The organism is Corynebacterium sp. TAE3-ERU16, from assembly GCF_019209935.1.
Classification (GTDB): domain Bacteria; phylum Actinomycetota; class Actinomycetes; order Mycobacteriales; family Mycobacteriaceae; genus Corynebacterium; species Corynebacterium antarcticum.
Genome location: NZ_JAHUTN010000001.1, coordinates 346030 through 399941, shown reverse-complemented (window position 1 = coordinate 399941; position 53912 = coordinate 346030). Strand labels below are relative to the sequence as shown.

Genomic DNA, 53912 nt, shown 5'->3' with positions numbered 1-53912 from the left:
TTCCTCGGCCTCGTCGCCTTCACCGGGCTCCTCCCCAGCCTCGGCCGCCACTGCAGCGGCCCCGCCCATGCCGTCCGAGTAGTCCGGGTCCGCGAACACCTGCCACGCGATGCCCTTACGCTCCTCCGGCAGTGAACGCCCAACGATGTCCATCGCGCCCATCCCGTAGTCGTACAGTGCCGGGTACAGCTGAGTCCGAGGATCCACAGACACCCGAGAATCCGATCCACCATCTCCACGCGACCACCAGCTATCGGTAAACGTGCGGTGCAGCTCAGACGTCTCACGCACACCACCCATAGCGAGCACCGGGCCCTCACCCGGCAACGGCTCACCCGGCAGCCGGACCCGAACCTCCGCCCACACATCGGACCGATCCACGTACTCCTGCAGCAGTGACGCGACCGTGTCCTCCGGGCGGGCCTCCACCTCAATGTCCGGGCCGTCCGTCTCAACGATCAGGTACACCGGCAGGCCAGTACGGGCCGCGCCAGACGTGACGAAGTCCGTGACCGCCGCACCCAGCGTGCCCTTGTACACCAGCCCCGGGCCCTGCTCATCCGCGGCGGTATCCGGGTCCTGGGCCAACATCCGGTGCAGATGCTTGTCGTCCGACGAGATGAACAACTGCCACTGGCCCGACGTCTGAGTCGCGTTCTTCTTCGCGTTCGTGACCTGCCCTGTCCACACCTCACCACGGAACGTCATCGTCACCGGGATCGGGCGGGTCGCCACGTTCTGCCACAGAATGTCCTGCTCACCTGTGCCGACCGTGACCTCGCCCTTGTCGATCTCCATGTCCCCGCGCCGCTGGAACCGAGCGTCGACGACGTTCTGGATGGGCGTCCACGACACGAGGTCAGGGGACCACACCCGCAGATCTACGGATTCATCTACCATGCGTGACTCAGCTCCGGGGAAAACTCGATGCTGTACGTGCCGCCAGCGCCAGATGCGTTACCCAGCACCGTCGCCTCGCCACGGCGTTTACCAGTCCGCGACGAGCCCTCCACCTGCAGCGGGTGAGGCCAGAACTCGACGCGCTGCAGCTTCGTCGCCACCAGCTCTCCATCACTACCGGTTTTCTCGTACAAGGCCCGCTTAGACGGATCAGAGTCCATCACCCACCCGTGCTCACTCGCCGGCAGCGGCTGCTTCTGGTTCTCCGGGTGGATACCCAGCGCCCCGGACGCGATGGGCCCGCTCATCGTGATCTGTGGCCACACATCCTGGTCGCCGTCCACCGGGAAATGCACGGTCTGTTCCTCCCCAGATTCCCACTCCCCGGCGATCACCTCACGGAACCGCGACCACAGTGGCCGACCCGCAGTCAGGATCACGTCGATACGGGTGAGGAGACTGTCCGACGGGATCTGCCCAGTGAAATCAACGTTCGACACACCAGTCGGGAGAACATCGATCCACCGCCACCCCCAGTACGTCGAGCACGCGATCAACTTCACAGGCCGGGACCCATCACCCAACGCGACCTGCAGGTTCCGGACGTGCTGCCGACAGTTCGGGCCCTTCGCCTGCAGCTTCAACACGATCTGCATGGGGTCACGCCCAATCCCGCGGTGACGCGACCCCACCGAACCGAACGCCTTATCCCACTGGTGGTTCACCGAACCCATCGTCAACGCTGACGGTATATCCAACAGTGTCAGCCCATCCCTGCAGTGCTCCCGACCCCGAAGAATCGGGATCTTCTGGCCCTCTAAACCCTCAATCGTGAGCCGGTTACCCGGCCCGTACTTTCTAGCCATGCGATCTACCTCTCTAGCTGCGGGCGAGGAGCGCCGAATCAAGATCCCGATTCAACGTCTCCGCCTCTCTACGGATGTACTCACTGTCACCGGCGAGCGTCACCGGCCCGTTGAACTGCGTCCCAACCGCAGTCGAAGGCTTGTTCGACTCCGATATGGCCCGCAACGTCGCCGCGATGTTGTCCACCTGGCGGCGGATCGCATCAGACGTCCTGGCAGACTCGATCTGCGCCCGTGCCCCAGCGACCTCCGGCGCCTCAGGCCCCCGCTTCAACACCGACGACAACCCCGGGGAACCCGCCCACGATGCGCCGAGCTCAGCGAACCGCGGATCCGCGCCACCGAACCCGTCCGCAGCGTTGAACAACTGGGGCCCCTCCCACCCCTGCCCGCCGAAGTGCATCACCACCGGCGTCTGCACCCCACCGACACCACCGACGAGCTGCTTCACCCGGTTCTCGCCCTGCTCCGCGGTCTTGAGCTGCTGCTCAGTCAGATCAACGAGCCGCTTCAACAGCTCCTCCCGCTCCCGAGTCGACGTCGATGTCGACAGCTGGAACTTGAGCATCTCGATCTCGGCCTTCTTCTGCCGCTCGTCCAGCTCAGCGAGACGCTTGCTCTTCTCCCGCTCCGCGGCCTCCGTGACCTGAGACATCATCGCCCCACGGATCTCCCACGGCGCCTTACCGGCGGCCTCGCCGGCCTTCACGAACTCCGCGACCTGCTGCGGCGTTGCACCGTTCTGTGCGGCCCACGCCGCTGCAAGACCACCAGCCGCCAAACCGAGCCCAGAAAGCACGACCGTCGCCTTTTCGTCAGGCGACGCATTGTCCCACTCCTCCTTCGCCTGATCCTTATTCGCGTGGATACGTGCCGCGCCAGTAGCCAACTGCGCGACACCCGACAGACCAGCGACGATAGCTTGTGCGATACCGATACCACCCGCGATAGCAGTCGCCGGGTTCGCCAACATCCCCGCGGCCGCCAATCCAGATCCCAGCGCCCCGAGAATTGTCGCGCCACCACCGATGACCTCACCGCCACCGGTCGTCACCTGCTGCAGGGCGCTCATCTGTGAGCCCGCAAGACCACCTTGAGCCGCGGCCACAGCTTGCGTCGAAACCGCCAACCGGTCCGCCTCGATCTGGGCGATCTCCTCCGCGAACGCGAGCTCCTTCGCGGCGCGCGCCACCTCCATCTCGTTCAAGAACTGGTTTTGCGCCCGCTGCGCACGAGCCAGCTCCACACGAGCCTCCAACGTCGCGAGCTCCCGCGTCGTCACCACCTGATCAGACTGCGCAGATCCCGCCCGCTGCGTCTGAGCCGCGGCCCTCTCCCGCGCCCGCGCGAGCTCCCACTCGGCGTCCGACACAGCCATGTCATCGTCGAACTTCGACCGCGCGGCCTGGCGCTGAGCGTCCAACGACTTCCGAATCGCAGACTCGATGTTCAACTGCGACTGGACCGCCGCGTGCTCCGCATCCAGACGGGCCCTCATCAACGCCTGCTGCCGCTCAGCGACAGCGTTCACGGCACCCATAGCGTCAGCGACACCGGACAGAGCCGACGCCACAGCCTTACCCACCGTCTCGATGGCCTTGAACGGAGCTACCTGCAGCGCCCGCACATACTCCTCGTGGGCGCGCTTCTGCTCCTCGATGGCCCGCACCTCACTCTGCCGCGCCTTGTCCAGATTCTCCTGCGCGTCGATCACACGCTCCGCGGCCTTCTTCGCCTTCTCCGGGGCCTGCTCCATCAGCTCGTCGAGCTTCTTCTTCGCCCGCTCGATCTGCTCCGGCGTCGCCCCCGGATCCTCCACTATCCGCGCAAGATCGGCGCGGGCCTCCTCGATCTTCCTGGCGTACTCGGCGTCAACCTCCGACGCGGCCTTCCGAGCCTCCATGAGGTTCTTCTCGGCCTCCGTGCGGGCCTCAGTCGCATCGGCCACCGACTCCTGGGCCTTACCCCACGCGTTGAAAGCGTTAACCGTCTCCTCCGAGACAGTGAAGAACACCTCTGCCCGGCCGAGGTTCAGGCCGCCGAGAGCACCACCGACACCACCAACAGAGCCACTCCCGGGCAGGACACTCGCCCGCGTAGACGGATTCGAGATCGCCGCGGCCATCCCCTCCACCGACAACGGCTCAAACGAGCGGCCACCGCCACGGGACCGGGATCCTCCACCGGACACACCCGGGGTCCCCTCAATCACCGAGCCACCGGAACCCGACACCATCACGCCCGAGTCATCCCCGCCCAGGGGCCGGTGCATGTGGTTCGTGAACTGCGGATCCTCAGCACCCGTCGCGGGCCCACCGATCGTCAGGCCACCACCGGTACCACCACCGGATTCGACGTTCACCCCGCCGATGGTCATCGCGGCGTGCCCGTTCACCCCGCCCTTGTGCCACCAGCCCACGTTCAGATCATCCGGGCCACCCAGCCCCTGCACGAACCCACGCTCGGACAAGAACGCCGCCATGTTCGCGGTCGCACCACGGCCATCCAACGGGTCCCGGCCGTCAGCGGCGTTCGCAGCCAGCGACACCGCACCGGTACAGTCCGTTCCAGCAGGGGACCAACCACCCAGAATGTACGGCGTACCATTCCACGGCCCGATGGCATCCAACACCCGATCACGACCGGCGACACCACCATCCGCCAACGCCGGCAACTCCCGGGACAGCGCACGCATGATCTCCGCCGGGCCCCCAGTGTTGATCGCACCCAGCGTCCGGTCATACTGCGCAGAACGGCGGTCATTGATCACCCACTCTCCACGGTTCACCCGCGCCGTCGGCATCCCGTACTGATCCACGCCGAGGATCCCATCAACCCTCTCAGTACCCGGCCCGGACACAGGCAGACGGCCACCCGATGCGTAGCCACCCACCCGGCCACCGGACTCGTGCGAGAACACCCGCTTAACCCGCTCCACGATGGACAGCGTGATCGTCCCCGTACGGTTCAGGAACCGCTGCGCCAGGTTCGTGTCAATCTTCGAGCGCACCTCGGCCGAGTTGTCCCGAATAACGATCTGCCCATCCGGCAGAGTCGTCGTGCGGATCCCCAGCTGGTCCAGAGCCGAGATCACGTCGCCCGTGTTGTCGGACACGACGATGTCGCCCTGCGGCAGACCAGCCGTCGTCGCCCCGAGGTCCTTGAGCTTCTGCATCACATCCGGCGCGTTATCCGAGATGTAGATAGTGCCGTCCGGCATCCGCTGGTACTCGACCTCGAGCTCCCGGATCGCCTTCCACGACTCCTCAGTGTCCGCGAGGAGCTTGATCGTCCCCGGCGGCATGTGCGTCGCCTGGATCTCCGCCTCGTTCAGCTTCGCGACCGCCTCAGCCGTATCAGCGTCGAGGTTCAGGATGTTCGGCGACCTCGTCAGGTCCCGGACCTCGTTGTCCAGCGCATCGATGACCAGCTCCGCGGCCTTCGAGTCCGCCTCGAAAATGATCCGGCCCTTGGAGTCCACCAGCTCTGTCTTCTTGAGCCCGAGTTCCTCCAACTTCGGCTTGAGGCTCTCGACGTCCGACGCGTCGATGTGCAGCTGGTGCTTCTCCGTGTCGATGTTCCCCAGCCCGAGGTGAACCTCGTCGAGAAGCCGCTTCGCCTCCTCGAGGCTCTGCGTCTCGAACTGCGTCAGGATCCGGTCAGGGATCAGCCCGTACATCGACGACAGCAGCTCGATCTGCTCCTGCGTCATACCAGCCGCCTCGGCCTGCTCACGGAACGCCTTGATCTGGCCCTCCGCCGCGTCCGACGCGATGTGCAGCGCCTCAAGCTGCGAATGCCCGGTCTTGATCGCCGTGTCGTACGCCGCCGCGGAAACCTCGTACAACGAATCACGGACTTCGAGCATCTGCGCGTGGAGTTTCCGGCCCCCCTCCGTCGTCTGGTCAAAGAACCCAGTCGTCATGTCGAGCGAGTTGATCCCGCCGGCGGCCTTCGCCAGGCCCTCAATCGCCTCGGCGGCCTCACCCAGATACGACTGCAGCTGCAGCTCCGGGTCCGCAGTGAGGGACAGCATCGTGTCCCGCATCTGCTTGATCGCCTTGTCGGCGCCCTTCGACTGGTCCTCCAGTGCGCCGAGGGCATCGTTCAGGACACCGTGCCCAGCGGCGGCCTTGTCCGCGGCATCACCAGCGTTCTCTTGCTCCCTAGCAAGCTGCTTGGCGGTATTTGCGGCCTCCTCCGCGGTTTGCATCCCCTCGGCCATAGACCCGTGCAACCGGTCAAGGGCATCGCGCTGCGCAACAGCCTTACGCGCCAGCTCCACGCGGGCATTCTGTTCCTTGTCCCACCCCTTACCGTGGAGGTCCTGGATCTCCATCAACGCTTGGTTCGGCTCGATCAGATCCGTCAACGCCTGCCGCAGCTGCTCATACGCGCCCGGGGCACCCATCACGGCCTCCGTCGCCTCCTTGAGGCTCACGGTGCCGTCCTCGACCACCTGATTCAGCTCCGACTGCTGGACCGCGGCGATGGCCTTCTCGCGGATAGCGGCGGTGATCTCCCCGTTCGACGACTTGAACGCCTCCGCCCAGTCGCGGGTAGCGGCGGCGGCCTCCTGCTCCCGCTGCTTCGCCTCCTGGACGTGGTTCATCCACGCCCCGAGTGCGAGGGTCGCTCCGGTGATCGCCAGGCCCCACGGGCCACCCAGCGCAGCCACGAGCCCACCGGCGGCGGACTTCAACCCGTTCGCACCGGCAGCGGCGACACCCGCGGCGGCACCCAAACCACGGGCGGTACCAGCGGCATGCCCGTTCGTCGTGGCCCACATCTCCACTCCGACAGACGCACGCCGGAACGCGTCATCCATCCGGGACAGGGCCGGCGACTGGGCGACCACACCACCCAGCAGGGCACCGTGAGCGGTGAGCGCAGCGTTCGACGCCTGCAGCTCAGCAGCCGACAGCTTTACCGACGCGCGGTAGGCGTCCACGGCGGCGGTTGCCTTCGTGACGTGCCCCTTCACCCCTCCAATGTCCGAGTTGAACGCGGACTGGGCGATCTTCGCGGCCACCAACGCGAGCGCTATGTTACGGATCGGTCCCGGCACCGACCCGAACACCGTCACCAGACCGCCGACGCTATCCGTGAGGACGTTGATCCCGTCAGTCATGTCCCCGAGGATCCCGGGAAGGACCTCGAACCCAGGCTGCAGGGTGGCCGCACCGAGACGCCCGAGAGCGGCGATGGTGTTCTCCACCGAGCCGCGGAACGTGTTACCCATCTCCAACGCGGCGCCGCCCATAGCGCCGGCCATCGCGTCCCGGAAGATCTCGAACGAGATCTGCCCGTCCTCCGACATCTTCCGCGCCTCAGCCGCGGTCACCCCGAGGTGATCGGCGACCATCTGCAGGACCGGCACACCACGCGAAAGCAGCTGCATCAGGTCGTCGCCCTGCAGCTTGCCGCGCGCGGCGACCGAGTTGAAGATCAGGCCCATGTCGCTCATCTGCGTCCCGGCGATAGCCGACGTGTCCGCGATGGTCTTGAGCGTCTTGGACAGGTCATCGCCGGGCTTGATACCGGACGCCACGGCAGACGCCGCGGTGGACACCGCGTCACCCAGCCCGTACGCGGTGCCCTTCACCGACGCGAGGGAATCGGCCATGATCGCCGAGATGGACTCCGCGTCATGCCCGAGGCCGCGGAGCTTCGCCTGAGACGTGTCGATGGACTCGAGCCGCCCCAGGCCCTTGAGGAACGTCGTCAACCCGAGGCCGCCGATACCCAGCGCCGGGCCGAGCTGCTTCATCGTGTTCGCCAGCCCACCCAGGCCGGAGGACCCCGCGGCCCGCGACGATGATTCCCGCAGCTTCTCGAGATTCGACGACGCCCGCTGAGCCTCCGCAGACAGTTCGCGCAGGTGAACGGCCTCACCGGCCGGGACCTTGATCCCACCGGCGGCAGCCCCAGCCCGGCCCATGTAGGTCACCAGCTCACGGGTGGCCTCCGTCGCGGCGACAGTGTCGCGAGTCAGCCCCGACGGGCCCTTGATCCCGCCAGCCGCGGCACCGGCACGCCCGAGTTCGGTGCCCAGCTTCGACGCGGAGCGGGCCGCATCATCCAGCTCACGGCGCCCCGCCGGTGTGACGTCGATCTTCGTGTTCTCGACCTTCGCGGCGGCCTTCTCCGCGGACTTGAGCGACGCCTCCACGCCCTTGATACCGGTGTCGAAACCGCTCGTGTCCGCGTCGATCTTGACGTTCAGTGTTCCGAGATCGAGTGCGGCCATGCGGGGCTCCTAGCTAGAGAGAGAGATCAGGTGTAGATGTGTCGCAGTATCCGAGGGAGCGGGAGAGATTCGACGGACGCCCGAGGAGATGCACGACGCGGGTTTCCAGCCATCGCCACGACCGCTCATCGAGGACCCCCGATTCGACGTCGACGCCGTACACCTCGTGAAGGTCACACTCGACGTCATTCCAGTGGGTGAGGATGTCCGCCCACGTAGGGACGTCCGGGCCCTGTTCCTCCGGTTCGTTCCACCAGTCGCGGATCCCGAGATCCGGGTGCCAGGGCCCACCACCGGGGTCCTCGGGGAAGTACGCCCCGGGGCGGGGGTCGTACCAGCCGGCGGCGGGGTCATAGATCAGTCCGTCTCGGCGTCGGGATCCGTCTCCTCCTTCGGCGTCTCCTCCGTCGGTGTCTGGGACTCCATCACTTTTCCCAGGTCGAGAACGCCGTCCTTGTAGTACTGCTCCGCCGGCTCCGGGCCGATCCACGCGTGGATGAACACCGTCATCACGACGCGGCGGAGTTCCGCGTAGGAGGCACCGGCCTTGATCAGATCACCCGCAACACCACCGGTGATCTCCCCGGTCTCCGTGTTGTAGCGGCCACCCATCAGATCGACAGCGATCTCCCACTGGCGGGACGCCGGCATGCCCGCCGCGAGTTCATTCTGGATGGCGGCCTGCGCGCGCAGACCAGCGGCGGCGGTGGGGCAGACGTCGTACTTCTTCCGTCCGACAGTGAACGACAGATCAGACTTGTCGACGAGTTTCGTGAGCTCGGGAAATGCGGTCACAGTGGGGTCCTCCGGTAAGGGGTTAGGGGGTATGGCACCCGGAGATTCCCACGAACCGCCCCGCGGTCAGTTTGAGCACGCGAAAGCCCCCACCCAGGGAGTCGGGTAGGGGCTAGTCGGAGGCGGATAGAGGATCTTTCGTCAACTAAGTGTGTTTTTTACTGACTGGATAAACCTCGTGATTTGGGTCGTACCAGAGCACGCGGAAAGTTTCCCCTGACCGAAATCCCCAGAGGCGGCGTTTCCCGCTCAACCTAAATCTGAAAAGTCGCTCTTCGTTTGCAGGTAGCTCACGTAGCCTGTCTTGAGCAGACGGACTCAAGTCTGTGATTGGATGGTCATGGTTGCGTCGGTGTCTGCCGGCTATTTCGGTCTCACACTGTCCCCATGTCTTTTTGCTTACTTCTTCCAAGAACTTGAGGAGTTCAACCGTTTCGGAGGCTTCTAGCTTCCACCTCCGCCCGTCTGAGGTGTTGCCTGAATCAATGTCGATTTCTCGTGCCGTCCATTGCACCTTCTTGTCACGGTAGGAACCGGAATTAGTGGCTTCCCTCGGAACCCCTTTTTTATCTGAAGGGGCATTTACTTTTGGAGGGTGTTTTCCGCCCGCGTTGTTTTTTTGCTTTGCGAGCTTCTTTTCAGCTCTACTTTTCCTCCCCATTACTACATGGGGGAAGCGGACTGCATCGCGCTGTAGAAGTCTTGCATGACTTCTTGGCTGACTTCGTTGGTTGATGGGTCCCCATTGGGAATGTCTCCGCGTGCATCCCGCCAAGGCCTCTCACTATGCGACAGGTCACTCAGCTGCTGGCCGCTGAGGTGCCCGTAAGCATCCAGTACCGCGTCGATGGTTTCTCTCTCATCACTAGTGAGGCGATTCGAGTCGCCGTCGAACATATCGACATCAGCTGTGAACTGCCTGCGGTGCTGACGGTAAAGTTCGCGTGTGACCGGCCCATTCGCCCATGCCTCAATACGCTCATGGAATAGGGGCCTTTCGTCCCATACCAAGCTCCATGCCTGGGAGTAGTACACGAGCTTCTGGAGCTTCATGGTGCTCACTGGGACATCTTGGCGTTCTAGTATGTACCTTGCTACATCATTGACTTGTGCCATGCCTGCTCCTTCCACTCATGTCGGCATGGACTCCTACAGTCCACTACGTATCTCTAATTATCCATGTCTTACGTGAGTATTGCTAGCTCGACACTCCGGTCACGCCCCGATGGCGGATTGGCTGCTTCACGACCTGCGATGACCGTACCCCTTGCTAGAAGGGGGTAGACGGCAGGGGCCACCCGCCAAGGTCCCCCGGGGCGGGGACAATGCCGGGATACGGGCATACTGGCCACATAGGATCAGCCAAAATGAAAGAGGTACAGGAAAATGAGCTCGAGGTTTGCTCGCGGAGCTCTGGCACTAGGTGCGGTGGCCCTGATAGCTGGCGGATGTTCGGCGGACGATAGCCAGAAAACGGAAGTACCAGCACCGGAACGGGATACCCGTCAGGATGCAGCGATAGCGAAGCTATCTGGCGAGGGAGTGACTATCGATGCCTCGAGTTTGGAGAAGGTCTCCGGGGTTCTTTGTGATTCCGCCCGTTCAGGAGCTAGCCGAAACCAGTTAGTTACGGCAGTTGTACACGGCATCGGAAACGGTGATCTTGCTTCTGATAAGGCTGGTGCTATTGCGGATGTGTCTATCGAATATAAGTGCCCAGAAGTTGTGGTGCCAGATACGGGTGCCGCGGAAGAAAGTGGCTCACCAGCAGTTACTTCACCGGAGGTAGCGGCTAGTTCTGATTCTTCTTTTACCGATGGAACTTACTTGGTTGGCACTGAGATAGAACCTGGTACGTACCGGGCAGTCGATGCTTCTGCTGCGTGTTACTGGAAGCGTCTGTCTGGTTTAGGTGGATCGATAGACGACATCATCGTCAACGGGGGGTTTGAGGATCAGCCGATTGTGGCTATTGACCCGTCTGATAAGGCGTTTTCATCTAAGCGGTGCGGTAGGTGGGTGCGTGTGGAGTAGTGCGGTGTGGACATCGGGGGGCCAATCGCTGTGAAAGTAGGATCGCCAGTATGGATGATGTAGAAAAGCAACGGTTGCTCGCTGAGGTGCGCCGAGCGAGTGAAGAATCCCGCAACGCTAAGAAGATTGTGCAGGAACGGGCTGCTGCCCGCGCGGCTGCAATCGAAGCGGCGATTGAGGCGGGGATCCGTCGTCAGGAGATCGCTGATGCTGCGGGAACGCATCGGAACTTGCTGTACAAAATCACGAAACGGAACAACACCCCCTAGTTGCAACCCTTGGGGGTTGCATAGTTTCCGGGGTGGCTGTACATTCAAACCAGTGGTGGTGGCCGCCACTACAACCAAACAAAAGAGCTCCGGCGATGCGGCAAACATCCCGGAGCGTGGACTCAACTTACGAGGAGTTGAATCATGCGTAATTCTGTCATGCCTCTAGATAGTGGGGCAACCAATCCAGCAACACCGTTCGATGGGGTCCGGCGGACCCGCGAGGACGCGACCGAGTACTGGTCCGCCCGTGAACTCATGCCCCTCATGGGCTACCCGCGCTGGAACGAGTTCAAGGTCCCGGTGACCCGGGCTATCAAGGCCGCCGAAAACCAAAGCCAGGACATCGCCAGTCTTTTCAGGGCATCGGCTGAAAAGACTGCTGGACGGCCCCGAGAGGACTTCCACCTCACCAGGTTCGCGGCCTACCTCGTGGCGATGAACGGCGACCCCAACAAGCCCGAGGTCGCGGCGGCTCAGGCGTACTTCGCAATCAAAACCCGCGAAGCCGAAACCACCATGACCCCCGAAACCATCGAGGCCACACTCTCCAACCCCGACTTCATCATCGAACTCGCCACCACCCTCAAGCACGCCCAACAACAAGCCGCGGAGAACGCCGCCCGCGCACGCAGGCTCGAACCAGCCGCCCACGCATGGACACACCTCGCCGCCGCCAACGGCGACATGTCCGTCGCAGAAACAGCCAAGATCCTATCCCGAGACCCCAACATCAACATCGGACGCGACCGACTGTTCCACCACATGCACACCCTCGGCTGGATCTTCCGCACCAAAGGCCGTCGCTCCCACTGGGAAGCACGACAAACCCAAATCGACACCGGACGCCTCGTCCACCGAGCCGGCACCACTTTCCAAAACCGCACCACCGGAGAAATGGAGCTCGGTGCCCCAACCATCCGTGTCACCGCCAAGGGCCTCGAAGCCCTACGCTGCAGCCTCACCACCAGCCCACAGCAGGAACTCGTAGCCGCAACAACCCCGGAGGTCGCACGATGAACTACCACTCAAGCATCATTCCGGTTGCACGTTTCAGGGACGAGGACCCCACCGACCCCTACGAGTGCATCACGATAGGGGAAGGGGCCACAATGGTCGATCTCACCCACGAACAGGCCATGCTCCTGGCGTTGGATCTGTTATCGGCGGTACTCACGGGAAGGAGATGTGACATGGTGGCCATCAACTAGAAGCTCACCAGAAAACCCCCTCTACCGGTGTTAAGCCGGAGGTGAGGGGGTATTTTCTAGCTGCTTGGCTAAGTGTTCGGCCCGGGGATGCTGTCCGCACTCTAGCTACACTCTCAGTATGAGAATCGTAAACCGCCGGAAGTTGAAACAGCAGAGGGACCAGTCGCGCAGGCAGCCCAGTCGGATCACCCCAGCGATGATCAAGAAAGCCGAGGCAGACAAGCAAAGAAATGCGGACATGATCAACAATCAGGAGGCTCACACTATGAGGTCTTACAAGAAGCCCCAGCGGGGGCCGCGCCGCGACCCGGGGCCAATTTCATAGGAGAATCGTTGGTGTCTAGCCCCCAGGTGACGATCAGCTCGGGGGTGCGATGCTCTTCCATCCCGCATTCTGCCCACAGGAGATCATCACGAGCGTGCACTACGCGCACCAGGTGACCCCACCTTGACCTGCGAAAAGCGGCGAACAACGCGGGTAAATATTACATGGGGGACCCCCTCGCGCTGCGGTAGACCGCAGGTGAGGGGGTATTTTAGTCGCCGGACGGGAAGGTGTCCGGCCCGGGGAACGACCCGGCGCCGGTAGAAACCGGCCCGGGGGCGGGTATCTAAGCAGCGTCAGCCGCGACCGACGCCTCCTTGTCCTTCCCCTCCTGAACCGGCTTGATCCGATTCGGGGCACACGAGGACTGCAGCGCCGCAGACCACGAACGCAGGCCGTTGACCTCACCCGAGTCATCGGTGAACACGTTGGTGCAGGTGGCCTCCCACCCTTCGTCGGTGCCGTCGGTACGCCACACACGGACGTCGACGTTTCCACCGGCTCCGAGCTCCATGCCGGTGTCCCGGATCAGCTTCTGAGACGGCTCAAGATCAGTCGCGTCACCGACGCGGGCGTACGCGCCACCAATGTTGATCGTCAGCTTGCGGGAGGTCTTGACCTGAGATTCCCAGCCGGCAGACTCCATGTCGGTGGAATCGACAGCGCTGGTTTCGACGTTCACGCTGATCTTGTTCAGACCACGAGCGAAGATCCATTCGCTGTCGTCGGCGCCGGGCTTCTTCACCTGCAGCGCCCAGTCGCGGGCGAGGGCCTTGTTCAGCTCGCAAGAGCCGGGGGGTACTGCAACTGCCATGATGTTCTCCTAGGATGGTTTCGGTGCCAGCAGGCGAAGCACGTAGGTGTCTGCGCGTTGCCAGCGGCGGTTCTGGTCCTGTACCGGGGGACCCTGCAGGGTACGGCGCGAGAGTAGAACACCCTGCCCTGCGGTCAGTTCGTAATGGGATCGGTCATGTAGAGCGGCGAAGATCGCGCCGGCGTCCCGGTCAAGCTGCGCGGCGTCCCACGGATCCGAGCGGCACACCACCAGCAGCGACACGCGCGGGTTAGCGTCGTCGTCGCGTTCATCAGCGGTCACCGTGATCCCCACCGCCCGGTCCGGCTTGTCCATCATCAGGCGGGTGTAGACGGCGGGAACACCCACAGCGGCGGCCTGATCCTCCGCCGGGTCCCACACCAGCCCGAGGGAGTGAAGATACTCGGCGAGCTGGTAGTCCGCGCCGCCGTGGTCAGCGAACGCACACGGTGCAGTCATAGTGTCCCCTTGATCTGGTTGGCGATGGTCTGCAGCATCTCCCGCTGCACCGTTGCGTCAGTGGCGGGCTCCTCGAGGTACTTCGCCTGCCCACCTCGCGGGTGCCGCCACGTTGTTTCCTCATGCTGCCTAGCGGCGTAGATCAGCGAGTAGTACACGACCGCCGTGGCGCCCGCGGCGCCCTGCATGAGGGTCACGTTCGACGACCCGCGGAGGGTCCCCTCATCGATGGGGGTCTTCATCACCGCATACGACTGTAGGAGGTGTGCGGCCTGGTTGACGCCGCGTTCAGTGGCCGCCGTGACCGCCGCGCGGGCCCTATCCATGTTCAGGCGTAATTCCGTCACTTGACGTTCACCTCCACATGATCGGGTGTCATCCCCGTGCCGGACACCGAACGCCTAGCACGGATCACCTCACGCCGCGGCTTCAACCCGAACGCCGACGGCAGGGTGACCAACGCGCCCGGATCGGGCAGCGGACCATCCACCGGCCAACACAGAGTGGCCGACGCGGTGACCTCCTCCCCGTACTGGTCGGTCACCACAGTGGCGGTCGCGTTCACCGACGCCATCACCGTCGTATCCTCCCCGGGGATGATTCCACGGGCGGTGTGCCGCGGGGCGCCGTGCACGGTCACCTCGTGTGTCCACCACACGGCGAGCGGGTCAGTAGTAGATCGCGGGGAGCCCACGCAGTAGTCCTTCCGCGTCGAGGAGTGTCGTCGCCTCCGGGCACAGCCCACCACCGAGCAGTAGAGCCCGGGCGTCGTCAGCGCTGCTGGTGTCGTAGGTGACCGAGCCTCCGTTGATCGACGACGAACGCACCACTGCTGGCTGTGTCACCCCGCCGGTGAACACCTCCGACTCGAGGCCGGCGGTGCAGATCGCGGCGACCTGCGCGCACGTTGCGTTCCTGAATGCCTCCTCCACGTCATTGTCCTTCGGCAGACCAGCCGGGGTGGTGTCGTAGATCGCGCGGCGCGTCGCGTTACGGATCGTCGCAGAGGCCATACGGATCAGCCGCACGAGGACCTGATCGTCCTCCGGGAGCTCAACCGCGTGCGCGTACTCGCGGACCTGTGTCGGGGTCGCGTAGACCAGCATCATCGTTCCTAACTCTTGATGATCCCGCGGTCCCTCAAGACGGCAAGGATCTGGTTTGTGGTGGGGTCGTCTCCGTCGGGGATGGCGGGTGCCGCGGCGGGTGGGAGCATCCGGCGGCACCACTGCGCCTGCAGTGTCTGCAGCCACGGCGAGGGCGGACCCGCGTACGGGTTCGTCTCGAGTGGGCGTTCAGGATCGAAATGCCCATCCGTGAGGTAGACGTGCGCGACGTGCGACGTTTCGGCTTTCGCCAGCACCGCCCGCGCCTGCTCCTCGGTCGTCACGTCGTGGATGACGTGCCAGTACTTCGTGGACGGGTACTTCCGGTAGTAGTCCGGTGTGACCCGGTAGGTGTCATCACCGGCGAGGTACCGTTCCGCGGCCTGCTCGTACACCATGAGCGTGTCCGCGGCATGCACCATCCCCTCGACCGTATTGGCCCCTGGGTTGGCGACCACGTAGAACTCGGGCCCGAACCGCTTTTTGATCTTCCCGTACAGCTCCACGTAGCCGGCGACCTTCGATTCCTGATCGCCCCACCCGTTCACTGCCTCGTCGAGGAACACCCCGGCCACGCCGTACCAGTCGATGTGGTGCTGGATCTCCGTCAGGATCTCACTGTGCTTTCGGGTCCCCCAGTGGGTGAGGACGTAGCCGATGACGAACGCACCAGACGCCCTGGCAATGGCGGCCTGCTTCGCAAAGTCCTCGTCCTTCTTCGCGCCCGCGCCGGAGGACACGTTGATGATCACCAGCCCCATCACGTCCGACTCCGTGAGGACCTTCTTCCACTTCGATTCATCGCCGTTGTAGAAGTCCGCCCACCAGTACGTGACCGGCGAGTAGTAGCGGCCAGCGGCGTCGAACCGGTCCCGCTTGTAGATGTGGGAGGAGAGTACGCCGTCCTCGATGTGAGTGAGGCGTTCCGCGGAGAGTGGCGTCCCCCCGTCGGGGCCGTTCACCCAGTTCTGCTTCGAGTACATCTGTGATCCTTCGTGTAGGTAGTGGAATGGCCCCGCCCCGGGAGTAGTCGGGGCGGGGCCATCAGGTCACCGGCTATCGGGGAACACCGCCGGTGAAGGGTAGAGCCCGGCGCCCGGAACCCCGGGCCCGGGGGAGGGCATCTAAGCCCCAGCGGCGGGATCCTCGACCTTGGCCTCGAGGGTGGCGAACGCCTCGGGGTAGAACACCTTGCCGCCGAAGATCATCAGGCCCTTCACGAGATCAGCGAACCGCTTCTCCTCGCGCATCGTCTCGACCTTGTTGATCTGCGCGGCGAACGAGAACCCACCGGCGACACCGGCACACAGGACCTCGTTCTGCCCGGTGCCCTTCGGGAGGTTGTTCGATAGCAGAACGTCGAACCCGGTGGCGCGGCCGACGATGCCGTTCCGCAGCCCCTCGGAGGTCCCGGAGCCATCGACGCGGGTGAACCGGGGATCCATGAGGAGCGCCGAGTAGGTCTGCGGCCCGACGACCACGAACCGTCCCTCTCGGGTCACAGATTCCGTGTTGAGTGCCAGGTCGAGCTGGTTCAGTGCCTTGTACGCGGTGATCTGCCCGGCACCAGCCGTCGCGGGATCGTCGTTGACGATCTTCGTGGCGCCGATCTTCTTCTTCGCGTTGTCCTTGATCAGCTTGCCGATGAACGAATCGACGCTCATGGACAGCGCCATTGCGGCCTTCTTCGTCGCCGGGTCCTTGAGCGGTCCGGCGGCCTGCAGCGCGGTCACATCCTCGACGCGGAACGCGAAGTACTCGCCCTGGTCGATCTTGTAGGCATTGTCGGTGACCGTGAGATCCTCGATCTCGATGTCCTGGTTAGCGTCGTAGGGCTTGATCGTCGGGGTGCCGATGCTGGACACATGGACGGTGTCGCCCTGGCGCTGGATCTCGCCGAGGTATTCGCGGTTCGCGGTGAGCTTGTCCGCGAACACCGATGCCTTCTCGAACGGATCCATGATGGCGGCGGCCCAAATCTCGGGGCGGAAACCGGTGACGGTGGAGGTGGTGATAGCCATGTGAAACTCCTAGATAGATGTGGCTAGGCGACGCGGCCCTCGGCCACGGCCTTGTTGATTCCTGCCCAGTCGCCGGCCTTCGCCATACGGTCGAGGTCCTCGGCGGTGAGCATCTTCGGGTCCTGCTCGGGGGCAGGGTTCTTGGCCTGGCCGGAACTGCGGGCTACCACCTGGGTGCGCAGATTCGGGTGGGCCTCCACCGTCGCCGAGACGAGCTCCTCCACCTGGGAGGAGAAGTCATCAGCGTCGGGGTCGAGATCCGAGAGTTTCCCGGACCCCTTGAGGTAGTCGGTGAGAATGTCCGTGTCGGCGCCGGCCTTCGCAGCGGCGGCGCTGACGAGGTTCGTGGTCTGAACCTCACGCAGTCGGGCGTTCAGCTGGTCGCGTTCGGCGGCGAGCGCCTTGAGACGGTCCTCCGGGGACTCGTCCTCTGCTGCTCCGCCTCCGGTGAGGGACGCCAGCCCCTTGAGGATCTTGTCCTGCTGGGCCTTCACCTGTGCCAGCTCACGTTCACGTTCCCGCGCACGGGTCCGGTACTTCGCCGCTTCTTGCCGCAGCTTGCTGATCTCGGGGCTGGCGTCCTGGTCCTCGGCACCCTCCCGGGCGTCGGGGCTGTCCACGGGTGCCGTGCTGGTTGAGTCGCCGCCTGCCTGTGGTGCGCCGGTGTCAGGCGTGGATGCTTCGGTGCCCGTCTCATCGGCGGTTTCAGTGGGGGCGGTCGTCTCGGACATCGGCTTCTCCTGTGCTGGTTCTCGGGTAGGCCCCGGGACCACCCCGGGACTCGCCCGCACTGTCACACACACCCCCCTGCGGTCAGTTTTCGGAAGTCCCACGCGCCCCTATCCACGGGCGTTTAGACCTGCCACGAACACCACGTCGTACCTGCTCACGGTCGTATCTACGAGTCAGTATCTTGTGGGAATCGAGATGTGCGCGCTGTTCCGCCTGCCAATACGCGATACGACTATCCGCACGGCCTTCTGTCTCTGGTGTGAGCGCCGCAGCCTTGCGGCGTTTCCACCGCCGGATGTGCCGCTCGATCTGCCGTTGCCGCTGCTGCGCGACATACACCTCGCCGTCACGCTCCGGGTGCACCGGCGGCTTCATCCCAGGAATGAACGCGGTGTCCACATGCCTGCAGTTCGGATGGTGGTAGCCAGCTTCGATGGCCTCCTGCATCGTCGCGTACACGTCGACAGTCACGTCCCGGCGTTCAATCGGCGAGTACACGGTGCGCGGGCCGGCAGGCCCAGACAGCGCCAACACGCGGCCCTGATACGGGGCGCACTGTGGCGACGACCCGGGGTGGGAAGAAGTCATTACGAGATCTATACCGGCGGCCTGCATCCCCGCGATTCTGCCGGCGTTCATCGCCCTGGAACGTGCTGTACGGAGCGCCATGTCCACATACGAGTCGAGTGACCAGCGGTTCCCGGCTGAATCTCGGAATGCGTCGATCCCACGATCAGCGAACATGTCCAACGCCTGCTGTGCCGCGCGTAGGTTCGTACTCCCGGACACGAGAGCACGGCTGGTGGCTGCCCGCATCACCCGACGGAACGTATCGTCGACGCTACGCAACACCGAGTACTTCGCAGCCGACAACGCCTCCACGGTTTCGAGCGCCAGTGACTCGGCCGCGCGAGTGGGCACCGCAGTCGGGGCCTCGCCGGCCCCGGCACGGTACGCCGTCGTGTACTCGTCGATGATCGACCCGTAGACGAGAGGAGTCGCGCCAGATTCGATCTCGCGGAGATACCGGCGAGCGGCGCGCATCACTCGCTGTAGGTCCTGCAGCTGCTCCCAGTGGAACGTGGCTGTCCCGTACGCCCTCTTGCGTGTGAGTTCTGCGACGAGTTCGATCAGGTACGTCTCGGCGTCACGGTAGGCGGCGAGGATCTGGCGTGTCTGCCAGGAGTCCACAGGTCACCTCCTAGCCGTCGATGGCACGGAACGGGTGCTGGTCGATTCCCGTCAGCAGAGGATCAACCTGGATACCCTGCTCGGCCTTGATGCGGGCGACTTCTTCGTCCTTCTGTTCCTGAGTCCACTCGGGATGCATCCGGTCGACGGCGTACTCGGTAGATGCGGCGCCGGCGTCCCGGTAGGCGGCCACGGTGCGGGCCTTGTCCAGCTCGGTGTCCTCCACCGGGTAGAACATGGCGACGTCGACGGGTTTCTCCGCTCCCTGGTAATCATTGAGGACGCCGTCGAGTGCGGACCATGCAGTGAGGAGGTCCGACAGGCCGGCGCGCCACATGCGGGCCTTCGCTTTCCACGTCTTGAGGGTCTTGGCGGAGCGGGCGGTGATCTCTGTCGCTGTCGTCGCGGTACCACCTGAGGTGTCGTGCCCGACGGTGAACTCGGACAGGCCGACGGCGTCGAACACCTCGCGCTGCGCGCGGTCCAGAGCGGCGGAGTACTCGGCGACCCGGAGCTGGAACTGCACCATCTCCACACGGCCCTCGGCATTCGGGGAGCCCGACTGCGCCAGGGTGAACACGTCGCGGTTCCAGTTGAACCCCAGGCCGTTACCGGCGCCGAGGTTGTCGAGGTATTCCTCCGATACGAGGAGCCGCCCTCGGGCGATGTCCACCTCGTGACTGAGCTCCGTCCAGAACTTGTCGATCGTGGCCCACAGGTCACCGCCACGGCTGACGTCCGACAGGCCGAGGTTCCTGAGCTGCGGGTGCTTTCTCCACGCGGGGTTGCCGTCGACGTTGGGGATCATCACCGCGGTCAGCCGGTCTATCCCGGTGGTGATGGATGCCTCCTCGTCGAGGATGTCTGCGAGGTAGGCGGTGTCCGGGTGGTCGGTGACCGGCACGAGCCGCCCGAGGTTACCCGAGTCGCCCTGGTACAGGCCGTAGGTGATGCGGCCCCGGGAGTGGCGCTGCAGCAGCCGCCATACTGCCTGGTGCTTGCCGTCGGGATCCGGGTATACGTCCCAGAACGTGATCGCGACCGGGCGACTGTTGGCCCACTCCACCCATCCCTGGTCAGCGTCGACCCATTCGATCCACGGTGAGGGCTGCACGTCGAGGTTCCACACGATGCGGCCGAAGGTCCACCCCAGCCCGGCGCAGTACGTTGCGGCTCGGTGGAGATCGGAGGCGAACCGGTCGGTGGACGTCAGCGCCGCGAGAGCATCCTCCGCGGGTGTGCGGTCCTCCCCGTCGGCGGACTTCTCCTCAGCATGCACGGTGATCGCCGGGGGAGTACCGACGAGGATGTTCGCTGATTCCACGGCGAGTTCGTGGGGGAGGGGGAGGTGCTTGGGGATGGTTGCGTTCCCGGTGCGCGGCGCTGGCCTGCCGAGGATGCCGCGGGCTGCGGCCCCTGCGATGCCTCCGTTGTACTGCAGGGGGATCTGTACCGGGGCGGGTTCGTGGCTTTCGACGATGCGGGACAGTTCTCTGGTGTCGCCGGTGAGCCATGCGCTGTCCTGTTTGACCTGGTCCAGTGCGGCGCGGATAGGCGCGGGCGGCCATTCGGTGTGCTGCGCTGGCATCGGCACGGCGGGTACTCCATCTACACAGGGGGCGGGGTTTCTCGTAGATGGTGCCCGATAGGGGTGTGCGGTCAGTGCAGTGTGTTGATGTGCGTACTGGTGCGCGTTTGGTGTATGCTCGGTGGTGCGACGATTCGGTCACTGGGAACGTCGTATCGCCTGAGCCCCCTCACCGTTTCCGCCCTCCTTAGCGGTGTGGGGGCTTAGTGCTGTCCTGGCTGGCCGGTACCCTCAGTGCATGGACTTGGAGACGTTCGTAACCGCATATGGACCTGTCATCGTCGGCCTTATATCCGTGGGATCCGGCGTATGGATCAACTGCCGCAACAACAAAAGAGCGGACGACCGCCGAGCTGATGACCAAAAAGCAGCGGACGAACGCCGCAACAAAGACAGAGCACATGCTGACGCTCTACTCACACAGCAGCTCAAAGCCAGAGACCAAGAACGCGCAGAAGAACGCGAAGAACGATCGATGGAACGCCAACGTATCGCGGTCGCTAGGTTCGTCAGCAAATACATGGAGACGCTTCATATCGCGACAAAGGAATACAACGCGGCGCCGCAACCGGACACCCTCACAGTAGACACACCCGCACAGTTTCAGCCCACCCAAAAGGGAGCGGAGTACTTCTACCGTACGGTTCAGCAACACTGGAATGCCCTCGACCTAGAGATATCCGAACCAGTTGTAAGGGAGGCAATGCGCGAGTTCCATGAACCATTCGTCGTGTGCAAAATGTTGGCTCTACGCTCGGGCCCGTTCTTGGCACTGGGAGAGTGGGACCCAGAGAACAACCTCATGGATGCATACAAGGCAAAGGACTCCTTCAAACGTGGATTTCCACCTCCCGAGGTGCTTGAGGAATCGTTGGGTGAGATAGTCAAAGCCGCCAGAAAGCACCTCAGGCCGGAGGAATGAACCTCCGCCACACGCCCCGATTTGAATGCACCGTGTACCTGAGCGCGTCACAGTGGTCGTCGTTCTCCTTGATCGGAGCATCCCGGCCCCGGGCGGCGGCCTTGTCGTCCCACCTGTAGCCCGGGATCTCCCGAATCAACTCCCCGCACTCGGTACTGATCCGCAGATCACCAGACACCAGCAGCGAGTCCACAGTGCGGATCCCATCAACGACCGCGTTGTCCGCGGCGTGACTCGGCAGGCGGCGGCTCTTCAACTCCTCCCGGAACGAGGCGGCCGCCGGGTCCACATACAGGTCCCGCGGCACTGCAGGTAGCCCAGCCAGCCATGTCTCCAACGAGTCCGCGAGCTCCCCATCCGTCAGGCGGCGGCGTTTCCCGCCCACCGTGTTCGGGGACCACTCGTGTGTGATGTAGAGGCGTTGATCCTCACCCATCGCGAGGACATACCCGGCGGTGGGGTGGTTCGTGCCGTAGTCGATCCCTACCGAGAGGTAGTGGGCGATCCGGGGGATCTTCTCCGGGGCGATGGTCATGGCCGTCGGGTCCCACTGCTCGTAGATCGCGCCCTCGGCGGCCACCCACTCCCCGAGGACATAGCGGCGGTAGAACACGCCGGTGTAGAGGCGGGGGAGACGTTTCACGAACGATGCTGGGAGGGTGGGGTTCTCGGTGAGGAGGAGCTTCTCGACGTGGATGTCGGGGTCTGTGTCGGCTTTGTCGATCCACTCGGTTTTCAGGTAGTGGGCGGATTGGCCGGGGTTGCAGGTGACCAGCATCGTGGAGGTGTCCATCGACAGGCGGGTGATCATCATGTCCCAGAACGACCGCGGCCAGTTCGTGGCTTCGTCGCCGAGACAGTACGCCACGGTCATGCCCTGAATCCTCTGCCAGGAGGTTTCGTCGTTCGCGCCGACGACGTTGATTTCCTTCCCGAAGATCCGGGCGGTGCCGCCATTCTCCCGGTAGGTGATGTATGGGGCGACGGCCGCGAACGCCGGCTCACTCAACAACGGGCGGAAGATGTTGCGCCACACCGTGCCCAGGGTGAGCCCGACAACGAGGACGGTTCCCTGCCCGTCCCAGCCCGCGATCTTGTAGAGCAGCCACCACAGGGACGCGTGGGTCTTGCCGGAGCGCACGGACCCGTACCAGATGTTGACTGCGGCGGTGGATCGGCGGAGGGCGAGTTTCTGGCGTGGTGATAGGCCCGTGGGGGCCACTATGCGTCGCTCTCTGGGCTGTCTGTGTCGAGGACCATCGTTTCGAATTGCTGTCGGATGACGTCGGCAACGTTGATGGATGCGTCGATCTTCATGTTGTCGAGGCCGAGGAGGCGGGCGCGGCGTTCGCTGATTTTGAGGACGCGGTCGACGGCGTTGACGTCGCCTTGGATGGCGGCTTGCCAGACTGCGTGTTGGAGTTTGTCGAGGCGGGCGCATTCGATGGTGCGGAGTTCGTCGGCTTCTTCGCGGGGGATTTCGCGGATTTCTTTGGAGATGAGTCGGTAGGCGGTGGATTTGTCGCAGCCGAGTTGTTGGCCGATTTGGTCGAAGGTGGCGCCGGTGAGGCGGAGGGCGAGGGCTTGGCGGCGGCGTTCGGCTTGTTCGATGGCGCGGGAGTTTGCTTTGGGGTGCATGGTTCTCCTTCCGCGCTGTGGGTTGTTTTGCGCGTTCGTGTGTTGCGGTTTGTGGGTTTATTGTGGCTGGGTTTGTGTGTGGTCGGTTGTGGGTAGGTTGATGGGTATGGATATTCCGGCGTGGGTTTCTGCGGGTGTGGCGGTGGGGTCGTTTGTGCTGGCGTTGTGGTCGGCGTGGAGTGCGAGGGGGAGGGCGAAGGCCGCGGAGGCATCTGCAGAGCGTTCTGAGCGGATTGCTGAGGAGGCTATGGATGCGGCGAGACGCGCTGCTGATTCGCAGGAGCGCATGTCGCTGGCTATCTCCCCTCTGTGGCGGCTGGAGCAGACCTGGCTAGGGCTCGCAGTGATAAACCAGACGGGACACGTTGCAAAAGACTTGGTTGTTTTAATTGGCGGTCACGAGTGGGCGAAGAAGCCCGTGGTTGAGAGAGGAGGGCACTTTATACTGTCCGGTATTCCGACTCGCGGGCTGGGCGTGTACGACGACATCCATATCTATTGGGTTGCCTCTGATGGGGAGGAACATGACTGGTCTGGGTGGCTTCCTGGGCCATCGTCTAGGTCGAAGAACCCCTTCGGGAAATCCAGGGGTGAGGATTAGTTGTCTCCGGATATGTCGGGGCTGCTGGGCGTGTGGGTGGGCTCCGTTTGATGCGCTGGTTTTACGTAGATGGTCGCCTAGGTGGGGGTTGAGGGTTGCTAATTCGTGGATTGGTGTAAACCGTTGTGGGGGAGGCCATGTGCGCTACCGCCACCGCCATGGTACGTAAACCCGCTGTTCAGAAATATGTTTTGAGACGTTGAACGGGACCGGTGGTGCGTAGGTGGGGGTGGCTGGCTCTATGCTTGTCGCATGTCTCAAAGTGTTGTCTCATTATTGGTCTCAATCATTGCTCTTATCGGCGTGCTTATCGCGACGGGGTGGAACAACAAGGCGGCTGACCGGCGCCGCCGTGAAGATCAAGTGGCCGAAGATGCTAGGCGTAAAGCCGACGACGACCGGCGGGAACGGGAACGGCGAGAACAATTACAACGTGAAGATTGGGAACGACAACGCCGGGCAGTGGCCGATTGTGTACGGGAAATTACCAAGTCGTCCAAGCTTGCGAGTGAGCGTATTCTAGCGGTTTATTTCCAGGGAAGCGCAGGCACTAAAGAGGGAAAATGGTTTAAGTCTGAGGAACTTAGAAAGTTCAATATTGAGGCTGTTGATCAATTGGTTTTGCTAGATATTGAGATAACACAAAATCGTGTAAGACAACAATTGTATGCGCTGTGGGAACAGCTTGAGAGAGACTACTCGCCGCTGGTGGAAGCGCAAAAACGCGGTGGGTCAGAGTGGGTTGATATATCCGACGCAATGACGCCCTTGAGTGACTTGGCTCTACAGGAAATTAGAAATCTAACGATTATTGCTCGTGAGGCGTTTCTGGAGTGTCCCGAAAGTGTGGAAAACTGTTCAGTAAAGCCAGTAGGCCTTAAGGGTTTTAACAAAGAAACACAAGCCGAAAAAGACAACAACTGCAGATAGGGAAAGACCACCGACTAAGGAAATCCAAGTGTAAGTGTCGGGGCGGTAGTCTATTCCCAAGCGGCTAGTCGTCTAGCTAGTAGCCCATTCTAGTAGTCGAAAACGGCTAGGCTGGTGGTGTCGCTTCGACCGTTTCGGTTATCGACGGTGATGGTTCCGGGGTTTCGTTGTAGCGGGCCGCAATGTGGGTGCTGTTCATGATGTGATCCTTTCGCGGTGCAGGTGTGTATGGTGTTCCTCCGGTGGCGCGGAGGAGGGTCTGGTGGATCTCTGCCCAGTGGTCGAGGTCGTCGGTGTCGGGTGTCATTCGGTTCCCCTGGTGGTGGTGTAGCCGGCGGCGTGTCGGGCTTGCTCGTAGGCGTCGGCTTGTTCGGCGGCGGTTCGGGTGGGGCCGTCGGGTGGTGTGTAGTCGCGGAATCGGCGGGTGATGTCGGGGCCGCCGTGGGGGGAGTGGACGGTGACGGTGATGGTCATGGGGTTCTCCTGTCTGTGGCGAGGGGCCGGTACGCCCATACCGGGCCGGGTGCGCCTGGAACATCGGGGTAGTAGAAGCGGGCGCGTTGTACGTGTCGTAGCCAGCGCCGCCCGTGTTGTTCTGTCTGCACGGGCCGCCAAGCAAACCAGCGGTGCCAGGGCCCGTAGCTGCTCATCACTGGTCGCTCGTGTAGTTGATGAGGTTGGGGTCGAGGCCGAGGGATCGCAGCCGCTCCGATTGTTTGCGTTCCAGCCGCTCGTTGTAGTCTTCGCGGATGCTGGCGACTTCCTCGAAGTCTCTTTCGTGCGTATCGACTGCTGCTATCGCGAGGCCTGCGGCGAACGTCCCTGTGACGGCGGCGATGACGGTGAACGTCGTGAGGGCGTCGCCACGGTCGTGCCCACTAGAGACGTACGCTGCGGCGGTGGCCGATGTGGTGATGAATGTGGCGAGCAGTACCGGCACGGCGACGATGATGTGGCCCCTGCGCGCACGGGCATGGGCGCGACGATATTCACTGGTCGGCGGGTGCTTCACGTAGGTCACTGGTCGCTCCTTGTTGTGGGTGGTTCGTCACTGTGGTGGAAAATCACGCCTTCGATGGGGCCGATCAACGGGCGTGTCTCGAATGTGCGTTGCTGCAGGGCGGCAAGCTGTTTCCCTGTCTCTTTCTCATTGATGAAGATGCGGATCTCGGTTTCCAGCAGTAAGAGGACATTGATCAGGGTGACGGCGGCGAGCACCCCAGCGACAGCGAATATCCCGGTCATTGGTGGTTCCTGTCTTCGGGGAGTCGGTAGGTCCACCTCGCGGGGAGCCCTTCGGGGTAGAAGCGGGCGCGCTCTAGGGTTTGGAGCCAGCGCCAGCCGTACTGGTTGCTCCACACTGGGCGCCAAGCGAACCACCTGTGCCAGGGTCCGACGGGGCCAGAAACGAGAATGTGCACGGCTAGTTCTTTCCGGTGGAGCCGAAGCCGCCGGTCCCGCGCTCGGTTTCACCCAGAGCGGCGGGGTCCGTGACGCGGGTGATCGACAGTTTCGGGATCGGGGAGACGAGGAGCTGGCAGATGCGGTCGCCGCGCTGGATCTCCACCTGGGCAGGGATGTCGATGAGTGCACGCACGGGGCCGCGGTAGCCGGCGTCGATGATGCCGATGCCGTTTGCGAGGCGGAGGCCCATCTTTGAGGCGGCGGATGATCGGATGGCGAGGAGTCCGGTGTGTTCTTCGGGGATGGCGACCTGGACGCCGAGGTCGACGAACCGGGTGCGGGGTGTGAGGGACATGCGGATGGTGGCGGCAGATCTCAGGTCGATCCCGGCGTCGCCCTCGCGCGCGGGGCGGAGGTCTTTGGGGCCGTAGAGGTCGGGGTCAGCGTAGAAAGCGAGGTCAGGCATCGGGGTCCTCCGGTGAGTTGATGTGGCAGTGGGCGGCGAGCTGCAGCATCCCCAGCAGTGTCGACGTCGGCAGACTGTCCGACATGACGAGGTTGATCTCCTCGGTTTCGTCGCACGCGTGCCGGCGGGTAACCAGCACGTAATCCACCGTGCCGGGGGCGTCTGATCCGGGTTCCTGGTAGATGGCGTCGCACACGCGGGTGAGGATGCCGTCCAGGTCGTCGAGGTCGATGGGTTCACTGCTCACTCGGGTGCTCCATCCAGTAGGTGAGTTCGATCCACATGGCGGGCTTCTCGCCCCGCTGGTGCCGGTGGATGATCGGCTCGGGTTTCGCCATGTATGCGGGGATGTCGTCGGGGACGAGGCCGTGCCCGGGGAGCTTCGATGTGCCGCCGGCGAGCCCGTCGCAGATCGGCTTGAGGGTGGCGACGAGGTTGTCGGTGTCGCGGCGCCGGTTGTCCTTGGGGAGGTAGTGGAGCTGCACGATGCAGTAGGCGGCGCCCTGGGGGAGCCGGTGGGAGCGGGCCAGCCAGCGGATGGTGTCGATGATCTCGCGGTTCTTCGCGGACTTGGCGTGCATCGCGCCGCGGCCGAGGCCCCGGTCATTCATCGACAGTGGGGGAGCAGGCCATGGTAGCGGGATGTGCACCGCGACAGCGTTGGCAGTAGCCGCGTCCGTGGTGCATGACGTGCCCCGGTGGGGGCAGTGTCTTGCGGGACCAGGGGACCATCGGTGTGTGGCAGCGTCGGCAGCTCGGAGGGGGAACGGGCCGGGGGATCCGGTCGCGGTATGTGGGGCGTTCGACTCCGGCGATGCGGGCGAGGGCTTCTGCGGTGGCGTCGTCGCCTGAGCAGTGGATGCCGGCTTGGATGACTCCGGTCGCTGGACGGGTGTAGTGGCCGTCGAGGCTGTCGCCTCCGTGGAGGGCTTGTCGTGCGCAGTCTTTGAGGAGTGGGCAGGTGTGGCAGGTGCGGATCGCTTCGCGGGTGGCTTGTGGGTCGTGTTCGGGGTCTGTGTAGGCGCGTTTTCGCGTGCAGGGGGGCCGTCTGTGGTCGGGCACAAGGGGTGGCGTCTCCGGTGGTGCGGGGTGGGGTGTTTATCTCATTCTCGCACTCGTCGGGGGTGGGGGTGGTATGAGAAAACCACCCGCGCTGTATGTGTCTAGTGGACACTATCGGGGGTGGTTTGGGTGCATGCCGACGGTTAGGTGAAGTGTTCGATGGATCGTCGAAGATCACGGATCATCGTGGTGGCTTCTTCTCTGTTCAGGTCGAAGCTGTGGTCGCCGTGTGTGATTGTGATGCACTCGTACGGGTCGTTCGGGTTGTCGTCCCTATAGTGCTCAACAGCGGTTCTTTGTGGTGTGGTGTCTGCGTTCAAGTGGTGGTCTCCCGTCCGAATCTCCCGAGGGTCTTGCGTCTCGGCCCGTGTGGCCCGATCGTACAACACGCTCGGGCGACTCGTACGGGTGTTCGAATATATCCGGGGTTAGAACGGGGGTTCCTCGTCTGTGGTTTTGTTGGTCTGTGACCATCCGCCGCTGTTTGTTGCTTCGGACCCGAATCCACCGGTGTTCTGGCTGTTCCCCTGACCCCAGCTGGTGTTCCCTCCACCGGAGGCGCCCCCGTATCCGGAGCCGGTGGAGGAGGGGCGGGTGGAGCGTTCCACCTGGGCGGTCGCGTACTTGAGGGACGGGCCGATGTCGTCGACGTCGATCTCGAACACGCTGCGCTTCTCACCCTCTCGTGTCTCGAATGTGCGTTGCTTCAACCGCCCGTTGACGATGACGCGCATGCCCTTGTGGAGGGACTCGGCGGCGTTCTCGGCGGCTTGTCGCCACACGTTGCAGGTGAGGAACAGGGCTTCTCCGTCGACCCACTGTTTCGAGTCTGCGTCGTAGCGGCGTGGGGTGGAGGCGACGCGCATGTTTGCGACGGCGGCGCCGGCGGGTGTGTATCGGAGTTCGGGGTCTGCGACGAGGTTGCCGACGACGGTGATGGTGGTTTCCTCAGCCATGAGGGGTGTCCTTTCGGGGGTTGTAGCGGGCGACGGCGACGTGGTTCTCGACGCGGGTGTCGAACTCGCTGGTGGGGAGGTGGGGGTTCATGCCTCGGCGTTGGACGTTGACGAGGTTGGAGGGGTGGGTGGTTTTCGTGGGGATGGGGAGCCATTGGCCGGGTGTGGCGCGGAGGAGGTCCGCGAACACGGCGAGGGTTTCCGAGTTGGTGCGGCGTTGAGTGTGCCGCCGGTGGGGGCGCGTCGGTTTCCGGCTACTCACCGCGATCACTGCCCCGCCCGAGGATGAGGGTCCGTGCGGCTTCTGTCGTGGTGAGGGGGATGCCGTAGGTGATCTGGCCGCGGCGTGCACGGATCCAGTGGGTCCCGTTGGGGAGGTTGGTGGCTCTGGTGATCTTGACGCTCTTGCCGTCGTCGTACTCGATGTAGCAGCCGGGCCAGTCGTCGACGTCCAGGTCCGCGAGGGTGCTGGGGCCGGTGATCTCCTCGGTGCCGCACTCCACGGTGGTGTCCTCAGCGCTGGTGGTGTCCACGAGGGTGAGATCCCGCGCTGACCAGGAGTAGACCTCCGTCGGCCTGCGGTCGAAGCGGACACAGCACTCGGTATCGCTGCAGTCGAGTCTTCCGAGTGCTTCGCCTTCGTCGGCGTCCAGGTCAGCAACCCGCGTACCCGGCCACTGCTCCACCGGCAGGTCTGCGAGGATGCGGGGCTTCTCGTCGGGGTCCTCCTCCGCATTCGTGGAGGGGAGCACCGTCAGTTCCTCAGGGCCCCACGGGTGATAGATGTACTGCGGAGCATGGTCGAATCTGATGCAGTACCTCCCGCTGGGCCTAGGTTCAATTCCGACGATCTCACCCTTATCCCCCTGCGGGTCCTCGATGCGAGCGCCGATCCGCTGCTCTTCTGGGAGATCAGCGAGTGTGCGGGGCTTCTCGTCGGGGGCGTTGTCGGCGTAGAAGCGGAGGAGTTCGGGGAGGTGGGCGGCGGCCTCGTAGAAGCTGGCGTGGATGCTGTTTCCCCAGCTGGTACCGGCTGGGGTCTTTACGCGGTATTCGCGTGCTTCGCGTTCGAGTGCGGGTTTTTCGAGGTCTGCGAGGAGTTCGCGGGCCTCCTGTGGTGTGAGCGTCATGGGTGGTCCTTCTAGTCGGTCTAGTCGGTGTAGAGGTGTACTGCGGTGGGCGAGTCGAGGTGTGCGCCGAAGTAGCATTCGCCGGGTGCGGCGATGGCGATCTTTTGGTCCTTGGTCAACCCGGCGAGGTCGGGGTGCAGATGCACGATTTCGTGCCGGTCACCGCGCTCGACGTTCTGGATCGGTTCGTCCGGCAGGTACGGTTTCAGGTGCTCTACCTCCCGGCAGCGCCAGGCGTATGCAGTCGTCATGCGTGTGGTGAAGTCCCCGTGCAAGTCCGGGAACGGGGCGTGCTCCGCAGGGTAGGTGCTGGTCATGGTGTGGCTCCTTTCGTGAGTGCGCGGGCCAGGTAGGCGTCCGCGGCGGCTTCTTCATCGGGGTCGGTGGGGTCGCCAGCCTCAGCGTGAGAGATGACACCCTCGGCCCACTGGGTGAGGGCGCGGCGGGTGTCGGCAGGTTCGGCGGGGGGGCCGGGGACGTATTCGGTGGCGTGGTAGCAGTCGGTGCAGAACAAGGTGAGCAGCCGTCCACCGGTGCACTCGTTTGTCCAATCCTGCAGGTAGAAGTCACCGGTGGGTGGGGTTCCGCAGGTGTCACACTTGATGGGCCAGCACCAGAGCGGGTTCTTAATCACGGTCACCGATTCGGCGGGGTCGTTACTCATCGGTTGTCTTTCTTGGCTTTGTAGGGGGCTGCGAGTGTGCGAGGCACGTACACTCTTGGGGCATCAAGCACGATCAGGTACCGCAAGGCGTCCTGCCGGTAAATCGACACCCCGCGGGTGTCCGGGTGGATGATGACGCACATCCCTTCGTCCGGGTCGTGGACTGCGATGTACCCGGGGCCGCGGTCGGCGTCATCCATCACGACGGCGCCGAGCAGATCAGCCGGGTCCAGGTCAGCGGCGGTCAGCATCGGGCGGGGCCGATCCACCTCCGTGAACCCACCGTCGGGGCACATACGGTGGCGGCGGGGAGCCCCAGGGCTTCGGGCCGGTTCGTACCCTGCGGCCCTGACGGCGTCCGCGTGGCGTACAGGGCCGGGCACCAGTGCGAGGACCTGCTCCGGGCGGCGCACCGTCATCGCCACGGTGAAGCTCATGGCCTCGCACACGAGTGAGCAGGTCAGGAATCGGGTACCGTCGTCGCGTTTCCAGATGACGCGGCTGACCTGGAATGGCTCCGGGCCGTCGCCGGTGACAAGATCGTGCTGGATTGGTGTGGCTTTCATGGTGTTCCTTTCTCACCCGCGTGCCATGTCGGCGAACCGCGAGTAGTGCAACTGATGGGCGACGGGGATAGTCCCGATGGGGCCGCCGCGATGCTTGGCGAGGATGATGTCGGCCTCGCCGGCGCGCGGATCCTCGCGGTTCTGCGAGTCGGGCCGGTATAGGAGCATGACCATGTCGGCGTCCTGCTCGAGGGACCCGGATTCGCGGAGGTCCGCTAGTTGGGGGCGCTTGTCGGTGCGTGACTCGGGGCCGCGGTTCAGCTGCGAGATCGCCACCACGGGGACGTCGATCTCCTTGGCGAGGAGTTTGAGCTGTCGGGAGAACTCGCTCACTTCCTGCTGCCGGGACTCGACGCGCTTACCTGAGCTCATGAGCTGCAGGTAGTCCACGACCACCAGGGCGAGGTCCTGTTGTTGTGCGAGTTTCCTGGCTTTGGACCGGATCTCCATCATCGTCAGGGTCGCGGAGTCGTCGATGTACAGGGGAGCGTCCGCGACGCGGGGAACACGGCGGGTGAGTTGTTCCCAGTCGCGGTCTGTCATGCGCCCGGACCTCATGCGGGCAAGATCCACGCCGGCCTCGGCCGAGAGCAGCCGCATCACGATCTCCGACTTCGACATCTCCAACGAGAACAGCACCGAGGGTTTCCCGTGGGCGATAGAACACGAGCGCATGAAGTCCAGCGCCAGGGTCGATTTACCCACGCCAGGGCGGGCTGCGACGATGATCATCTGCCCGCCGTGGAGGCCGTTGGTGAGCTGGTCGAGGTCGGTGAACCCGGTGGGGACGCCGGTGGCGAGTCCTCCGTTGCGGTGCAGGTCCTCGAGCTCCAACATGGTGGGTTGTACGAGGTCGGCGAGGGGTACGTATTCGGCTGTGGCCCGCCGCTGCGAGATGGAGAACAGCTCTTGTTGTGCGAGGTCCAGGATCTTGTCGGGTTCGGTGTCGCCTGAGTCGTAGCCGAGCCGGATGACTTCCTGCCCTGCGGTGATCACACGGCGTAGCAACGACTTCTCGGCGACTATCTGCGCGTAGTGGGCGGCGTGCCCCGGGGATGGGCAGGACTCCATGAGCGTGTGCAGGTATGGGGCGCCACCAGCACGCTGTAGGTCGCCGGCGCGGTCCAGGCGGCCCGACACGATGATCGGGTCGATCTGCTCACCCGAGCCGAACAGATCCAGCACTACCTGGTAGATGATCTGGTGCGCGGGCCGGTAGAAGTCCCCGGGTTCGAGCCGGTCAACGACCTGTGTCACGGTGTCGGGTGCGAGGAGTAGCGCTCCGAGGACTCCTTGTTCGGCGTCCGGGTCATGAGGCGGCGGACGGCCCGTCACGACTCCACCTCTGTTTCTGGTTTCAGGAACGCAGCCCAGTGAGTGCGTGATGCCTTACCGCTCCGGTGACCGAACAGTGGCGGGCACGGTGCTAGAGACAGAACTGTGCTCGTCGGTATCTGAACCTCGTTCCACTTGAAGATCAACGTTCCTCCCGGTTTCAATACCCGGAAACACTCGCGGAAACCTGCGGCGAGATCGTCACGCCATGTCGGGAACAGTGCTCCGTATTTGGCGTGTGTCCAGGATGTTTTGCCGAGTTTTTCGAGGTGAGGCGGGTCGAAAACCACCAGTCGGTAGGTGTCGTCGGGGAAGGGCAGGGCGCGGAAGTCGCAGCACACATCCGGGTCGATGGTGAGTGTGCGTCCGTCGCACAGGGTGTGTGTTTCTTGCCGGTTGTCGGCGAAGATTGCTCGCCCATCGGCGGGGTCGAACCACATCATCCGGGCTCCGCTTGTGACGTCGAGAACGGGGGCACTCACGGTTCCACCTGCTCCCAGTCGGTTACCCACCGGCGGCGCATGGCGGTGTGTGGCGTGTCGCGCACGAACGCCGCGCATGCTTCACTGGCATCACCGAACGACCCACCACCGATCACTGATCCGTCGCGGGTCGATAGCGTCAACGCCTCGTATTCCCAGTGCCCGGCGGGTTCCCCGACCCCGGGGAGGTCCACGCGGGGGCGGTCTACGAGGGTGAGTTCCGCGAGGTCGCAGATCTCCACGATGTGCCCGAGTTCCGGGAACACGACGTGCACGTCGCTGCCGTAGAAACCGGTGATGTACCCGATCTCCCCGTGGGGGTCTTTCACCCATGCCCCGAGGCGCTGGCCACCGGGCATCTCAAGCCGAGTGGTCATTCCGTGGCCTCCTGTTCGAGTTGGCGGGCGGTGCGGAGGTGGCCGCGACCGTAGTGCTGGTAGCGGTCGGCGGAGGAGCCGAGTTCTTCCATGAGGTGTCTACTGTCGGGGTTTCTGAGCGTCATCAGGGCGTCCACGTATGTGTTGATGGCCGCGGCGGTGGCGAAAGCAGCGTCTGCGGCGCGTCGGTGTTCGGCGGGGTCGGTGCTGGTCATGGTGTCTCCGTCGGGGTCGTCGATGATGGGGATGGTGCGGGATTCGCCGGGGCGGAGGGTTAGGGCATAGAGGCCGCGGGGTCGCGTGTAGAAGCTGGCGCGGAGGGTGTACCAGACGAGCAGCAGCCCGTAGCGCTCCAAGCGAGGTTTAAGGCAGATCTGCCCCTGGCGGCCCTGGGGGTCGCGGATGTATAGGCCGCGCCACTGGTCGATCGGGAGATCAGCGAGAGTGCGGGCCATGTGTGGTCCTTTCGAGTAGGTGGCGGATGGCGGCTGCTCCTTGGGGTGGGCACACTCCGTTCCCGAGGCATTTGAGCTGGTCGGAGCGCCCGAGCCCGGGGGTTTCGGTGACCCACCCTTCGGGGAGGCCCATCATCCACTCCACGAACGCGGGGTTTATGCCGGGCCGTATGTCGGGGAATCGGTGCCCGAGGATGGCTTCGTGGGCGTAGCCGGCGATGTGGTCGACGATGATGGGGGGTGGTTCGCCGTGGATGCGTGCCCAGTGGGCTATGGCGTCGGCAGTTGTTCCCCATCGCAAGCGAAGTTCGTGCTCGACGTCGGTGGCTGCGTCAGCCCCTCCCAGTGGGTCGTGACCGTCGTGATCCCAGGTGAGCGGCGGCGCCGGTCGGCTGGCGAGTCGCTGCGTTTCCAGTCCGACGCGGTCGGCGTCGGCAGGAGTGGCGAGGATGAACAACCTTTCCCGATGGTGTGGGGCGCCGACGTCGGAAGCTCGTAGGCTGCACCATTGCGTGTCATACCTGATTTCGGCCAGGTCTCCGAGAACGGTATCGAGCCCCAGAGACCTGTGGCCGGCCACGTTTTCCAGGACGACGTACCGGGGTCGTAGCACGCGAATTGCGTCGCACACGTAGGGCCATAGGTGTCTTTCGTCATCGGTTCCTTTCCTGCGCCCTGCGGCGCTGAACGGCTGGCACGGTGCTACGGATAGCCGGCGGTCAATACGTCGATCCGGCTATCACTGGCATCACCCCTTTCCGACGCATGCAAAGCAGCGTGGTCGGCTTTACTGAGGCAGTGCAGGTTCTCCACCGCGTTGTTGGTCTTGTCGTGGTCGATGTGGTGGACATCCCAACCGTCGGGAATGTCCCCGCGATGGTGTTTCCAAACAGCGCGGTGGAGAAGCTCTCGGTCCCCTTCCGTGGCGCGGTAGTAGCCGTTGACCCCGATGGTGTAGCGACGCCCCTGAAACATCACGGATGGGAGGGCGGGCTTTCTGGGGCGGAGGTCGAGCCCTCGCCGTTTGAATCTGGTGTAGACGGTCTGCCTGGTGACGCCCTCACGGGCTGCGACCTGTTCCAAAGACATGCCCTGGCAGTAGAGGTCGTACATACGTTGGGTTCCAACTAGGTCTGGTTTTCTTCCCATTTCTTCCCAATCAATCTGTGTCACGTCGCCGAAGTTGGGGATACCGGGCCAGTGGCGGGCGAGGACTTTCGCGGGGGCGGCGTCGTACTCCACGAACCATGCGGGCTCCGCGTCCATCACCTGCTCCACGGCGAGGTCCAGGCCGCCGTAGCCCGAAAACATGGACCCGATGCGGAGTGTCACCTCTGGGTCCTTTTGATGTATTCGACGGCGGCCCACCCCTTGTGGGTGAGCAGGCCGTCCTTGTCGAGGAGGCCGTCCTCAGTGAGGGACTCGCGGGTGTCTTTCCTGATGCGGGGTGCGTTCCCGGCGGCGGTCTGCAGGACTGCTGTTGCTTTCGGCCCGGACCAGTAGGCCGGCCGGAACGTGTCACGAGTCGTGTAGTGGTCGCGAGCGAGAACATCGAGTGCATCGACGAGCTCACTGGCGGTGGTCCAGCGGCCGCCCTTGTCCCTGAGGAGGTCGGTGATCTTCGTCTTCATGGGGGTGCGTGTGCTTCGGCGTCTGGTCACCGGCGGCCTCCCGCGGGGTGGCGGCGTTTCGCTTCGGCCATCTCGTGCCGTTTGATGGCTCTGCGGATCCTGTCTGCCCTCGTGTAGAACGCTGATGCGGCGCACAGTGCGGCGAGGGTGAACATGGCGGCGGCGGTGAGTGCGGTGTTGTTGGGGTGTCCGGTGAGGATGGTCCCTGCTGAGAACCCGGCGCCGGCGGCGACTGCGGTGTGTCCCCACATGGTGAGGCGTTGGGCTCGGTACTTCGCGCGGATCAGGGCGCGGATCCCGGTCAGATCGCTAGGCATCGGTTTCCCCGTTCTTGGAGGCCGCGGGCTGCTCATCGAAGTTAAGTAGCGCATCCATGAGGAGTGTGGAGGCTTTCTGTAGGCGGCGTACTGTCCGCACTTTGATCTCGCCTCGTTCGGCGGCCGCGTCGACGTCCTCGCAGAGACCTATGACCTGGTTCAAGGCGTCATTGCACCGCTTTTCAAAACTTGGGTACAGGGCTTTCCTGCGTTCGTTGTCAGTCACTGTGTTTTCCTTCTGTGTGTGCGGCGAGTCGGGCGAGCTGGATCCCCAGCACCCCGGCGTCGAACGCCGATATGCGGGTGGCCCGGTCACCGATTCGGAGGGTGATAATCCCCTCGCCCCGCTTGGTGGCCGCCTCTAGCCCGCGGCACTTGATCGTGAGGTCAGCGGGGTCGGGGTAGTAGATGGGGCCGTTAAACATCCGCAGCCCCTTCTGCGTAGGTGATTGCTGCGTCGAGGCAGTCTCGGAGTTCGCGGGCGGCGTCGATGGTGAGGAAGGTGACTTCGCGGTCGGTCGGTTCGTCGTCATCGACGATCAGCTGCATACGTCGTGGTTCGCCGGGGTCTGGTGCCCAGATTCGCACTGTCGGTAATTCCCACATCACCCCGTCTCTGTGCCTTTTGTGAGGCGTTCTCACTGGTCGCCCTCCTTTGCGAGTGGGGACGCCCCGACCATCGCCGGGCCCTCCACCCGCGGCAGCGAGTGATTCCGCACCCACCACCACCGCAACAACCGGGACGCAGAACCCGTAGCGAGCTGACGCCGAGTCCCCGCCGTGATCGTCTGCAACGTGTACGGCTTGATGCGCAGCTCCCGTCCCGCGGCCTCACGCGACGAATACGAATCCAGCACCGCCGCGACGATCACCCGGAACACGGGCGTGCAGGGCACCGCGTACGCCGAAGCCATCGGGTGCTCAGCCTGATCGTCGATGTTGTCCCACATGAACGGCACCGGCCACCGGCGGGCCTCGATCCACGGTTCCGGCGGCGACACCGGATCCGCCTCACGGGCGCGGTACACACCACGGATCCGCTGGTCCAGGTCCTCGGTGATCGCCGGGCGGCCATTCTCCGCGAGGATCAGGACCCGCTCAGTCTCGACGTCTATCTCGGTGGCTAGATCATCTAGCGGGTGCCCGGCGGCGAGTAGAGCACGGACCCGGCGGACAGCGGGCCACGGCTCCACCAACCGCACCTGCTCAATGGCGGCGGCGACAGCCCACGCGATCCGGGCCCGGGGCCTCACCTCCCCGAAGTGTTCGACGAACGGAGTAGTGAGGTGAGCCGAGTCGGCGATCTCGTCGTAACAGATCCCGAGGTCGTGCATCCGGCGGATCCGGTTAATCGTGGGCCCGGGGTCTACGCGGAGCATCGACATGATCTCGGTGTGGTGCTGCTCGCATAGTCCGGTGGTGAACACGGCTGGTTCGTCGCACCTGATGTGGGCGCATACGTCAGGTGACGTAATGCCCGTGGTCTTTCCGTACCTCGTAGATCCACTCCCAGTGGGCCTGGTCGGCGTTTTCTTCGGCGTCATAGTCGGGGCGGTCATCAGCGGGTTCCTCCCACAGGGGCGTGCCCATTCTCGGTGTCCTCGGAGTCGGGGGTGGGGTTCTCGAGAATCTCGATGATTCGTTCGACCGCTTTTCTCACATCCGCGATGGTCAACGGACGGGCCGGGTTCCCGTAGATCCAGCGGTCAGTGCGCTGCCTGCCGTCCTCCATGGTCATCAGGTAAACCCTGATCTGACGTGCGACGATTTCATCCCAGTCGTCGTCAGAAGATGCGAGCCCAACATGGACGGCAAGCCGTCGGCCGTCACCCAGATCAAACTCGCGTGTGTGGGTGCTGTAGTGCAGCGCCCGCTCGTCGTGCCTGACCGCGTTTATGAACGTCGTGCCCGTGAGAACCTTGTCGTCGGTGAACGGGTCAACCGAGTACCTGATTCGGCCCCCGGGGAACTGCTCGCGTATCGCGTCTAACAGCGATTCCGTTGTGTGCTTCATATCGGTCCCTTTCTGTCGTGCGCTTGCAGGCGCTAGTGGTCGGTGGCCCTGTGGGCCTGGTGGGCACCCGGGGAATCGAACCCCGGCAATGTCGCCAGACGTGCCCTCGTGCTCCACCGTTTCGTTCCCTCGCCTGTTCGGCGGTTCCAGCGCCCCATACGTCGGTCCGCGGACAAGTCAACGCGGCCCCGGTTTTGCCCCGACCGTGCAGGTCAGGGTGGGTAAATATCCTCCGGTGGAGGCTTCATCGCTATCGAGTTCTCAAACATCTGGGCCCGTGAGGGCTGGTGCCCGCCCGGGGAGTTGAACCCCGGGGCTACCGGTGCGGGCTGCCTATTCGGCGGCGTGGCGGGGGCGGTGTATGTAGCGCGGCGCCAGGACAACTGCCGCGGATGCGGCGGGGATCAGGATCGCCGGGACCCACCCGAGGGTGTTCGCGAGGCCGAATATGACGGCGGTGGGGATCAGGACCGCGAGGGCCGCGAGGATGACCACGAGGGTCCACATCTCGAACGGGGTGTCCTGTGCTGCGGGGCGGCGGTGGCGGCTCACTTCGCACCCCCAGTGATGAACGCTTTGAGGGCAGCGAGATGCCGATCAGGGAAGATCTCGTCCTCGGTCCAGCCCTCGAGGCCGCGATGAAAATGCCCCTCATCGTCCACCCGGTAGATGGTCACCTGAGCGCTGTCGTGGGTGGCGTCGGCGGGCTTCTGGTGGATTGAAACGGAGATGTACATGTCTCCTGCGACGCGATTGCGGTATCCGCAGATCCTTGTATCCCCATCGTCGAAGGTGCGGAGTTCAGCGCTGTCGTCGTATGCGGGCTTGGTGGTGACGTCGGCGAACTGGGCGACGATCTTGTCCAGGCGCTCGTTCACCTGTTCGATGGTGAACTTCGTGATGGTGGTCATGTTGGTTCCTTTCAACGTGTTCGGGGTTGCAGCCCCTCGGCGGTATGTGTCCCGCTCTGCCACTAACATTAATGCGCGCTAGTACGCATGTCTAGCCAGTGGCGTAACTAATTTTGGCGGGGGTGGTTCCGGCTGTGGGTGAGGTAGCTAAACACATCGTCAAACCACATTTTTCAGATCAACAGATGGGGGTAGTGATGTCCTGTGTGCGCGGACTAACCTACCGACACATGGCGCGATACGGCGCGTACCAGAGCGCGACCGGCAGTGCTCACCAGACTCGGCCCGACACGACGGACATGGAACCCCCAGAGCGCCGTGGGCCGCGTACGCCGCGGGGATCACTCCACCCTCCACCACTCGCGCGGGAGGGGTGGAACGAACATCTGTACGAACAGCGTTCTGGGGGCGCAGCGACCGGGCGGCCGCGATGTATGCGGTGATCTTCGATCGCGGCACCTCGCCCCGCTGGTACGTCGCCCTCACGCCCTCCACGAGCTCCTCCTCAGTCAGACGTGAGCGCTCGATCTGGATCGCCCACTCCTCGAGGAGTCCCTGCGATGGCTGCGGGACTGTCTGGTCCAGTGCGGCAGCGATCCCGAGAGCGCGGGCCGCGGCCGCGACGGCCTCATGCCGGGACAGCATCACGCACCACCCCCTGCTCCTGCTCGTTCATGTCGGCGATCATCTGCTCAGCGATAGACCAAGCCGCGGCGGCCTTGTCGACGGCCCGATTCCACGGCTGGCTCGCCCGCTGGCGCGGTGAAACCACATCCCGCACCCAATCCCCTCCACGCGGCATCCCAATCGCGTCTACGGGCCGCACGGCCCGTCAGGGACCGGTAGTGGTCCACGAACCGTTCAGTCTCACGGTCGAGGTCCACCTCGGGGTGGGCGTCAGCCAGAGCACGGACGGAGTCCGGCGATGGCATCCACGAGTCGGGGAGGAACGAACCCCTCCGCCGCGAAGCGGCCGCGCCCTCCCCTGGGGGGCAAGCCCCCGTAGGGGGCTGGGGGGTTTTAATTTTCTTAGAAATAGTCTTCTTATGGTGGGTAATTTTTGCCCTCGGTGGTGGGTAATTTTTACCCTCGGTGGGGTCCTGGCCGTGGGTAAAATCTTCCCCCGGTGAACTGGGGTTTTCCCGTGGGGTGCTTTTTGCCCTCCGGTCGGGTGCTACCGGTGCCTGTGAAGCCTCCACTGCGGCCTGCTCGGGTTCCACCGGTGTCGACAGCACCGTGTACGAGATCACCCCGAACCGTCCATCCGGCATCCGGCCCTCCTCACGGATCACATACCCGGCGGCCATCAACGCGCGTATAGCCACGCCAACCGTCTTGCGGGTGATCCCCAGCGCCTCACCGATAGAAGCCGTCGTCAGCGCCCATCCCTCACGGTGCGAGCGCATCAGCATGTAGACGGCCTTGTCCCTCGGCGTCAGCTCCGACGAGCGGATCAGCGCGTTCGGGATCATCGTGAAATCGTCCTCGGGCCTCGGGCCCTGCAGAATCGTCGTCACTGGTACATCTCCCCCCTCGTCGTGATGCCCTGCTGCACAGCACGGGGCAGATGCCCGAGATGCCAAAACTCCGAGTCGTGCGGGCACCGGTACGCGGAAATCGAACTGTCGAGATGCTGGACCTTCTTCGCCCGCAGCGCGGCCTTCCGCGACTGGTACGAGCGCTTGAACCCACCGGCGTGATGCGGGCAGTGGGGACACGTAACCCAGTGCCGTGGACTGTCGACCCGCTTGTGTCGCCGCCGGCGTTCCTTCTTCTTTCCCATGTGTCTTTCTCCTCTACGTACGGGAGACGCCCCCAAGACGATGCTGGCCGTCTCGGGGGCGTCTGGCGGGTCATCCGACGGGCAGGGGCTCCTGCTCCACGATCTCGGCGTCCACAGGCTCGTCGGGGTGGGAATCAGTCACCTGCGCTGACGCTCGGCGCTGCTCCACTTCCTTGCCAGCGCGGACAATCAGGCCCATCAGCTCCGACTTGCCGGCGGCCTTCGCCTCACGCCACGCCTGTTTCAGCCCGGCGGAGTCACCCGCGTCGGCGAGACGCTTCACCATCGCCCGGTCCTCGGCGGACACACCACCCTCCACGGGAGCCGCGGACTGCCGCGGCCCGGTAGGGGACGCCGCGCCACGGCCCTCACGCTTCACCCGCTCACGGGCAGCGTGCGCGGACTCGGCGATCAGATCCGCCAGCTCCTCCTTGCCCTCGGCCCGCGCGGCCTTCCACGCACGCTCCAACGCCGTCATGTCACCGGCGGCAGCCAGGTCCTCGACACGGGACCGATCCGCCGTGGTGATCCCACCGGCCTCCGGCCTGACGAACGTCGACGCCGCGGCCTGCGTCTCGATACCCATCTCCTCCAACAGCTTCGCCACCGAGAACTCCGGCAGCGCCATCTCGCCACCCGGCGGGAGCTGCATACGGGTCGACGCGATCTTCGTCAGCGTCCACTTCCGCGGCTCACGGGCCTGCACAATCGCGGTCGCCGCGTACGGCAGGTTCTTCTCACAGCGGACCTTCCAGATCTTCTCTCCGGTCGGCTTCGACCCCTCCACGATGGACACCTGCTCCAAACGTGAGGTGAGGATCACGGGCCCGGGGAACCGGCGGCACGCACCGACGAAATCAGCGAGCCGGTCCTTCGCGCGGTTCCAGAGGTCCATCGTGATCTGCGCCTCCTGATCCCCGCGGCGGCCGCGTCGTCGGTTGTTGGCGATCACCTGCGCCTCATTCGTGAGGAGATCCCAGATCTCGGTCATCGAGTCGACGATCAGCAGGTTCACCTTGCCGTCAGCGGCGGGCTGTGCGCCCGCCCAGTGCGCGGCACCGTTGATCTGCGCGAACGTGCCGTCGTGCTCGATGATCTCGAAATCAGCACCCGGTACGGCGCCGTACTCGTCGGCCATGTTCTCGCCGACCTCGAGGAAGAAAGCGCGGTCGATGTGGGGGAGCCCCGTGGCCTCAACCGCGGCCCACGTCTTACCGGAGCCCTCGACACCGGCGAGGATGATCAGCGGCCACGATGGCTGGCACGTCGGACGCCTGGTCTGAAACTGCGGCGTGTTCACTGGTCCTCACCCTCTCCTGCTTCGAGAGCGGGCAGGGACGTGATGCCGGCGAGGATGTTCTCCGCGGCCTCGGCGGCATCTGTGTTCGGGCGGCCCGACAGTGAACCCTCGCCGACGGATACCTCGAAACCGGGTGTCTGCTCGCCGGTTTTCTTCCACCGGTTGATCGCGTCAGTCTCCATGCGGGTCCGCGCGGCCTCAGTCAGTCGCAGGCTCATGAGCTCGGGGGCGTGCTCCATCACGACGTCCACCGCGGCCTGCAGGTTGATCTCGGGGAGGTACCACTCGGTGTCCTCCTCACCGGCCACCTCGAGGAGCACCGACTCCTTCACGACGCGGGCCTTCGGCTTCGGCAGCGACTTCGAGAACGTACCGAGTTTCAGGCCGCGCTCGTTCGTGACGGGCAGCGATTCGCCGTCCCGCATGACCTCCGCGAGATCGGCCTTCCACTCCTTGTTGATCCTGACCAGTTCTTTGATGACGGCCTGCTGCAGGATGAGCTTCTCGAGCACCTCGCGGGACTTCATATCTGTGGTGTACGCTGGTGAATGCATGTTTCGGTTCCTTTCTGAACGTGCAGCCCGCCCCACCTATGGCGTTGCAGCGCCGGGGCGGGCCCTTTCTGTGTGCGGGGTCTAGCTGGCGAGTTCGACGGTGTCCACGTAATCGGGGAGGCGTTCGACATACTCGCGGAGGGCATCGACGGTGATGATGATCCGCTTGCCGGAGCGCTTCGACTGGATCTCACCGGCCCGAAGCAGCTGGTAGACGTAGTTTCGGCTGATTCCGAGGGCCTTCGCGGCTTCTGCAGCGCTGTACGCGATAGGCGGCGGGGCGAGAGTTGCAGCTCGTGCCATGACGGTTCCTTTCTGGATCGTGCCGCGTTCTGCGGCACACCCAGATACTAGCCCAGTAGTGCGCAGTGTGCGTACTGGAACGCAGAGTACACCCCTTTCGGGGGTGTGACACGCCGCGCGCGCACTCCGAGCACCCCCACGACCGTTGATAGTCTGGGGGCATGACCATCACTGAGCAGTGGGAGCCGGGGCGAATCATCCAAACCGCCCGCGAGGACACCGGCCTGTCCAAACGACAGGCCGCCCAACGCGCCGGCATCTCCGAATCCTGGTGGCGTCAGATCGAATCCGGGTACAAGCGCGTCGATGGTGAACCGGTCAGGGCGAACGTCCCGGAGAAGGCCCTCGTCTCAGCTGCGGTCGCCGTCGGGGCAGACACCCAGGCCGTACTAGCGGCCGCCGGATACGACGAGGACAACGCCCCCCGCATCACCCTCCGGGAGCAGGTGGAGATCCAGCTCTCCGCACTATCTGAACGCCAGCTTGGCCTCGTTCACGCCTACATCGAGGGGATCACTCAAGGCCGGGGAGTCTGAGGTACGACCCCAGGGCGTCCATCGCCGCGGTCGCCTGAGCCTGCCCCACATGCAGATACGGGCGCGTCGAGATCACCGACGAGTGCCCGAGGATCTGCGAGATGACCTCCGGCGGCACCTGAGACTCGAGGAGGAGCGTCGCCGTCGTGTGACGCGCCGAGTGCAGATCCACCGGCGGGGCCCCGGCCCGGCGGCACGCCTCACGCCACCCGGCGGACACCGCCCGCTCCATCAACGGCCTGCCGTCTGCCCCGGCCCACACCAGCCCGTGCGGGTTCGGCACATGCTTCTCCCGGTAGACCGTCAACGCGGCGACCAGCGGCGCCGGAATCGGCGTCACACGCATCGACGTCACCGTCTTCGGCCGGGTCCACAACCGCGACCGATACAGCTCCCGGTACTCGAACCCCGGCGGCACCGCGTGCCTCCGCTTGGGGCACCGCGCGGCCCTCACCTCAGCCTCACACCCGCACTCCTCGCCATGCGCCCACGGGATCGACTGCACCTGCCACGACAGATCCACCGCAGCGAACTCAAGATCCAGCCGGGACCACTCCAACCCGATCAGCTCCGCCTTCCGTGCCCCGAGGAACAGGAACGACGCCCACATCGACGCGAGCGGATCCTCCTCCTCGAACGCCGCGATGATCACCTTCCTGGCGTGCATCACCGACAGGGCCTGACGCTGCCGGGACCGGGCCCGCGGGCGGCCGACACGCTCGCACGGGTTCTGGTCGATCTTCCCCTCACGGACGGCATCAGACAGCGCCGTCGACAGCACGGTGTGGACGATCTGCACGGTGCGATCCGACAGGCCGGCCTGACGTGCCGCGGCGTGGAGCTCCCGGACCTCGTCGGCCCCGAGATCCCGGAGCCGGTAGGACCCGAGGGTGGGGGTGATGTAGAGCCGGTTCTTCGACCGGTAGTCCGCCAGGACGCGGGGGTTCAGCTTCTCGAACGCCGTCGTGTCCAGCCACCGCTGCATCCACGTCTCGACGGTGATCTTCTCCGGCGCCGTCGAACTCTCCTCGAGCTCCCGGAGAAGCTGGCGACGCTTCTCGAGAACACGCGACTGCGTCTTGGCGGAGACGGTGCGGCGGACCTGACGACCCTTACCGTCGTAGCCGACTGTGAACGCGGCGGTCCAGTATCCGCGTTTCGTCTTGTACAGGGATCCGAGTCCGACGTCCCGGGTGCGCATCAGTGCCCTCCTGATCTAGCTGATGGTCTAGCTATCACAGTGTGCCGTATGTGCGTAGTGATACGCAATGAACGGGGGGAGGGTGCAGGTGAACAGTGAAACGCCTGCGTACCGGCGCGCGGTATTCAGACTTCCAAGCTGAAGACGCGGGTTCGATTCCCGTCGTTCCCTCCACACAGAAGGGCCCCCGCCAGCGTGAATGCTGGCGGGGCCCTTCTTTTTCCGATGTGGCCGCCCGGAGTGTGTGGCGGTTCAACCGACACTGGGACGGGCGCACGGATGGGCCGGTAGGTCGGGCTGGATCGGGGACCACTGCCCCCGGATCCAGGTGGCCGGTGCGCCGGGAGGTCGCCCCACGTCCCCGGGACACCTGCTGCGGGCGCCCGCCGTCGGGCCCCGGGTCGGGCGAGGGGCCTTCGTTCCGGTGCGGGGCCGGTGCCGCGGATCAGGGGTGTGTCGGTCGGCGGGGCGGGCGGGGCACCGCCGCTGTCGTGTGGGGTCCGGCCGGTGGTTCCGGTCGGACCGGTGCCGAGGGGAACGGGTGTTCTGAGATGGGGTCGTGATCGGCCCGGTTCCCACGGACGTTCCCGTGAATCAGACTCCGTGAAATCTGTGGGTCCGTGATCGGGAATTCCCGGGGGAGAGCAGGGCCCGGGAACATCCCCGGAAACGGGGCGTACACCGTGTCTGGTGCCGCCTACGCCGGCGGCGGGCGGACGGTGTCACGGTGTTCGGGCTGCCACGGGACCGGTGGTTCCGGCCCGCACGGGTGGACCGTCGGTGCCTGAGGATGTGCCGTCGGGCGGCGCTGAGACCGGCGGGAACATGAACTACGGGGGTCTGTTGAACCCGTGCACTCGCCAGTCGGTAGACTGCACTGGCAACGGCCCGACGAGGGTCGTGTCGCTTCAGTGACTACGGGGTATGGCGCAGCTTGGTAGCGCACCTGCTTTGGGAGCAGGGGGTCGCAGGTTCAAATCCTGTTGCCCCGACAGGGATCCTCACCTCGAGGCATCCGGCACGGACATCGCCCACACGGTTGTGTCCGGTGTCTTCAGCCGGAGGTCTGTGGTGGCGAAACCCGTCAGACGAATCAATACAAACATTATTCCAGGAGAGTGACTCGTGAAGAGTTCCGTCGAGCAGCTGAATGACACCCGCGTCAAGATCACCGTCGAGGTTCCCTTCGAGGACCTCAAGCCGGAGTTTGACCAGGCATACAAGGCACTGGCGCAGCAGGTGTCCATTCCGGGCTTCCGGAAGGGCAAGGCCCCGCGTCAGCTGATCGAGGCCCGCGTCGGCCGTGGCCCGGTGCTCGAGCAGGTCGTCAACGACATGCTCCCGAGCCGTTACGGTGCCGCCGTCGAGGAGAACGACCTCAAGGTCATCGGTCAGCCCGTCGTCGACGTGACCCGTATCGAGGACGGGGAGCTCGTCGAGTTCACCGCCGAGGTCGATGTCCGACCCGAGATCACCCTCCCGGACTTCTCCGACATCTCGGTCGAGGTCGCCCCGCTGTCCACCGACGAGGAGGCGGTCGACGCCGAGCTGCAGAAGCTGCGTGAGCGCTTCGGTTCCCTGAAGAACGTCGAGCGCGCCGTCACCGAGAACGACTTCGTCACCGTCGACCTCTCGGCCACCGTCGACGGAGAGACCATCGACGAGGCGACCACCGAGGGCCTCAGTCACCAGGTCGGCTCCGGTGAGCTCATCGAGGGCCTCGACGAGACGCTCGTCGGCATGGAGATCGGCGAATCCCGCGAGTTCACCACCAAGCTCCTCGCCGGTGAGCACGAGGGCAAGGAAGCCCTCGTCACGGTCACCGTCGGCAGCGTCAAGGAGCGTGAGCTCCCCGAGGTCGACGACGAGTTCGCCCAGCTCGCCTCCGAGTTCGACACCGTGGAGGAACTCCGTGAGTCCCTCGCCCAGCGCGTGGAGGAGGGCGGTAAGGCCCAGCAGGCGGCGGAGATCCGCGACGAGGTCCTCAAGGCGGCCCTCGAGAAGGCTGAGTTCCCGCTGCCCGGGTCCATCGTCGACGAGCAGGTCAACAACCAGGTCCAGCAGCTGGTCAGCCAGTTCGGTGGGGACGAGAAGAAGCTCAACGAGCGGCTGAAGCTCGAGGGCAGCTCCCGTGAGGAGTTCGACAGGGACGCCCGCGAGCAGGCCGAGAACGCCGTCCGCACCCAGCTCTTCCTCGATGTTCTGGCCGACAAGATCCAGCCCGAGGTCAGCCAGGAGGAGATGACCGAGCACATCATCTTCACCGCGCAGCGCTACGGCATGGACCCGAACCAGTTCATCCAGCAGCTGCAGCAGGCCGGTCAGATCGGCAACCTCTTCAGCGACGTCCGCCGCGGCAAGGCGCTCGCCGCCGCGATCTGCGAGGTCTCGGTCGCCGATTCCGAGGGCAACAAGATCGACCCCTCCGTGTACTTCGGTGAGGAAGATGTCGAGGAGTCCGCGGATTCCGACGACACGTCCGCCGAGTAGCACCGTTCCGGCGCCAGGCTGCCGGTGATAGAGCCCGACCACGTCCGGTGGCCGGGCTCTTTCCGACCGGGCCACGCCTCCGCGGGGCCCGCGGGAAAGCTGACAGCGAACAGAGCGGCGTGAGCGTCCCGCGCGGCGGTACCCTGGCGGGTACGTAAAACAATCGACAACGTCACCACACAGTATGTCCACCCCGGACAGCCGCGACGCGGGACTCCACCGCGGCGCCCGCACCGGGGCGGCGACGAGAAGGCAGGTTTTGGAACCCATGACTGACACCACCCGGATGGCGGCCCCCACCAGCGGGCTCAACCTGAGCGATTCGGTCTACGAGCGTCTGCTCCGCGAGCGCATCATCTTCCTGGGGAGCCAGGTGGACGACGAGATCGCCAACAAGCTCTGCGCCCAGATTCTCCTCCTGAGCGCCGAGGACCCGAGCCGCGACATCTCGCTCTACATCAACTCCCCGGGTGGTTCCGTCACCGCGGGCATGGCCATCTACGACACGATGAAGTACGCGCCGTGCGACATCGCGACCTACGGCATGGGTCTCGCCGCATCGATGGGCCAGTTCCTGCTCTCCGCGGGAACGAAGGGGAAGCGCTTCGCCCTCCCGCACGCCCGCATCATGATGCACCAGCCCTCCGCGGGCGTCGGGGGCACCGCCGCCGACATCGCGATCCAGGCCGAACAGTTCGCGTACACGAAGCGCGAGATGGCCGAGCTCATCGCCGAGCACACCGGGCAGACGGTCGAGCAGATCACCGAGGACTCGGACCGCGACCGGTGGTTCACCGCGGAACAGGCGAAGGACTACGGTTTCGTCGATCACGTCATCACCGCCGCAAACGGTTCCATCGCCAACTAGTCCGGCACACACCGGGATACCCAGGAGACAACAAGAGTTATGAGCAACGGAATGCAGATGCCCTCCGCCCGCTATGTGCTGCCCAGCTTCGTGGAGCACTCGGCCTACGGCGCGAAGGAATCCAACCCCTACAACAAACTGTTCGAGGAGCGCATCATCTTCCTCGGGACGCAGGTGGACGACGCCTCGGCGAATGACATCATGGCGCAGCTCCTGGTCCTCGAGGGGCAGGACCCCGACCGGGACATCACCATGTACATCAACTCGCCGGGCGGTTCCTTCACCTCGCTGATGGCCATCTACGACACGATGCAGTACGTCCGCCCCGACGTGCAGACCGTGTGTCTGGGCCAGGCGGCCTCCGCCGCGGCGGTGCTGCTCGCGGCCGGTTCGCCCGGTAAGCGCGCCGCCCTGCCGAACGCCCGGATCCTGATCCACCAGCCCGCGACGGGTGGCGTGCAGGGCCAGGTCTCCGACCTGGAGATCCAGGCCCGGGAGATCGAGCGGATGCGCACCCTGATGGAGACCACCCTCGCCGAGCACACGGGCCGCTCCGCGGAACAGATCCGCATCGACACCGACCGGGACAAGATCCTGACCGCTCCCGAGGCCGTCGAGTACGGGCTGATCGACCAGGTCTTCGACTACCGGAAGCTGTCGAAGCAGCTCTAGCAACGAATATTTCGTACGGATACCCGGCCGCGCCTCGGACATGGGGGCGGGGACCGGGTACTAGAGTGGGGCGGACGGATCCAATGTGCACGGTCACCCCGTGCGCCCCGGCTCAAGAAGGCGAGTGACTACCCGAAGGCCATGGCACACATGCAAGAAAGCTCGGACCTGCTCAAGTGTTCTTTCTGCGGAAAAAGCCAGAAACAGGTGAAGAAGCTCATCGCCGGCGGTGGGGTCTACATCTGTGACGAGTGCATCGAACTCTGCAATGAGATCATTGAGGAGGAGATGGGCCAGGCGGCGGAAACCACCGACGACAACGCCGGCCGACTGCCCCGGCCCACGGAGATCTCCGCGTTCCTGGACACCTACGTGGTCGGTCAGGACGAGGCCAAGCGGATTCTCGCGGTCGCGGTGTACAACCACTACAAGCGGATCCGTGCCGAGGAGACCCGGACGAACTCGGGCCGGGACGACGAGATCGAGTTGGCGAAGTCGAACATCCTGCTGCTCGGCCCCACCGGTTCAGGCAAGACCTATCTCGCGCAGACCCTCGCCCGGCAGCTCGACGTCCCCTTCGCGATCGCCGACGCCACCTCCCTCACCGAGGCCGGCTACGTCGGCGAGGACGTGGAGAACATCCTGCTGAAGCTCATGCAGGCCGCCGACTTCGACGTGCAGCGGGCCCAGCGGGGCATCATATACATCGACGAGGTGGACAAGATCTCCCGCAAGTCGGAGAATCCCTCGATCACCCGTGACGTCTCGGGGGAGGGCGTGCAGCAGGCGCTGCTGAAGATCCTCGAGGGGACGACCGCGTCCATTCCGCCGCAGGGCGGCCGCAAACACCCGAACCAGGAGTTCATCCAGCTCGACACCTCAAACATCCTGTTCATCGTCGCCGGAGCCTTCGCGGGCCTCGAGCAGGTCATCCAGGACCGGATCGGGAAACGCAGCCTGGGTTTCGGTGCGCAGGTCCGCTCCCTGCACGAGGACGAGTCCGTGGACATCTTCCGCGAGGTCCGGCCCGAGGACCTGGTGAAGTTCGGACTGATCCCCGAATTCATCGGGCGGCTCCCGGTCGTGGCCACGGTGACGAATCTGGACCGCGCCTCCCTGGTCAAGGTCCTCACCGAGCCGAAGAACTCACTGATCCGCCAGTACGAGCGGCTGTTCGAGATGGACGGCGTCCAGCTGACATTCACCGATGACGCCCTCGACGCGGTGGCCGAGCTCGCCCTCGAGCGGAAGACCGGTGCGCGCGGTCTGCGGGCGATCATGGAGGAGATCCTCGTCCCCGTGATGTACGAGCTCCCGGACCGCGATGACATCGCGGAGTGCGTGATCACCGCCGAGGTCGCCCGGGGTACGGCGACCCCGGAGCTCGTCCCCGGCCCCAGCGAGAAGACCGCGTGAACCGCTGACAGAAGTGGGACAGGGCCGCCACGATCAATCACCGTGGCGGCCCTTTCCCGCGCGTTGAGGTCGATTCAGAGGGTGTCGTCGGTCTCGCCGTAGATGCTCGATGATCCGGGGTCGTGCTCGTCGGAGAATTCCCGGGTGCCGACCGACAGGTAGCTCATCGTCCCCGCCCCGGACATGTTCGAGGTGAGGAAGGACAGCACGGTGTCGACGGCGAGGCGTTCGAGGCCCGCGGTGTTCGTCCCGTCCGCCAGATCGACGTCGTACAGGTTGAGGTAGGTGTCCCGGTTGGAGGTGCGGAAGGCACACAGGGACGAGATGATGGTGTAGATGTCCAGCGCCGAGATCCCCGGGCGGAAGGCCCCGGCATCCTGACCACGCATCAGCAGCCGGTCCAGGGCGAGCAGCACGGCCGACTGGTCGGCGAGCGGCGACGCCGCGGTGACGTCGGCGTGGCCGAACAGGTTCTCCATGAGGATCAGCCGGGCGGCGGCCGGCTCGGCGAACATCCGCCGGCAGATCACCTCGACCACCTTGCGGATGCCGTCGACGGGGACGGTGGAGGGCACCTCCATGTCGCTGGAGTCGGGCCGGATGAGGGTGACGGCCCGGAGGAGAGCCTGCACGTAGAGGTTCCGCTTGTCCCCGAAATGATAGTGAATCATCCGCTTGGACATGCCCGATTCCTGTGCTATCGCCTCCAACCGGGTGTCCTCGAAACCGTGTCGGGCGAAGCTCTCCATCGCGACGGCGACGACCTGGTCCGCGGTCGTGCCGGAGGTTTCGGTGTCGGCGGGGGGACGATTCATTCCCGTGGTCCTTTCCAGATGAAGTGGCGTACACCGTGCACCGGCGTACGCGCGCCTGACCTTCCGGTCTCATTCCCGGTAGTCAGCGCGCCGTTAACGTGAATCAACCCCAGCCAAGAACGTGGCCACGCTCAGGGGACGATCCGGCATGCCCGTGCGGGCGTACCGGGGAGATCGGGGCTACTACATTTCATCGTGCCTTAAAACGCGGTTCCCCGGAGCGCTGATCTGCCTGGCGCCCGAAAAGCGCAGGTCGGATGTTGGGATCGTGGGTGGGCGGGGGTGGGGGATTCCGTTCCGGTCGATCCGGACTCGAGCCGGGTGTGCACCTTCACACGGCTGACGTCGACTTATCGACGGCACAACCACAGCTTCAGGGTTACCCTGGATGGTGTGCGCCGGCCCTCCGCCGTGTGTTCCCGTGCCACCGTCCCGACCGACAGTGCGCCCGAGTGGACCTTCAGTGGGCTTTCAGTGGGCTGACGTCACACAGACTTTAACCGCGCCCCACCGGAAGAATCCGGCTTCTGGGGCGACGACGAGAAGAGGATGATTCAACCTATGACCACTCAAGCCAAGAAGATCACCGTCACCGGTGCCGCCGGCCAGATCGCTTACTCGCTGCTGTGGAGGATCGCCAACGGGGACGTCTACGGCAAGGACACCCCGATCGAACTCAATCTCCTGGAGATCACCCCGGCCCTCGGTGCGGCCGAGGGCGTCGCGATGGAGCTCCTGGACTCGGCGTTCCCGCTGCTCCGCGACATCCGGATCACGGATGACGCGGCCACGGCCTTCGACGGTGCTTCCGCGGCATTCCTCGTCGGAGCCAAGCCCCGCGGCAAGGGTGAGGAGCGCAGTGATCTGCTCACCGCCAACGGCAAGATCTTCGGGCCGCAGGGCAGGGCCATCAACGACCACGCGGCCGACGACATCCGCGTCCTCGTCGTCGGCAACCCCGCCAACACCAACGCCTTGATCGCCAAGGCCGCCGCGCCGGATGTTCCCGCGGACCGGTTCAACGCCATGATGCGCCTGGACCACAACCGCGCACTGAGCCAGCTGGCCACCAAACTCGACCGCTCCTCCACCGAGTTCGAGAACGTGGTCGTCTGGGGCAACCACTCCGCCACCCAGTTCCCCGACATCACCTACGCCACCGTCGGTGGGGAGAAGGTCAGCGAGCTGGTCGACCGCGACTGGTACCTCGACGAGTTCATCCCGCGGGTCGCCAAGCGCGGCGCCGAGATCATCGAGGTCCGGGGTAAGTCCTCGGCGGCCTCCGCGGCATCGGCCGCCGTCGACCACATGCACGACTGGATCAACGGCACCGACAAGTGGTCCAGCGCGGCGGTGCCGTCCGACGGCTCCTACGGAGTGCCCGAGGGCCTGCTCTTCGGTCTTCCGACGGTCAGCCGCAACGGTGCCTGGGAGATCATCGACGGGCTCGAGATCGACGATTTCCAGCGTGCCCGGATCGACGCGAACATCGAGGAGCTCCTCGGTGAGCGCGACGCCGTGTCCGATCTGCTCTGATCCGCGTCTCCGCCTGTTCCACCGACGCCCCGCCGACCCGGGAGAACCGGGTCGGCGGGGCGTTCGCCCTGCTTCGGTGAGCACCCGGGCCACCATCTAAGATGGGCGGTGTGACTTCACAGAATGAGAACCAGGACAACCGCGCCGACAAGCTCCCGAAGAGCTGGGACCCGAAAGCGGTCGAAGCTGAGCTGTACAGGGGTTGGGTGAACGCCGGCTACTTCACCGCCGACGCCGATTCGCCGAAACCGGGATTCTCCATCGTTCTGCCCCCGCCGAACGTCACGGGTCAGCTGCACATGGGCCACGCCCTCGACCACACGCTCATGGACGCCCTCGCCCGCCGCAAGCGGATGCAGGGTTACGAGGTCCTCTGGCTCCCCGGCATGGACCACGCCGGCATCGCGACCCAGACGAAGGTGGAGGCCCACCTCAAGGAAACCGAGGGGAAGGACCGGCACGACTACGGCCGGGACGAGTTCGTCGACAAGGTCTGGGAGTGGAAGTCCCGCTACGGTGGGGTCATCGGTTCCCAGATGCGCGCCATCGGCGACTCCGTCGACTGGTCCAAGGAGCGGTTCACCCTCGACGAGGGGCTGTCCCGCGCGGTCCAGACCATCTTCAAGAACCTCTACGACCGGGGCATGATCTACCGCGCCCACCGCCTGGTCAACTGGTCCCCGGTCCTGCAGACCGCGGTCAGTGACATCGAGGTCGTCTACAAGGACGTCGAGGGTGAGCTGGTGTCGATCCGCTACGGATCCCTCGACGACTCCGAGCCGCATGTCGTCGTCGCCACCACCCGCGTCGAGACGATCCTCGGCGACGTCGCCGTCGCCGTGCACCCCGACGACGAGCGCTACGCCGATCTCGTGGGCACGACGCTGCCGCACCCGCTGCTGCCGGACCGCGAACTGGTCATCGTCGCCGACGACTACGTCGACCCCGAGTTCGGCACCGGCGCCGTGAAGATCACCCCGGCCCACGACCCGAACGACTACGCGCTCGGTCTCCGCCACGATCTGCCGATGCCGGACGTCATGGACGACACCGGGCACATCGCCGGAACCGGCACCGAGTTCGACGGTCTCGACCGCGCCGAGGCGCGGGTGAAGATCCGTGAGGCGCTCGCCGAACAGGGTCGCGTCGTCGCCGAGAAACGCCCCTACGTCCACTCCGTCGGTCACTCGGAGCGCTCCGGCGAGCCCGTGGAACCGCGCCTGTCCGAGCAGTGGTTCGTCAAGGTCGACAAGCTCGCGGAGATGGCCGGCGACGCGGTGCGTGAGCACGACACCACCATCCACCCGGAGAGCCAGGAGCCGCGCTACTTCGCCTGGGTCGACGACATGCACGACTGGTGCATCTCCCGCCAGCTGTGGTGGGGCCACCGCATCCCGATCTGGTACGGACCCGACGGCGACGTCATCTGCGTCGGCCCCGACGAGACCGCACCCGAGGGCTACGTCCAGGACCCCGATGTCCTCGACACCTGGTTCTCCTCCGCCCTGTGGCCGTTCTCCACGATGGGCTGGCCGGACGACACCCCGGAGCTGAAGAAGTTCTACCCGACCTCCGTGCTGGTCACCGGCTACGACATCCTGTTCTTCTGGGTCGCCCGGATGATGATGTTCGCGACCTTCGCCGCCACCCTCGACGACAGTGAGCTGGGCACCGCCGACGGCGGCCGGCCCCAGATCCCGTTCACCGACCTCTTCCTCCACGGCCTCGTCCGCGACGAGAGGGGCCGGAAGATGAGCAAGTCCCTCGGCAACGGTATCGACCCGATGGACTGGGTCGACCGCTTCGGCGCCGACGCCCTGCGGTTCACCCTCGCCCGGGGCGCGAACCCGGGCACGGACCTGCCCATCGGCGAGGACTCCGCGCAGTCGTCCAGGAACTTCGCCACCAAGCTGTTCAACGCCACGCGCTTCGCGCTGATGAACGGAGCCCGGGTCGGCGAACTGCCCGCCCGCGCCGAACTCACCGACGCCGACCGCTGGATCCTCGACCGGCTCG

General features: G+C 64.7%; 66 protein-coding genes, 1 tRNA gene and 1 pseudogene (2 of these 68 only partly in view). 14 read left to right on the top strand and 54 right to left on the bottom strand.

Going from position 1 to position 53912, the window contains the following annotated elements:
• From KRX55_RS01795 to KRX55_RS01770, 6 genes are all read right to left on the bottom strand, one after another.
• On the bottom strand, positions 1-900 hold the beginning of the coding sequence (locus tag KRX55_RS01795) for a hypothetical protein (protein ID WP_218406138.1). The gene continues 1287 nt to the left of window position 1, outside the view; the window shows 900 of its 2187 coding nt (coding positions 1-900); its start codon is at positions 898-900; its stop codon lies beyond the left edge, outside the window.
• The gene (locus tag KRX55_RS01790; RefSeq protein ID WP_218406137.1) at positions 894-1766 is read right to left on the bottom strand and encodes a hypothetical protein; all 873 of its coding nucleotides are present in this window, start codon (positions 1764-1766) and stop codon (positions 894-896) included. Before KRX55_RS01790 ends, KRX55_RS01795 begins: the two co-directional genes overlap by 7 nt.
• A 13-nt stretch (positions 1767-1779) precedes the next feature.
• Positions 1780-8016 carry a tape measure protein gene (locus tag KRX55_RS01785; RefSeq protein ID WP_218406136.1) on the bottom strand — a complete coding sequence of 2079 codons (6237 nt, stop codon included), beginning with the start codon at positions 8014-8016 and terminating at the stop codon, positions 1780-1782.
• Positions 8017-8029: 13 nt separating this feature from the next.
• The gene (locus KRX55_RS01780; protein WP_218406135.1) at positions 8030-8179 is read right to left on the bottom strand and encodes a hypothetical protein; all 150 of its coding nucleotides are present in this window, start codon (positions 8177-8179) and stop codon (positions 8030-8032) included.
• Between the two features lie 194 nt (positions 8180-8373).
• On the bottom strand, positions 8374-8811 hold the full coding sequence (locus KRX55_RS01775) for a DUF7426 family protein (protein ID WP_218406134.1): 438 nt from the start codon (positions 8809-8811) through the stop codon (positions 8374-8376).
• 663 nt (positions 8812-9474) lie between these two features.
• Positions 9475-9927 carry a Panacea domain-containing protein gene (locus tag KRX55_RS01770; RefSeq protein ID WP_218406133.1) on the bottom strand — a complete coding sequence of 151 codons (453 nt, stop codon included), beginning with the start codon at positions 9925-9927 and terminating at the stop codon, positions 9475-9477.
• A 968-nt stretch (positions 9928-10895) separates the two neighbouring features.
• Between KRX55_RS01770 and KRX55_RS01765 the strand changes: the two genes are divergently transcribed.
• The 3 genes from KRX55_RS01765 (at position 10896) to KRX55_RS01755 (ending at position 12325) form a co-directional block, all read left to right on the top strand.
• Positions 10896-11114: a hypothetical protein gene (locus KRX55_RS01765; RefSeq protein ID WP_218406132.1), complete on the top strand. Its 219-nt coding sequence runs from the start codon at positions 10896-10898 to the stop codon at positions 11112-11114.
• A gap of 144 nt (positions 11115-11258) precedes the next feature.
• A complete protein-coding gene (locus KRX55_RS01760) occupies positions 11259-12134 on the top strand; it encodes a phage antirepressor KilAC domain-containing protein (protein ID WP_255567454.1) in 876 nt (291 codons plus the stop codon).
• Entirely contained in the window at positions 12131-12325 is a 195-nt protein-coding gene (locus KRX55_RS01755) for a hypothetical protein (protein WP_218406131.1), read from the top strand. Before KRX55_RS01760 ends, KRX55_RS01755 begins: the two co-directional genes overlap by 4 nt.
• A 611-nt stretch (positions 12326-12936) precedes the next feature.
• On the opposite strand, the gene KRX55_RS01750 is transcribed toward KRX55_RS01755, so the two are convergent.
• From KRX55_RS01750 to KRX55_RS01705, 10 genes are all read right to left on the bottom strand, one after another.
• Positions 12937-13464: a phage tail tube protein gene (locus KRX55_RS01750; protein ID WP_218406130.1), complete on the bottom strand. Its 528-nt coding sequence runs from the start codon at positions 13462-13464 to the stop codon at positions 12937-12939.
• A 9-nt stretch (positions 13465-13473) separates the two neighbouring features.
• Complete coding sequence (locus KRX55_RS01745) at positions 13474-13923, bottom strand: minor capsid protein (protein WP_218406129.1); 450 nt, start codon at positions 13921-13923, stop codon at positions 13474-13476.
• A complete protein-coding gene (locus KRX55_RS01740; RefSeq protein ID WP_218406128.1) occupies positions 13920-14270 on the bottom strand; it encodes an HK97 gp10 family phage protein in 351 nt (116 codons plus the stop codon). Before KRX55_RS01740 ends, KRX55_RS01745 begins: the two co-directional genes overlap by 4 nt.
• Entirely contained in the window at positions 14267-14488 is a 222-nt protein-coding gene (locus KRX55_RS11765; RefSeq protein WP_255567453.1) for a hypothetical protein, read from the bottom strand. Before KRX55_RS11765 ends, KRX55_RS01740 begins: the two co-directional genes overlap by 4 nt.
• A 103-nt stretch (positions 14489-14591) precedes the next feature.
• Positions 14592-15032, bottom strand: a complete 441-nt coding sequence (locus tag KRX55_RS01730; protein ID WP_218406126.1) for a hypothetical protein — start codon at positions 15030-15032, stop codon at positions 14592-14594.
• A gap of 5 nt (positions 15033-15037) precedes the next feature.
• Positions 15038-16012, bottom strand: coding sequence for a spherulation-specific family 4 protein (locus tag KRX55_RS01725; protein WP_218406125.1), 975 nt, complete (start codon positions 16010-16012; stop codon positions 15038-15040).
• 141 nt (positions 16013-16153) lie between these two features.
• Positions 16154-17050, bottom strand: coding sequence for a phage capsid protein (locus tag KRX55_RS01720; RefSeq protein WP_218406124.1), 897 nt, complete (start codon positions 17048-17050; stop codon positions 16154-16156).
• A gap of 23 nt (positions 17051-17073) precedes the next feature.
• The gene (locus KRX55_RS01715) at positions 17074-17781 is read right to left on the bottom strand and encodes a hypothetical protein (RefSeq protein WP_218406123.1); all 708 of its coding nucleotides are present in this window, start codon (positions 17779-17781) and stop codon (positions 17074-17076) included.
• A gap of 82 nt (positions 17782-17863) precedes the next feature.
• Positions 17864-18973, bottom strand: a complete 1110-nt coding sequence (locus KRX55_RS01710; RefSeq protein ID WP_218406122.1) for a phage minor capsid protein — start codon at positions 18971-18973, stop codon at positions 17864-17866.
• 10 nt (positions 18974-18983) lie between these two features.
• Positions 18984-20561 (bottom strand): phage portal protein, encoded by a 1578-nt coding sequence (locus KRX55_RS01705; protein WP_218406121.1) that lies wholly within the window; start codon positions 20559-20561, stop codon positions 18984-18986.
• A 238-nt stretch (positions 20562-20799) separates the two neighbouring features.
• Between KRX55_RS01705 and KRX55_RS01700 the strand changes: the two genes are divergently transcribed.
• Positions 20800-21483, top strand: a complete 684-nt coding sequence (locus tag KRX55_RS01700) for a hypothetical protein (protein WP_218406120.1) — start codon at positions 20800-20802, stop codon at positions 21481-21483.
• Here the strand turns inward: KRX55_RS01700 and KRX55_RS01695 are convergent.
• Positions 21467-22705, bottom strand: a complete 1239-nt coding sequence (locus tag KRX55_RS01695; RefSeq protein ID WP_370625726.1) for a PBSX family phage terminase large subunit — start codon at positions 22703-22705, stop codon at positions 21467-21469. The genes KRX55_RS01700 and KRX55_RS01695 overlap by 17 nt on opposite strands.
• Positions 22705-23121 (bottom strand): helix-turn-helix domain-containing protein, encoded by a 417-nt coding sequence (locus KRX55_RS11760; protein WP_255567452.1) that lies wholly within the window; start codon positions 23119-23121, stop codon positions 22705-22707. The genes KRX55_RS01695 and KRX55_RS11760 overlap by 1 nt, the downstream gene beginning before the upstream one ends.
• 106 nt (positions 23122-23227) lie before the next feature.
• Between KRX55_RS11760 and KRX55_RS01690 the strand changes: the two genes are divergently transcribed.
• Together KRX55_RS01690 and KRX55_RS01685 are read left to right on the top strand one after the other, a co-directional pair.
• Positions 23228-23722, top strand: a complete 495-nt coding sequence (locus KRX55_RS01690; RefSeq protein ID WP_218406118.1) for a hypothetical protein — start codon at positions 23228-23230, stop codon at positions 23720-23722.
• A gap of 252 nt (positions 23723-23974) precedes the next feature.
• On the top strand, positions 23975-24652 hold the full coding sequence (locus KRX55_RS01685; RefSeq protein WP_218406117.1) for a hypothetical protein: 678 nt from the start codon (positions 23975-23977) through the stop codon (positions 24650-24652).
• 303 nt (positions 24653-24955) lie between these two features.
• On the opposite strand, the gene KRX55_RS01680 is transcribed toward KRX55_RS01685, so the two are convergent.
• The 34 genes and pseudogenes from KRX55_RS01680 to KRX55_RS01520 form a co-directional block, all read right to left on the bottom strand.
• Positions 24956-25126, bottom strand: coding sequence for a hypothetical protein (locus tag KRX55_RS01680; protein WP_218406116.1), 171 nt, complete (start codon positions 25124-25126; stop codon positions 24956-24958).
• A 175-nt stretch (positions 25127-25301) separates the two neighbouring features.
• The gene (locus KRX55_RS01675; protein ID WP_218406115.1) at positions 25302-25673 is read right to left on the bottom strand and encodes a hypothetical protein; all 372 of its coding nucleotides are present in this window, start codon (positions 25671-25673) and stop codon (positions 25302-25304) included.
• The gene (locus KRX55_RS01670; protein ID WP_218406114.1) at positions 25670-25897 is read right to left on the bottom strand and encodes a hypothetical protein; all 228 of its coding nucleotides are present in this window, start codon (positions 25895-25897) and stop codon (positions 25670-25672) included. The genes KRX55_RS01675 and KRX55_RS01670 overlap by 4 nt, the downstream gene beginning before the upstream one ends.
• Positions 25898-26075: 178 nt before the next feature.
• Positions 26076-26522: a dUTP diphosphatase gene (locus tag KRX55_RS01665; RefSeq protein WP_218406113.1), complete on the bottom strand. Its 447-nt coding sequence runs from the start codon at positions 26520-26522 to the stop codon at positions 26076-26078.
• Positions 26515-26769, bottom strand: a complete 255-nt coding sequence (locus KRX55_RS01660) for a hypothetical protein (RefSeq protein WP_218406112.1) — start codon at positions 26767-26769, stop codon at positions 26515-26517. Before KRX55_RS01660 ends, KRX55_RS01665 begins: the two co-directional genes overlap by 8 nt.
• Positions 26759-27133: a hypothetical protein gene (locus tag KRX55_RS01655; RefSeq protein WP_218406111.1), complete on the bottom strand. Its 375-nt coding sequence runs from the start codon at positions 27131-27133 to the stop codon at positions 26759-26761. The genes KRX55_RS01660 and KRX55_RS01655 overlap by 11 nt, the downstream gene beginning before the upstream one ends.
• Positions 27134-28012: 879 nt before the next feature.
• On the bottom strand, positions 28013-28540 hold the full coding sequence (locus tag KRX55_RS01645) for a single-stranded DNA-binding protein (RefSeq protein WP_218406109.1): 528 nt from the start codon (positions 28538-28540) through the stop codon (positions 28013-28015).
• A complete protein-coding gene (locus tag KRX55_RS01640; RefSeq protein WP_218406108.1) occupies positions 28533-28802 on the bottom strand; it encodes a hypothetical protein in 270 nt (89 codons plus the stop codon). The genes KRX55_RS01645 and KRX55_RS01640 overlap by 8 nt, the downstream gene beginning before the upstream one ends.
• The gene (locus tag KRX55_RS01635) at positions 28795-29670 is read right to left on the bottom strand and encodes a hypothetical protein (RefSeq protein ID WP_218406107.1); all 876 of its coding nucleotides are present in this window, start codon (positions 29668-29670) and stop codon (positions 28795-28797) included. Before KRX55_RS01635 ends, KRX55_RS01640 begins: the two co-directional genes overlap by 8 nt.
• 20 nt (positions 29671-29690) lie before the next feature.
• On the bottom strand, positions 29691-29987 hold the full coding sequence (locus tag KRX55_RS01630; protein ID WP_218406106.1) for a hypothetical protein: 297 nt from the start codon (positions 29985-29987) through the stop codon (positions 29691-29693).
• On the bottom strand, positions 29984-30334 hold the full coding sequence (locus tag KRX55_RS01625) for a hypothetical protein (RefSeq protein ID WP_218406105.1): 351 nt from the start codon (positions 30332-30334) through the stop codon (positions 29984-29986). Before KRX55_RS01625 ends, KRX55_RS01630 begins: the two co-directional genes overlap by 4 nt.
• Positions 30331-30900, bottom strand: coding sequence for a hypothetical protein (locus KRX55_RS01620; protein ID WP_218406104.1), 570 nt, complete (start codon positions 30898-30900; stop codon positions 30331-30333). Before KRX55_RS01620 ends, KRX55_RS01625 begins: the two co-directional genes overlap by 4 nt.
• 12 nt (positions 30901-30912) lie before the next feature.
• A pseudogene (gene dnaB / locus KRX55_RS01615) lies at positions 30913-32226 on the bottom strand (replicative DNA helicase); the annotation flags it as partial.
• Between the two features lie 5 nt (positions 32227-32231).
• A complete protein-coding gene (locus tag KRX55_RS01610) occupies positions 32232-32717 on the bottom strand; it encodes a class I SAM-dependent methyltransferase (protein WP_370625725.1) in 486 nt (161 codons plus the stop codon).
• Positions 32714-33094 carry a hypothetical protein gene (locus tag KRX55_RS01605; protein ID WP_218406102.1) on the bottom strand — a complete coding sequence of 127 codons (381 nt, stop codon included), beginning with the start codon at positions 33092-33094 and terminating at the stop codon, positions 32714-32716. Before KRX55_RS01605 ends, KRX55_RS01610 begins: the two co-directional genes overlap by 4 nt.
• Positions 33091-33549: a hypothetical protein gene (locus tag KRX55_RS01600; protein WP_218406101.1), complete on the bottom strand. Its 459-nt coding sequence runs from the start codon at positions 33547-33549 to the stop codon at positions 33091-33093. Before KRX55_RS01600 ends, KRX55_RS01605 begins: the two co-directional genes overlap by 4 nt.
• Positions 33530-34273, bottom strand: a complete 744-nt coding sequence (locus KRX55_RS11995; RefSeq protein WP_218406218.1) for a DNA cytosine methyltransferase — start codon at positions 34271-34273, stop codon at positions 33530-33532. Before KRX55_RS11995 ends, KRX55_RS01600 begins: the two co-directional genes overlap by 20 nt.
• A complete protein-coding gene (locus KRX55_RS01590) occupies positions 34252-34881 on the bottom strand; it encodes an HNH endonuclease (RefSeq protein WP_218406100.1) in 630 nt (209 codons plus the stop codon). The genes KRX55_RS11995 and KRX55_RS01590 overlap by 22 nt, the downstream gene beginning before the upstream one ends.
• Positions 34878-35180 carry a hypothetical protein gene (locus KRX55_RS01585; protein ID WP_218406099.1) on the bottom strand — a complete coding sequence of 101 codons (303 nt, stop codon included), beginning with the start codon at positions 35178-35180 and terminating at the stop codon, positions 34878-34880. Before KRX55_RS01585 ends, KRX55_RS01590 begins: the two co-directional genes overlap by 4 nt.
• A gap of 26 nt (positions 35181-35206) precedes the next feature.
• On the bottom strand, positions 35207-35497 hold the full coding sequence (locus KRX55_RS01580; RefSeq protein WP_218406098.1) for a hypothetical protein: 291 nt from the start codon (positions 35495-35497) through the stop codon (positions 35207-35209).
• A complete protein-coding gene (locus tag KRX55_RS01575) occupies positions 35490-35723 on the bottom strand; it encodes a hypothetical protein (protein WP_218406097.1) in 234 nt (77 codons plus the stop codon). Before KRX55_RS01575 ends, KRX55_RS01580 begins: the two co-directional genes overlap by 8 nt.
• Positions 35716-35922, bottom strand: a complete 207-nt coding sequence (locus KRX55_RS01570; protein WP_218406096.1) for a hypothetical protein — start codon at positions 35920-35922, stop codon at positions 35716-35718. Before KRX55_RS01570 ends, KRX55_RS01575 begins: the two co-directional genes overlap by 8 nt.
• The gene (locus KRX55_RS01565; protein ID WP_218406095.1) at positions 35915-36085 is read right to left on the bottom strand and encodes a hypothetical protein; all 171 of its coding nucleotides are present in this window, start codon (positions 36083-36085) and stop codon (positions 35915-35917) included. The genes KRX55_RS01570 and KRX55_RS01565 overlap by 8 nt, the downstream gene beginning before the upstream one ends.
• 50 nt (positions 36086-36135) lie before the next feature.
• Positions 36136-36924 (bottom strand): hypothetical protein, encoded by a 789-nt coding sequence (locus tag KRX55_RS01560; protein WP_218406094.1) that lies wholly within the window; start codon positions 36922-36924, stop codon positions 36136-36138.
• Positions 36925-36958: 34 nt separating this feature from the next.
• The gene (locus tag KRX55_RS11750) at positions 36959-37087 is read right to left on the bottom strand and encodes a hypothetical protein (protein WP_255567450.1); all 129 of its coding nucleotides are present in this window, start codon (positions 37085-37087) and stop codon (positions 36959-36961) included.
• Positions 37056-37511, bottom strand: a complete 456-nt coding sequence (locus tag KRX55_RS01555; protein WP_218406093.1) for a hypothetical protein — start codon at positions 37509-37511, stop codon at positions 37056-37058. Before KRX55_RS01555 ends, KRX55_RS11750 begins: the two co-directional genes overlap by 32 nt.
• A 333-nt stretch (positions 37512-37844) precedes the next feature.
• Positions 37845-38063 carry a hypothetical protein gene (locus KRX55_RS01550; RefSeq protein WP_218406092.1) on the bottom strand — a complete coding sequence of 73 codons (219 nt, stop codon included), beginning with the start codon at positions 38061-38063 and terminating at the stop codon, positions 37845-37847.
• Positions 38060-38422 (bottom strand): hypothetical protein, encoded by a 363-nt coding sequence (locus KRX55_RS01545; RefSeq protein WP_218406091.1) that lies wholly within the window; start codon positions 38420-38422, stop codon positions 38060-38062. Before KRX55_RS01545 ends, KRX55_RS01550 begins: the two co-directional genes overlap by 4 nt.
• 159 nt (positions 38423-38581) lie before the next feature.
• Positions 38582-39067: a zinc finger domain-containing protein gene (locus tag KRX55_RS12135; protein WP_441303211.1), complete on the bottom strand. Its 486-nt coding sequence runs from the start codon at positions 39065-39067 to the stop codon at positions 38582-38584.
• 47 nt (positions 39068-39114) lie between these two features.
• The gene (locus KRX55_RS01540) at positions 39115-39939 is read right to left on the bottom strand and encodes a LexA family protein (RefSeq protein WP_218406090.1); all 825 of its coding nucleotides are present in this window, start codon (positions 39937-39939) and stop codon (positions 39115-39117) included.
• Positions 39936-40205, bottom strand: coding sequence for a hypothetical protein (locus KRX55_RS01535; protein WP_218406089.1), 270 nt, complete (start codon positions 40203-40205; stop codon positions 39936-39938). The genes KRX55_RS01540 and KRX55_RS01535 overlap by 4 nt, the downstream gene beginning before the upstream one ends.
• A 70-nt stretch (positions 40206-40275) precedes the next feature.
• Entirely contained in the window at positions 40276-41505 is a 1230-nt protein-coding gene (locus KRX55_RS01530; protein WP_218406088.1) for a hypothetical protein, read from the bottom strand.
• Positions 41502-42059, bottom strand: a complete 558-nt coding sequence (locus KRX55_RS01525) for a hypothetical protein (protein ID WP_218406087.1) — start codon at positions 42057-42059, stop codon at positions 41502-41504. Before KRX55_RS01525 ends, KRX55_RS01530 begins: the two co-directional genes overlap by 4 nt.
• A gap of 81 nt (positions 42060-42140) precedes the next feature.
• Complete coding sequence (locus tag KRX55_RS01520) at positions 42141-42362, bottom strand: helix-turn-helix domain-containing protein (protein WP_218406086.1); 222 nt, start codon at positions 42360-42362, stop codon at positions 42141-42143.
• A 161-nt stretch (positions 42363-42523) separates the two neighbouring features.
• Between KRX55_RS01520 and KRX55_RS01515 the strand changes: the two genes are divergently transcribed.
• Complete coding sequence (locus KRX55_RS01515) at positions 42524-42898, top strand: helix-turn-helix domain-containing protein (protein WP_218406085.1); 375 nt, start codon at positions 42524-42526, stop codon at positions 42896-42898.
• Here KRX55_RS01515 and KRX55_RS01510 read toward each other — a convergent pair.
• Positions 42876-44099, bottom strand: coding sequence for a tyrosine-type recombinase/integrase (locus KRX55_RS01510; RefSeq protein WP_218406084.1), 1224 nt, complete (start codon positions 44097-44099; stop codon positions 42876-42878). The genes KRX55_RS01515 and KRX55_RS01510 overlap by 23 nt on opposite strands.
• Positions 44100-45017: 918 nt before the next feature.
• On the opposite strand from KRX55_RS01510, the gene KRX55_RS01505 reads away from it, so the two are divergent.
• The 5 genes from KRX55_RS01505 to clpX all read left to right on the top strand — a co-directional run bounded on the left by KRX55_RS01505 (position 45018) and on the right by clpX (position 49545).
• A tRNA-Pro gene (locus tag KRX55_RS01505) sits at positions 45018-45091 on the top strand.
• 133 nt (positions 45092-45224) lie between these two features.
• Entirely contained in the window at positions 45225-46589 is a 1365-nt protein-coding gene (gene tig, locus KRX55_RS01500; protein ID WP_218406083.1) for a trigger factor, read from the top strand.
• 268 nt (positions 46590-46857) lie between these two features.
• The gene (locus KRX55_RS01495; RefSeq protein WP_200260592.1) at positions 46858-47457 is read left to right on the top strand and encodes an ATP-dependent Clp protease proteolytic subunit; all 600 of its coding nucleotides are present in this window, start codon (positions 46858-46860) and stop codon (positions 47455-47457) included.
• 39 nt (positions 47458-47496) lie between these two features.
• Positions 47497-48129 carry an ATP-dependent Clp protease proteolytic subunit gene (locus KRX55_RS01490; RefSeq protein ID WP_198737751.1) on the top strand — a complete coding sequence of 211 codons (633 nt, stop codon included), beginning with the start codon at positions 47497-47499 and terminating at the stop codon, positions 48127-48129.
• A 141-nt stretch (positions 48130-48270) separates the two neighbouring features.
• Positions 48271-49545, top strand: coding sequence for an ATP-dependent Clp protease ATP-binding subunit ClpX (gene clpX, locus KRX55_RS01485; RefSeq protein WP_218406082.1), 1275 nt, complete (start codon positions 48271-48273; stop codon positions 49543-49545).
• A 74-nt stretch (positions 49546-49619) separates the two neighbouring features.
• Here clpX and KRX55_RS01480 read toward each other — a convergent pair whose 3' ends face one another.
• A complete protein-coding gene (locus KRX55_RS01480) occupies positions 49620-50360 on the bottom strand; it encodes a TetR/AcrR family transcriptional regulator (protein WP_218406081.1) in 741 nt (246 codons plus the stop codon).
• A gap of 561 nt (positions 50361-50921) precedes the next feature.
• Here KRX55_RS01480 and KRX55_RS01475 point away from each other — a divergent pair.
• On the top strand, positions 50922-51896 hold the full coding sequence (locus KRX55_RS01475; protein ID WP_218406080.1) for a malate dehydrogenase: 975 nt from the start codon (positions 50922-50924) through the stop codon (positions 51894-51896).
• Positions 51897-51997: 101 nt separating this feature from the next.
• A protein-coding gene (locus KRX55_RS01470; RefSeq protein ID WP_218406079.1) for a valine--tRNA ligase crosses the window boundary here: on the top strand, positions 51998-53912 show its 5' portion. The gene runs 809 nt beyond the window's last position; the window shows 1915 of its 2724 coding nt (coding positions 1-1915); it begins with the start codon at positions 51998-52000; the stop codon falls past the right edge of the window.

What these genes read in the sequence shown, in the direction of transcription:
- KRX55_RS01790 (WP_218406137.1), bottom strand. Translation starts at nt 1,766, where the DNA reads ATGGCTAGAAAGTACGGGCCGGGTAACCGGCTCACGATTGAGGGTTTA.
- KRX55_RS01785 (WP_218406136.1), bottom strand. Translation starts at nt 8,016, where the DNA reads ATGGCCGCACTCGATCTCGGAACACTGAACGTCAAGATCGACGCGGAC.
- KRX55_RS01770 (WP_218406133.1), bottom strand. Translation starts at nt 9,927, where the DNA reads ATGGCACAAGTCAATGATGTAGCAAGGTACATACTAGAACGCCAAGAT.
- KRX55_RS01765 (WP_218406132.1), top strand. Translation starts at nt 10,896, where the DNA reads ATGGATGATGTAGAAAAGCAACGGTTGCTCGCTGAGGTGCGCCGAGCG.
- KRX55_RS01760 (WP_255567454.1), top strand. Translation starts at nt 11,259, where the DNA reads ATGCGTAATTCTGTCATGCCTCTAGATAGTGGGGCAACCAATCCAGCA.
- KRX55_RS01755 (WP_218406131.1), top strand. Translation starts at nt 12,131, where the DNA reads ATGAACTACCACTCAAGCATCATTCCGGTTGCACGTTTCAGGGACGAG.
- KRX55_RS01750 (WP_218406130.1), bottom strand. Translation starts at nt 13,464, where the DNA reads ATGGCAGTTGCAGTACCCCCCGGCTCTTGCGAGCTGAACAAGGCCCTC.
- KRX55_RS01745 (WP_218406129.1), bottom strand. Translation starts at nt 13,923, where the DNA reads ATGACTGCACCGTGTGCGTTCGCTGACCACGGCGGCGCGGACTACCAG.
- KRX55_RS01730 (WP_218406126.1), bottom strand. Translation starts at nt 15,032, where the DNA reads ATGATGCTGGTCTACGCGACCCCGACACAGGTCCGCGAGTACGCGCAC.
- KRX55_RS01725 (WP_218406125.1), bottom strand. Translation starts at nt 16,012, where the DNA reads ATGTACTCGAAGCAGAACTGGGTGAACGGCCCCGACGGGGGGACGCCA.
- KRX55_RS01720 (WP_218406124.1), bottom strand. Translation starts at nt 17,050, where the DNA reads ATGGCTATCACCACCTCCACCGTCACCGGTTTCCGCCCCGAGATTTGG.
- KRX55_RS01715 (WP_218406123.1), bottom strand. Translation starts at nt 17,781, where the DNA reads ATGTCCGAGACGACCGCCCCCACTGAAACCGCCGATGAGACGGGCACC.
- KRX55_RS01705 (WP_218406121.1), bottom strand. Translation starts at nt 20,561, where the DNA reads ATGCCAGCGCAGCACACCGAATGGCCGCCCGCGCCTATCCGCGCCGCA.
- KRX55_RS01700 (WP_218406120.1), top strand. Translation starts at nt 20,800, where the DNA reads ATGGACTTGGAGACGTTCGTAACCGCATATGGACCTGTCATCGTCGGC.
- KRX55_RS11760 (WP_255567452.1), bottom strand. Translation starts at nt 23,121, where the DNA reads ATGCACCCCAAAGCAAACTCCCGCGCCATCGAACAAGCCGAACGCCGC.
- KRX55_RS01690 (WP_218406118.1), top strand. Translation starts at nt 23,228, where the DNA reads ATGGATATTCCGGCGTGGGTTTCTGCGGGTGTGGCGGTGGGGTCGTTT.
- KRX55_RS01685 (WP_218406117.1), top strand. Translation starts at nt 23,975, where the DNA reads ATGTCTCAAAGTGTTGTCTCATTATTGGTCTCAATCATTGCTCTTATC.
- KRX55_RS01680 (WP_218406116.1), bottom strand. Translation starts at nt 25,126, where the DNA reads ATGACCATCACCGTCACCGTCCACTCCCCCCACGGCGGCCCCGACATC.
- KRX55_RS01670 (WP_218406114.1), bottom strand. Translation starts at nt 25,897, where the DNA reads ATGACCGGGATATTCGCTGTCGCTGGGGTGCTCGCCGCCGTCACCCTG.
- KRX55_RS01665 (WP_218406113.1), bottom strand. Translation starts at nt 26,522, where the DNA reads ATGCCTGACCTCGCTTTCTACGCTGACCCCGACCTCTACGGCCCCAAA.
- KRX55_RS01655 (WP_218406111.1), bottom strand. Translation starts at nt 27,133, where the DNA reads ATGAATGACCGGGGCCTCGGCCGCGGCGCGATGCACGCCAAGTCCGCG.
- KRX55_RS01645 (WP_218406109.1), bottom strand. Translation starts at nt 28,540, where the DNA reads ATGGCTGAGGAAACCACCATCACCGTCGTCGGCAACCTCGTCGCAGAC.
- KRX55_RS01635 (WP_218406107.1), bottom strand. Translation starts at nt 29,670, where the DNA reads ATGACGCTCACACCACAGGAGGCCCGCGAACTCCTCGCAGACCTCGAA.
- KRX55_RS01630 (WP_218406106.1), bottom strand. Translation starts at nt 29,987, where the DNA reads ATGACCAGCACCTACCCTGCGGAGCACGCCCCGTTCCCGGACTTGCAC.
- KRX55_RS01625 (WP_218406105.1), bottom strand. Translation starts at nt 30,334, where the DNA reads ATGAGTAACGACCCCGCCGAATCGGTGACCGTGATTAAGAACCCGCTC.
- KRX55_RS01620 (WP_218406104.1), bottom strand. Translation starts at nt 30,900, where the DNA reads ATGAAAGCCACACCAATCCAGCACGATCTTGTCACCGGCGACGGCCCG.
- KRX55_RS01605 (WP_218406102.1), bottom strand. Translation starts at nt 33,094, where the DNA reads ATGACCACTCGGCTTGAGATGCCCGGTGGCCAGCGCCTCGGGGCATGG.
- KRX55_RS01600 (WP_218406101.1), bottom strand. Translation starts at nt 33,549, where the DNA reads ATGGCCCGCACTCTCGCTGATCTCCCGATCGACCAGTGGCGCGGCCTA.
- KRX55_RS01585 (WP_218406099.1), bottom strand. Translation starts at nt 35,180, where the DNA reads ATGAAGACGAAGATCACCGACCTCCTCAGGGACAAGGGCGGCCGCTGG.
- KRX55_RS01580 (WP_218406098.1), bottom strand. Translation starts at nt 35,497, where the DNA reads ATGCCTAGCGATCTGACCGGGATCCGCGCCCTGATCCGCGCGAAGTAC.
- KRX55_RS01570 (WP_218406096.1), bottom strand. Translation starts at nt 35,922, where the DNA reads ATGTTTAACGGCCCCATCTACTACCCCGACCCCGCTGACCTCACGATC.
- KRX55_RS11750 (WP_255567450.1), bottom strand. Translation starts at nt 37,087, where the DNA reads ATGGGCACGCCCCTGTGGGAGGAACCCGCTGATGACCGCCCCGACTAT.
- KRX55_RS01555 (WP_218406093.1), bottom strand. Translation starts at nt 37,511, where the DNA reads ATGAAGCACACAACGGAATCGCTGTTAGACGCGATACGCGAGCAGTTC.
- KRX55_RS01545 (WP_218406091.1), bottom strand. Translation starts at nt 38,422, where the DNA reads ATGACCACCATCACGAAGTTCACCATCGAACAGGTGAACGAGCGCCTG.
- KRX55_RS12135 (WP_441303211.1), bottom strand. Translation starts at nt 39,067, where the DNA reads ATGCTGTCCCGGCATGAGGCCGTCGCGGCCGCGGCCCGCGCTCTCGGG.
- KRX55_RS01535 (WP_218406089.1), bottom strand. Translation starts at nt 40,205, where the DNA reads ATGGGAAAGAAGAAGGAACGCCGGCGGCGACACAAGCGGGTCGACAGT.
- KRX55_RS01525 (WP_218406087.1), bottom strand. Translation starts at nt 42,059, where the DNA reads ATGCATTCACCAGCGTACACCACAGATATGAAGTCCCGCGAGGTGCTC.
- KRX55_RS01520 (WP_218406086.1), bottom strand. Translation starts at nt 42,362, where the DNA reads ATGGCACGAGCTGCAACTCTCGCCCCGCCGCCTATCGCGTACAGCGCT.
- KRX55_RS01515 (WP_218406085.1), top strand. Translation starts at nt 42,524, where the DNA reads ATGACCATCACTGAGCAGTGGGAGCCGGGGCGAATCATCCAAACCGCC.
- KRX55_RS01510 (WP_218406084.1), bottom strand. Translation starts at nt 44,099, where the DNA reads ATGCGCACCCGGGACGTCGGACTCGGATCCCTGTACAAGACGAAACGC.
- KRX55_RS01495 (WP_200260592.1), top strand. Translation starts at nt 46,858, where the DNA reads ATGACTGACACCACCCGGATGGCGGCCCCCACCAGCGGGCTCAACCTG.
- KRX55_RS01490 (WP_198737751.1), top strand. Translation starts at nt 47,497, where the DNA reads ATGAGCAACGGAATGCAGATGCCCTCCGCCCGCTATGTGCTGCCCAGC.
- clpX (WP_218406082.1), top strand. Translation starts at nt 48,271, where the DNA reads ATGGCACACATGCAAGAAAGCTCGGACCTGCTCAAGTGTTCTTTCTGC.
- KRX55_RS01480 (WP_218406081.1), bottom strand. Translation starts at nt 50,360, where the DNA reads ATGAATCGTCCCCCCGCCGACACCGAAACCTCCGGCACGACCGCGGAC.
- KRX55_RS01475 (WP_218406080.1), top strand. Translation starts at nt 50,922, where the DNA reads ATGACCACTCAAGCCAAGAAGATCACCGTCACCGGTGCCGCCGGCCAG.